The organism is Microbacterium excoecariae (assembly GCF_011326725.1).
In the GTDB taxonomy this organism is placed as follows: domain Bacteria; phylum Actinomycetota; class Actinomycetes; order Actinomycetales; family Microbacteriaceae; genus Microbacterium; species Microbacterium excoecariae.
This window is the reverse complement of sequence record NZ_JAANCO010000001.1, coordinates 2,277,873-2,334,002: the sequence shown is the minus strand read 5'-3', so window position 1 is coordinate 2,334,002 and position 56,130 is coordinate 2,277,873. Positions and strand designations below refer to the sequence as shown.

Annotated in this window: 52 protein-coding genes (2 of these 52 running past the window's edge); 33 read left to right on the top strand and 19 right to left on the bottom strand. The window is 72.4% G+C overall.

The window, feature by feature from the left end; all coding sequences use genetic code 11:
* Positions 1-490, bottom strand: the 5' portion of a protein-coding gene (locus G8E01_RS10780; RefSeq protein ID WP_166319519.1) for a Ppx/GppA phosphatase family protein. Its footprint begins 440 nt before the window's first position; the window shows 490 of its 930 coding nt (coding positions 1-490); the start codon lies at positions 488-490; the stop codon falls past the left edge of the window.
* A gap of 48 nt (positions 491-538) precedes the next feature.
* Between G8E01_RS10780 and coaA the strand changes: the two genes are divergently transcribed.
* The 10 genes from coaA to G8E01_RS10730 all read left to right on the top strand — a co-directional run bounded on the left by coaA (position 539) and on the right by G8E01_RS10730 (position 9,644).
* Positions 539-1,492 (top strand): type I pantothenate kinase, encoded by a 954-nt coding sequence (gene coaA, locus G8E01_RS10775; RefSeq protein ID WP_205827565.1) that lies wholly within the window; start codon positions 539-541, stop codon positions 1,490-1,492.
* 59 nt (positions 1,493-1,551) lie between these two features.
* Positions 1,552-3,402 (top strand): glutamine--fructose-6-phosphate transaminase (isomerizing), encoded by a 1,851-nt coding sequence (gene glmS, locus G8E01_RS10770; RefSeq protein WP_166319515.1) that lies wholly within the window; start codon positions 1,552-1,554, stop codon positions 3,400-3,402.
* A 37-nt stretch (positions 3,403-3,439) separates the two neighbouring features.
* Positions 3,440-4,783 carry a beta-propeller fold lactonase family protein gene (locus G8E01_RS10765; RefSeq protein WP_166319513.1) on the top strand — a complete coding sequence of 448 codons (1,344 nt, stop codon included), beginning with the start codon at positions 3,440-3,442 and terminating at the stop codon, positions 4,781-4,783.
* A gap of 44 nt (positions 4,784-4,827) precedes the next feature.
* Entirely contained in the window at positions 4,828-5,187 is a 360-nt protein-coding gene (locus G8E01_RS10760; protein ID WP_166319511.1) for a holo-ACP synthase, read from the top strand.
* On the top strand, positions 5,184-6,299 hold the full coding sequence (alr, locus tag G8E01_RS10755; protein ID WP_166319509.1) for an alanine racemase: 1,116 nt from the start codon (positions 5,184-5,186) through the stop codon (positions 6,297-6,299). The genes G8E01_RS10760 and alr overlap by 4 nt, the downstream gene beginning before the upstream one ends.
* 147 nt (positions 6,300-6,446) lie before the next feature.
* The gene (gene tsaE / locus G8E01_RS10750; RefSeq protein ID WP_166319507.1) at positions 6,447-6,923 is read left to right on the top strand and encodes a tRNA (adenosine(37)-N6)-threonylcarbamoyltransferase complex ATPase subunit type 1 TsaE; all 477 of its coding nucleotides are present in this window, start codon (positions 6,447-6,449) and stop codon (positions 6,921-6,923) included.
* 117 nt (positions 6,924-7,040) lie between these two features.
* Entirely contained in the window at positions 7,041-7,715 is a 675-nt protein-coding gene (gene tsaB / locus G8E01_RS10745) for a tRNA (adenosine(37)-N6)-threonylcarbamoyltransferase complex dimerization subunit type 1 TsaB (RefSeq protein ID WP_166319505.1), read from the top strand.
* A complete protein-coding gene (rimI, locus tag G8E01_RS10740; RefSeq protein ID WP_166319503.1) occupies positions 7,712-8,203 on the top strand; it encodes a ribosomal protein S18-alanine N-acetyltransferase in 492 nt (163 codons plus the stop codon). The genes tsaB and rimI overlap by 4 nt, the downstream gene beginning before the upstream one ends.
* Positions 8,200-9,279: a tRNA (adenosine(37)-N6)-threonylcarbamoyltransferase complex transferase subunit TsaD gene (tsaD, locus tag G8E01_RS10735; RefSeq protein WP_166319501.1), complete on the top strand. Its 1,080-nt coding sequence runs from the start codon at positions 8,200-8,202 to the stop codon at positions 9,277-9,279. Before rimI ends, tsaD begins: the two co-directional genes overlap by 4 nt.
* Positions 9,276-9,644, top strand: a complete 369-nt coding sequence (locus G8E01_RS10730) for a hypothetical protein (RefSeq protein ID WP_166319499.1) — start codon at positions 9,276-9,278, stop codon at positions 9,642-9,644. The genes tsaD and G8E01_RS10730 overlap by 4 nt, the downstream gene beginning before the upstream one ends.
* Before the next feature lie 52 nt (positions 9,645-9,696).
* Here G8E01_RS10730 and G8E01_RS10725 read toward each other — a convergent pair whose 3' ends face one another.
* From G8E01_RS10725 to groES, 4 genes are all read right to left on the bottom strand, one after another.
* The gene (locus G8E01_RS10725; protein ID WP_166319497.1) at positions 9,697-10,965 is read right to left on the bottom strand and encodes an ABC transporter substrate-binding protein; all 1,269 of its coding nucleotides are present in this window, start codon (positions 10,963-10,965) and stop codon (positions 9,697-9,699) included.
* A 104-nt stretch (positions 10,966-11,069) separates the two neighbouring features.
* Positions 11,070-12,023 carry an EamA family transporter RarD gene (gene rarD / locus G8E01_RS10720; RefSeq protein WP_166319495.1) on the bottom strand — a complete coding sequence of 318 codons (954 nt, stop codon included), beginning with the start codon at positions 12,021-12,023 and terminating at the stop codon, positions 11,070-11,072.
* Between the two features lie 40 nt (positions 12,024-12,063).
* On the bottom strand, positions 12,064-13,149 hold the full coding sequence (locus G8E01_RS10715) for a mechanosensitive ion channel family protein (RefSeq protein WP_166319493.1): 1,086 nt from the start codon (positions 13,147-13,149) through the stop codon (positions 12,064-12,066).
* A gap of 103 nt (positions 13,150-13,252) precedes the next feature.
* Complete coding sequence (groES, locus tag G8E01_RS10710) at positions 13,253-13,549, bottom strand: co-chaperone GroES (protein ID WP_166319491.1); 297 nt, start codon at positions 13,547-13,549, stop codon at positions 13,253-13,255.
* 136 nt (positions 13,550-13,685) lie between these two features.
* Between groES and G8E01_RS10705 the strand changes: the two genes are divergently transcribed.
* Positions 13,686-14,885, top strand: coding sequence for a class I SAM-dependent methyltransferase (locus G8E01_RS10705; protein ID WP_166319489.1), 1,200 nt, complete (start codon positions 13,686-13,688; stop codon positions 14,883-14,885).
* A gap of 18 nt (positions 14,886-14,903) precedes the next feature.
* On the opposite strand, the gene G8E01_RS10700 is transcribed toward G8E01_RS10705, so the two are convergent.
* Genes G8E01_RS10700 through G8E01_RS10685 form a run of 4 tightly spaced genes read right to left on the bottom strand, consistent with a single transcriptional unit; the run spans position 14,904 to position 18,944 of the window.
* A complete protein-coding gene (locus G8E01_RS10700; RefSeq protein ID WP_166319487.1) occupies positions 14,904-15,659 on the bottom strand; it encodes an ABC transporter ATP-binding protein in 756 nt (251 codons plus the stop codon).
* Positions 15,656-16,627, bottom strand: coding sequence for an ABC transporter ATP-binding protein (locus tag G8E01_RS10695; RefSeq protein WP_166319485.1), 972 nt, complete (start codon positions 16,625-16,627; stop codon positions 15,656-15,658). Before G8E01_RS10695 ends, G8E01_RS10700 begins: the two co-directional genes overlap by 4 nt.
* A complete protein-coding gene (locus tag G8E01_RS10690; RefSeq protein WP_166319483.1) occupies positions 16,617-17,597 on the bottom strand; it encodes a branched-chain amino acid ABC transporter permease in 981 nt (326 codons plus the stop codon). The genes G8E01_RS10695 and G8E01_RS10690 overlap by 11 nt, the downstream gene beginning before the upstream one ends.
* A 12-nt stretch (positions 17,598-17,609) precedes the next feature.
* Positions 17,610-18,944, bottom strand: coding sequence for a branched-chain amino acid ABC transporter permease (locus G8E01_RS10685; protein WP_166319481.1), 1,335 nt, complete (start codon positions 18,942-18,944; stop codon positions 17,610-17,612).
* A gap of 248 nt (positions 18,945-19,192) precedes the next feature.
* Here G8E01_RS10685 and guaB point away from each other — a divergent pair, with 248 nt between their 5' ends.
* The 7 genes from guaB to G8E01_RS10650 all read left to right on the top strand — a co-directional run bounded on the left by guaB (position 19,193) and on the right by G8E01_RS10650 (position 27,103).
* Positions 19,193-20,695, top strand: coding sequence for an IMP dehydrogenase (gene guaB, locus G8E01_RS10680; RefSeq protein ID WP_166319479.1), 1,503 nt, complete (start codon positions 19,193-19,195; stop codon positions 20,693-20,695).
* 20 nt (positions 20,696-20,715) lie between these two features.
* A complete protein-coding gene (locus G8E01_RS10675) occupies positions 20,716-21,828 on the top strand; it encodes a GuaB3 family IMP dehydrogenase-related protein (RefSeq protein WP_205827560.1) in 1,113 nt (370 codons plus the stop codon).
* Positions 21,825-22,664 carry an SURF1 family protein gene (locus G8E01_RS10670; RefSeq protein ID WP_166319475.1) on the top strand — a complete coding sequence of 280 codons (840 nt, stop codon included), beginning with the start codon at positions 21,825-21,827 and terminating at the stop codon, positions 22,662-22,664. Before G8E01_RS10675 ends, G8E01_RS10670 begins: the two co-directional genes overlap by 4 nt.
* A 35-nt stretch (positions 22,665-22,699) precedes the next feature.
* Entirely contained in the window at positions 22,700-23,197 is a 498-nt protein-coding gene (locus G8E01_RS10665) for a DUF3817 domain-containing protein (RefSeq protein WP_155049241.1), read from the top strand.
* The gene (gene guaA, locus G8E01_RS10660) at positions 23,194-24,771 is read left to right on the top strand and encodes a glutamine-hydrolyzing GMP synthase (RefSeq protein WP_166319473.1); all 1,578 of its coding nucleotides are present in this window, start codon (positions 23,194-23,196) and stop codon (positions 24,769-24,771) included. Before G8E01_RS10665 ends, guaA begins: the two co-directional genes overlap by 4 nt.
* Positions 24,772-24,859: 88 nt before the next feature.
* Complete coding sequence (locus G8E01_RS10655; RefSeq protein WP_166319471.1) at positions 24,860-26,389, top strand: serine hydrolase domain-containing protein; 1,530 nt, start codon at positions 24,860-24,862, stop codon at positions 26,387-26,389.
* A gap of 36 nt (positions 26,390-26,425) precedes the next feature.
* Complete coding sequence (locus G8E01_RS10650; protein ID WP_166319469.1) at positions 26,426-27,103, top strand: TetR/AcrR family transcriptional regulator; 678 nt, start codon at positions 26,426-26,428, stop codon at positions 27,101-27,103.
* Positions 27,104-27,262: 159 nt separating this feature from the next.
* On the opposite strand, the gene G8E01_RS10645 is transcribed toward G8E01_RS10650, so the two are convergent.
* Positions 27,263-28,441 (bottom strand): MFS transporter, encoded by a 1,179-nt coding sequence (locus G8E01_RS10645; protein ID WP_166319467.1) that lies wholly within the window; start codon positions 28,439-28,441, stop codon positions 27,263-27,265.
* A 77-nt stretch (positions 28,442-28,518) separates the two neighbouring features.
* Here G8E01_RS10645 and G8E01_RS10640 point away from each other — a divergent pair, with 77 nt between their 5' ends.
* On the top strand, positions 28,519-29,817 hold the full coding sequence (locus tag G8E01_RS10640; protein WP_166319465.1) for an alpha/beta fold hydrolase: 1,299 nt from the start codon (positions 28,519-28,521) through the stop codon (positions 29,815-29,817).
* A gap of 17 nt (positions 29,818-29,834) precedes the next feature.
* Here the strand turns inward: G8E01_RS10640 and G8E01_RS10635 are convergent, their stop codons facing one another.
* The 4 genes from G8E01_RS10635 to G8E01_RS10620 form a co-directional block, all read right to left on the bottom strand.
* Complete coding sequence (locus G8E01_RS10635; protein ID WP_166319463.1) at positions 29,835-31,406, bottom strand: carbohydrate-binding domain-containing protein; 1,572 nt, start codon at positions 31,404-31,406, stop codon at positions 29,835-29,837.
* 17 nt (positions 31,407-31,423) lie between these two features.
* Positions 31,424-32,206: a polyphosphate polymerase domain-containing protein gene (locus G8E01_RS10630; RefSeq protein WP_338100800.1), complete on the bottom strand. Its 783-nt coding sequence runs from the start codon at positions 32,204-32,206 to the stop codon at positions 31,424-31,426.
* Positions 32,203-32,799 (bottom strand): DUF4956 domain-containing protein, encoded by a 597-nt coding sequence (locus G8E01_RS10625; protein ID WP_166319461.1) that lies wholly within the window; start codon positions 32,797-32,799, stop codon positions 32,203-32,205. Before G8E01_RS10625 ends, G8E01_RS10630 begins: the two co-directional genes overlap by 4 nt.
* A 247-nt stretch (positions 32,800-33,046) precedes the next feature.
* The gene (locus G8E01_RS10620) at positions 33,047-33,946 is read right to left on the bottom strand and encodes a Bax inhibitor-1/YccA family protein (RefSeq protein ID WP_166319459.1); all 900 of its coding nucleotides are present in this window, start codon (positions 33,944-33,946) and stop codon (positions 33,047-33,049) included.
* Between the two features lie 122 nt (positions 33,947-34,068).
* On the opposite strand from G8E01_RS10620, the gene G8E01_RS10615 reads away from it, so the two are divergent.
* A complete protein-coding gene (locus G8E01_RS10615) occupies positions 34,069-35,061 on the top strand; it encodes a glycerophosphodiester phosphodiesterase family protein (protein ID WP_166319457.1) in 993 nt (330 codons plus the stop codon).
* Positions 35,062-35,109: 48 nt separating this feature from the next.
* Here G8E01_RS10615 and G8E01_RS10610 read toward each other — a convergent pair whose 3' ends face one another.
* The gene (locus G8E01_RS10610; RefSeq protein WP_166319455.1) at positions 35,110-36,576 is read right to left on the bottom strand and encodes an alanine/glycine:cation symporter family protein; all 1,467 of its coding nucleotides are present in this window, start codon (positions 36,574-36,576) and stop codon (positions 35,110-35,112) included.
* Positions 36,577-36,612: 36 nt separating this feature from the next.
* Entirely contained in the window at positions 36,613-37,302 is a 690-nt protein-coding gene (locus tag G8E01_RS10605) for a GntR family transcriptional regulator (RefSeq protein WP_166319453.1), read from the bottom strand.
* A gap of 151 nt (positions 37,303-37,453) precedes the next feature.
* Here G8E01_RS10605 and G8E01_RS10600 point away from each other — a divergent pair, with 151 nt between their 5' ends.
* The 5 genes from G8E01_RS10600 to G8E01_RS10580 all read left to right on the top strand — a co-directional run bounded on the left by G8E01_RS10600 (position 37,454) and on the right by G8E01_RS10580 (position 43,782).
* Complete coding sequence (locus G8E01_RS10600) at positions 37,454-39,850, top strand: ATP-dependent helicase (RefSeq protein ID WP_166319451.1); 2,397 nt, start codon at positions 37,454-37,456, stop codon at positions 39,848-39,850.
* Between the two features lie 21 nt (positions 39,851-39,871).
* Positions 39,872-41,005 carry an SseB family protein gene (locus G8E01_RS10595; RefSeq protein WP_166319449.1) on the top strand — a complete coding sequence of 378 codons (1,134 nt, stop codon included), beginning with the start codon at positions 39,872-39,874 and terminating at the stop codon, positions 41,003-41,005.
* Positions 41,006-41,105: 100 nt separating this feature from the next.
* Positions 41,106-41,999 (top strand): MetQ/NlpA family ABC transporter substrate-binding protein, encoded by an 894-nt coding sequence (locus tag G8E01_RS10590; RefSeq protein WP_166319447.1) that lies wholly within the window; start codon positions 41,106-41,108, stop codon positions 41,997-41,999.
* A gap of 83 nt (positions 42,000-42,082) precedes the next feature.
* Complete coding sequence (locus tag G8E01_RS10585) at positions 42,083-43,114, top strand: methionine ABC transporter ATP-binding protein (RefSeq protein ID WP_166319445.1); 1,032 nt, start codon at positions 42,083-42,085, stop codon at positions 43,112-43,114.
* A complete protein-coding gene (locus G8E01_RS10580) occupies positions 43,111-43,782 on the top strand; it encodes a methionine ABC transporter permease (protein WP_166319443.1) in 672 nt (223 codons plus the stop codon). Before G8E01_RS10585 ends, G8E01_RS10580 begins: the two co-directional genes overlap by 4 nt.
* A 6-nt stretch (positions 43,783-43,788) precedes the next feature.
* Here G8E01_RS10580 and G8E01_RS10575 read toward each other — a convergent pair whose 3' ends face one another.
* Positions 43,789-45,021: an acyl-CoA dehydrogenase family protein gene (locus G8E01_RS10575; protein ID WP_166319441.1), complete on the bottom strand. Its 1,233-nt coding sequence runs from the start codon at positions 45,019-45,021 to the stop codon at positions 43,789-43,791.
* A 101-nt stretch (positions 45,022-45,122) separates the two neighbouring features.
* On the opposite strand from G8E01_RS10575, the gene G8E01_RS10570 reads away from it, so the two are divergent.
* The 8 genes from G8E01_RS10570 (at position 45,123) to G8E01_RS10535 (ending at position 55,041) form a co-directional block, all read left to right on the top strand.
* Positions 45,123-45,278 carry a hypothetical protein gene (locus G8E01_RS10570; RefSeq protein WP_155049197.1) on the top strand — a complete coding sequence of 52 codons (156 nt, stop codon included), beginning with the start codon at positions 45,123-45,125 and terminating at the stop codon, positions 45,276-45,278.
* A 179-nt stretch (positions 45,279-45,457) separates the two neighbouring features.
* Complete coding sequence (gene sucC / locus G8E01_RS10565; RefSeq protein ID WP_166319439.1) at positions 45,458-46,624, top strand: ADP-forming succinate--CoA ligase subunit beta; 1,167 nt, start codon at positions 45,458-45,460, stop codon at positions 46,622-46,624.
* Between the two features lie 21 nt (positions 46,625-46,645).
* Positions 46,646-47,548: a succinate--CoA ligase subunit alpha gene (sucD, locus tag G8E01_RS10560; RefSeq protein WP_155049200.1), complete on the top strand. Its 903-nt coding sequence runs from the start codon at positions 46,646-46,648 to the stop codon at positions 47,546-47,548.
* Between the two features lie 108 nt (positions 47,549-47,656).
* Positions 47,657-48,937 carry a cell division protein PerM gene (locus G8E01_RS10555; RefSeq protein ID WP_166319437.1) on the top strand — a complete coding sequence of 427 codons (1,281 nt, stop codon included), beginning with the start codon at positions 47,657-47,659 and terminating at the stop codon, positions 48,935-48,937.
* A gap of 47 nt (positions 48,938-48,984) precedes the next feature.
* Positions 48,985-49,575: a phosphoribosylglycinamide formyltransferase gene (purN, locus tag G8E01_RS10550; RefSeq protein WP_166319435.1), complete on the top strand. Its 591-nt coding sequence runs from the start codon at positions 48,985-48,987 to the stop codon at positions 49,573-49,575.
* A 35-nt stretch (positions 49,576-49,610) separates the two neighbouring features.
* Positions 49,611-51,218: a bifunctional phosphoribosylaminoimidazolecarboxamide formyltransferase/IMP cyclohydrolase gene (gene purH, locus G8E01_RS10545; RefSeq protein WP_166319433.1), complete on the top strand. Its 1,608-nt coding sequence runs from the start codon at positions 49,611-49,613 to the stop codon at positions 51,216-51,218.
* 146 nt (positions 51,219-51,364) lie between these two features.
* Positions 51,365-53,227, top strand: a complete 1,863-nt coding sequence (locus tag G8E01_RS10540; RefSeq protein ID WP_166319431.1) for an ABC transporter ATP-binding protein — start codon at positions 51,365-51,367, stop codon at positions 53,225-53,227.
* Positions 53,227-55,041, top strand: coding sequence for an ABC transporter ATP-binding protein (locus tag G8E01_RS10535; protein WP_205827556.1), 1,815 nt, complete (start codon positions 53,227-53,229; stop codon positions 55,039-55,041). The genes G8E01_RS10540 and G8E01_RS10535 overlap by 1 nt, the downstream gene beginning before the upstream one ends.
* Positions 55,042-55,101: 60 nt before the next feature.
* Here the strand turns inward: G8E01_RS10535 and G8E01_RS10530 are convergent, their stop codons facing one another.
* Together G8E01_RS10530 and G8E01_RS10525 are read right to left on the bottom strand one after the other, a co-directional pair.
* A complete protein-coding gene (locus G8E01_RS10530; RefSeq protein ID WP_166319427.1) occupies positions 55,102-55,554 on the bottom strand; it encodes a GNAT family N-acetyltransferase in 453 nt (150 codons plus the stop codon).
* Positions 55,555-55,598: 44 nt separating this feature from the next.
* Positions 55,599-56,130, bottom strand: partial view of a L,D-transpeptidase family protein gene (locus G8E01_RS10525; protein ID WP_166319425.1) — the final stretch only. 1,001 nt of this gene lie beyond the right edge of the window; 532 of the gene's 1,533 nt are visible here — the last part of the coding sequence; its start codon lies off the right edge, out of view; the stop codon is at positions 55,599-55,601.

The following is a 56,130-nucleotide window of genomic DNA, read 5'->3' as shown; positions in this document are numbered from 1 at the left end:
TCCGGCCCGCGCCCAGCTGCACGGACTCGGCCAGCTGCGGCAACTCCTCGGATCCGCCGGCGACCTCGAGGGATCCGCCGCCGATGTCGAACATGAGGATCTGGCCCGCCGACCAGCCGAACCACCGGCGCACCGCGAGGAAGGTGAAGCGCGCCTCGTCGGATCCGCCGAGCACCTGCAGGCTCTGGCCGAGCGCGTCCTCGATCTGCGCGATCACCTCGGCGCCGTTCGCGGCCTCGCGCACGGCCGAGGTGGCGGTCGCGAGCAGCTCGACGACGCCCTCCTTCTCGGCGACCTTCTTGGCCTTGCGGACGGCCTTGACGATCGCCTTCGTGCCCTCCTTGGTGATGGCGCCGCGGTCGTCGATGTAGCGCATGAGGCGCAGCACCGACTTCTCGCTCGTCGCGGCGAGCGGGCGCCCGCCCGGCTGCGCGTTGGCGACGAGCAGGTGGACCGTGTTGGATCCGATATCGAGAACCCCGAGACGCATGCGCCTCACCCTAGCGGCGGTCCGGGCGCCGGGCGGCCCGCCGGTATGATGTCGCGGATGACTCCTGCGCCCGGATCCCTGCGCCTCTCCCTCTACCGCGACATCCCGCGGGCGGAGTGGGCGCGCCTCGCGCGCGGGATGGATCAGCCGCTCACCGAGCAGGAGATCGTGCAGATCCGCGGCCTCGGCGACCGCCTCGACGTCGGGGAGGTGCGCGACGTCTACCTCCCGATCAGCCGCCTGCTCAGCGGGTGGGCGCGGGGCGTGCGGCAGATCGGATCCGAGGTCGGCGACTTCCTGGGCGAGGCCGAGCCGCGGATCCCCTTTGTCGTCGGCGTGGGCGGATCCGTCGCCGTCGGCAAGTCGACCGTCGCGCGCCTTTTGCGCGAGCTCATGAGCCGCTGGTCGGACACCCCGCGCGTCGAGCTCGTTACGACCGACGGATTCCTGTACCCGAACGCCGAGCTCGAGCGGCGCGGGATCATGAGCCGCAAGGGCTTCCCCGAGTCGTACGACCGGCGCGCGCTCGTCGACTTCGTCGCGCGCGTGAAGTCCGGCGAGGCCGAGGTGCGGGCGCCGTTCTACTCGCACATGAAGTACGACATCATGCCCGACGCGTCGGTCGTCGTGCGCAGCCCGGACGTGCTCATCGTCGAGGGCCTCAACGTGCTCCAGCCGCCGCCCTCGCCGAACGACGTCGCCGTGAGCGACCTGTTCGACTTCTCGATCTACGTCGACGCCGACACGAGCCACATCGAGCAGTGGTTCGTGAACCGCTTCCTCGCGCTGCGCGAGGGCGCGTTCAGCAACCCCGCCTCGTACTTCAACGTCTTCCAGCACCTCTCCGACGCCGAGGCGATCGAGACGGCGCGGGGCATCTGGAACGACATCAACCTGCCGAACCTCGTGGAGAACGTCGAGCCGACGAAGCACCGCGGCACGCTCGTGTTGCGCAAGGGCGCCGACCACGCGGTCGATCGCGTGCTCCTGCGCAAGCTCTGACGGATCCGTCGGCGCGCTCCTGGCGGGATTGTCAGGGGTGCCCGCCTACGATGAATCCCATGTGTGGAATCGTCGGATACGTGGGTCCCCGTCCGAGCCAGGACATCCTCATCTCGGGCCTCGCCCGCCTCGAGTACCGCGGGTATGACTCCGCCGGCATCGCCGTCGTGGACGGCGAGGGCCACCTGGGGATGCGCAAGCGCGCCGGCAAGCTCGCGCGGCTACGCGACTCCCTCGCCGACGCGCCGCTCGCGGCCGGCACGACCGGCATCGGCCACACCCGCTGGGCGACGCATGGCGGCCCGACCGACGAGAACGCGCACCCGCACCTCGCCGACGACGACCGCCTGGCCGTCATCCACAACGGCATCATCGAGAACTTCGGCGCCCTGCGCGCCGAGCTGGAGACGGAGGGCGTCGTCTTCCGCAGCGAGACCGACACCGAGGTCGCGGCCGCGCTCATCGGCCGCGAATACCGCCGCACGGGCGACCTCGAGGCCGCCTTCCGCGCCGTCGTGACCCGCCTCGAGGGCGCCTTCACGCTGCTCGCGATGCACGAGGACCACCCGGGGCTCGTCGTCGGCGCGCGCCGCAACTCGCCGCTCGTGATCGGGCTGGGCGAGGGCGAGAACTTCCTCGGATCCGACGTCGCCGCGTTCGTCGAGCACACCCGCAGCGCGCTCGCGATCGGGCAGGACCAGATCGTCGCGATCACGCCCGACAGCGTCACGATCACCGACTTCGCGGGTGCCCCCGTCGAGGCGACGCCCTTCGAGGTGTCGTGGGACGCGGCGGCGGCCGACAAGGGCGGCTGGTCGAGCTTCATGGCGAAGGAGGTCTCGGAGGAGCCCGAGGCCGTCGCCAACACGGTGCGCGGGCGGATCCACGACGGCCGCATCACGATCCCCGAGCTCGACGGCCTCGACGCGTTGTTCACCGACATCGACCGCGTCGTGATCCTCGCCTGCGGCACGGCCTACTACTCGGGCCTCGTCGGCAAGTACGCGATCGAGCAGTGGGCCCGCGTCCCCGTCGACGTCGAGCTCGCGCACGAGTTCCGGTATCGCGATCCGATCGTCTCGGACCGCACCCTCGTCGTGTCCATCAGTCAGTCCGGCGAGACGATGGACACGCTGATGGCCGTCAAGGAGGCCGCGCGCCTCGGCGCGAAGACCCTCTCGATCTGCAACACCCAGGGCGCGACGATCCCGCGCGAGTCCGACGCGATCGTCTACACGCACGCCGGCCCCGAGGTCGCCGTCGCGTCGACGAAGGCGTTCGTCGCGCAGATCACGGCGCTGTACCTGCTGGCCCTGCACGTGGGCCAGGTCCGCGGCACGCTGCCGGAGGAGGTCGCCGCCGACGCCATCGCGCAGCTGGAGGACCTGCCCGGCAAGATCCAGTGGATCCTCGACAACGAGCAGGAGCGCGTCGACCAGCTCGCGCACTGGATGGCCGACACGCGCTCCGTGCTGTTCCTCGGGCGCGGCGTGGGCTTCCCCATCGCGCTGGAGGGCGCGCTGAAGCTCAAGGAGATCTCCTACATCCACGCGGAGGGCTTCGCCGCCGGCGAGCTCAAGCACGGGCCGATCGCGCTCGTCGAGCCCGGCCAGCCGATCTTCGTCGTCGTCCCGTCGCCGCGCGGCGCCGCAACGATGCACGCCAAGGTGATCTCGAGCATCGAGGAGGTCCGCGCCCGCGGCGCCCGCGTGATCGCGATCGCCGAGCAGGGCGACTCCGCCGTGCTGCCGAAGGCCGACGAGGTGCTACGCATCCCGCTCGCCAGCCCGCTGTTCGAGCCGATCCTCGCCGTCGTGCCGCTGCACATCTTCGCGATGGGGCTCGCCACGGCCAAGGGCCTCGACGTCGACCAGCCGCGCAACCTCGCGAAGTCCGTCACGGTCGAGTAGCGCGCGCGGGCGCCGCGGCGTCCGCCATGATGGATCCATGAGGTTCTGGATCGGCGGGCGCGGGGCGGACATGGGCGCGAACGGCGCCGGCATCGGTATCGTCGCGGCGGGCGAGCCGGACTCCCCGCTCGCGGGCGGGGTGCTCACCGACCGCGGGCTCGCGGTCGAGGCCCCCTCGCCCACGTGGCTCGCGCGCCACCCGCGCGGCGGCGTGGTCTACGCGGCGCTCGAGGGATCCGGCCGGGTCGCCGCCTTCCGCCGCGCGGGCGAGACCGCGCTCGAGCCGCTGGGGGATCCGGTGGAGGCCGGATCGGCCGTCTGCCACATCGCCGTCGCGCCCGACGGGAGCCGGCTCGTCGCCTCGTGCTGGGGCGACGGCCGCGTCGTGGAGGTTCCGCTCGGGGCGACCGGCGCCCTCGGCGCGCCGCGCGTCGCGGCCCCGGCGCGCGACCCCTACGCCGTGCCGGAGCCCGACGCCCCCGCACCGGAGGAGAACGACGCCGCCGACATCGCGCGGCGGCTCCTCGCGGGCGACGCCCCGGAGCCTGACGCCACGGTGACCGACTTCTCCGGCGCGGTCGACCTCGCCGCGCTCGTGGACGGCGGATCCGATCCCTCGCGCCTCGCGGCCATGCTCGCCGGCACGGACGACGGGTCCGATCCCGCGGCGGAGCTGCGCGCTCTCCTGGGCGGCGGGTCCGCGGATCCGTTCGACGACCCCGCGGTCCGGGCGATCCTCGATGCCTCGCCCGCGGGCGTGCTGCGCGAGGCGGCGGATCCGCAGGGTCCGCGCCCGACCCGCGCGCACGCCGCGCGCTTCCTCCCGGACGGGCGTGTGGCGACGACGGACCTCGGCTACGACCTCGTGCGCATCTGGCGCGTCGGGCCGGCCGGCCTCGTGCCCGACCACGAGGTGGCGCTGCCGTTCGGGACGGGCCCGCGGCACATGTCCCTGCACGCGAGCGGCCACCTGTACGTCGTGACGGAGTTCACGTGCGAGATCTTCGTGCTCGCGCCCGGGCGCGACGGGCGCTGGGCGCTCGTCGCGGGGGTGCAGACGGGGGCGCTCGCGGGCGATACGGCGGCGGAGCTCGCGGGATCCGCCGATGGCTCCTTCCTCTACGCCGGACTGCGCGGCAGCGACGGCATCGCCGCGGTGCGCGTGGCGGGGCAGGGGGAGCGGCTTGAGCTCGTGGGCGTCGCCGAGGCGGGCGTCACGACGCCCCGGCACCATGTGCTCGTGCGGGACACGCTGCTCGTCGCGGGCCAGGGCTCGGACGAGATCGTCTCGCTCGGCGTCGACGCCCGCACGGGCGCCGTCGGGCGCGTTCGGCACCGCGTCGAGCACCCCACGCCGAACTGCGTCCTCCCGATCGCCTGAGCGCCGGGCGCCTAGACTTCACCCATGGGCACGAAGGGGCAGGCGTGATCGTCGGGATCGGCGTCGACATGGTCGACATCGAGCGATTCGAGGGCCAGATCACGCACTCGCCCCGCCTCATGGAGCGCCTGTTCACGCCGCACGAGCGCGAGCTGCCGTTGCGATCGCTCGCGGCGCGGTACGCCGCCAAGGAGGCGCTCATCAAGGCACTGGGCGGATCCCACGGGGTGCGCTGGCAGGAGATCGAGGTGCCGCGCCTCGGAGAGCGACAGGCACCCGCCTACGTCGTCACGGGCGACACCGAGCGGACCCTCGCGGGCCGCGGCGTGACGCGGCACCACCTCTCGCTCTCGCACGACGGCGGCCTCGCGCTCGCCTACGCGATCCTCGAGGGCGACGCGTGAGCGGCACCTTCCCCGCCGGCGGCGCGCGCGAGGCGCTCATCGATCGGGGCGCGATCGAACACAACGTGCGCGCCCTGCGCGCCGCGGCGGGAAGCCGCGAGTTCATCGCGGTCGTCAAGGCCGACGGGTACGGCCACGGCGCGCTCACGGCCGCGCGCGCGGCGCTCGCGGGCGGCGCGAGCCGGCTCGGCGTGGCCGACCTCGCCGAGGCCCTCGCGCTGCGCGACGGCGGCATCGACGCGCCCCTGGTCGCCTGGCTGCACGCGCCCGACGCCGACTTCGCGCCCGCCGTGGCCTGCGGCATCGAGATCGGGGTGTCCGGATCCGCCCAGCTCGCGCGCGCCGCGGCCGCGGGGCCCGCCGCCGTCCACCTCAAGGTCGAGACGGGGCTCGGGCGCAACGGCGCCGCGCCCGAGGAGTGGGGCGCGCTGTTCGCCGAGGCCGCGCGGCTCGAGCAGGCGGGGCGTATCCGCGTCGAGGGCCTCTTCAGCCACCTGTCGGGCACGAGCCGGCCCGACGACCTCGCGCAGGTCGCGCGCTTTCGGGAGGCGATTCAGGCGGCGTCGGCGGCGGGGCTGCAGCCGCGGATCCGCCACCTCGCGGCGACCGGGGCCGCCCTCGACCTGCCGGAGGCGCGGTTCGACGCCGTGCGCGTGGGGCTCGGCATCTACGGCCTCTCGCCGTTCGAGGGGCGCACCTCGGCGTCGCTCGGGCTGCGGCCCGCGATGACCCTGCGCGCCCCCGTCGCCGCGGTGCGCCGCGTGCGCGCGGGCCACGGCGCGTCCTACGGCTACACGCACCGCGCCGCGGCCGAGACGACCTTCGCCCTCGTGCCGCTCGGGTACGCCGACGGCGTCCCCCGCCAGGCGTCGGGATCCGGGCCGGTGCGGATCCGCGGCGCCCGCTTCCGCGTCGCCGGCCGGATCGCGATGGACCAGTTCGTCGTCGACGTCGGAGACGCGGCCGTCGCGGTCGGCGACCCGGCCGTCCTGTTCGGGGATCCGCAGGCAGGCGCCCCCACGGCCGAGGAGTGGGCCGCCGCCGCGGGGACGATCAACTACGAGATCGTCACGCGCATCGGAGCCCGCGTGCGCCGCACCGTCGTCGGCTGACGCGGCCCCCGCGCCGCGGCCCCGAACACAACGCAGTCATATTTCGCCCTCGCCGCGCGAGTTCCGCGGCTCCGGGGCCGTCGGCCGAGAAATTGACTGCGCTGTGTTGGGGAGTGTGGCGCCGACGCGCCGGGGGAGAATGGACCCATGGTGCCGGACGAGATGCTGGGCGAGTACGCGATCGCGACCGCGGAGGAGATGGAGGAGCTCGGCCGCCGGATCGGGCGCGGGCTCCGCGCGGGCGACGTACTCGTGCTGACCGGACCGCTGGGTGCGGGCAAGACGACTCTGACGCGCGGCATCGCCGACGGCCTCGGGGTCCGGGGCCCGGTGCAGAGCCCGACGTTCGTCATCGCCCGCACGCACCCCTCCGTCACGGGCGGCCCGCCCCTCGTGCACGCCGACGCCTACCGGCTCGGCGACGCCTCGGAGCTCGAGGATCTCGGCCTCGACCTCGAGGGCTCCGTCACGATCCTCGAGTGGGGGCGCGGATCCGTGCAGCACATCGCCGACGCGTGGTGGGACATCGAGATCGCCCGCCCCGTCGGCGACGCGGTGGACGACCCCGAGAACCTCGACCTCGACGCGCCCCGAACCGCCGTGATCACCCGCCATACGGCCTGAGGCACGGGTACGCCCCCGCGTCGCCGGAGAAACGGATCCCCGTCCCGCGTGGCCTGAGGCACGGGTCCACCCCGCGTCGCCAGAGGCTTCCTAGGCAAGGCTCGATACGCTGGGAGCGTGATCCTCGCCATCGACACCTCCCTCGGATCCGGCGTTGCCGTCGTGACGACGGACGGCGACGTGCGCGGCGTCGCCGAGCGCGCCGAGACGCGCGGCCACGCGGAGGTTATCGGCGACCTCATCCTCGAGGCGCTCGCCGCGTCGGGCGCCGCACCGGCCGACATTACCCACGTCGCCGCGGGCATGGGTCCGGGGCCCTTCACGGGCCTCCGGATCGGCATCGCCGCCGCGCGCGCGTTCGCCGCGGGCCGGGGCATCGACGTCGTCCCCGTCGTCAGCCACGACGCCGTCGCGCTCGAGGCCCTCGAGGCGGCGGAGGCCCCCGATCTCGTCGTCGTCACGGACGCCCGCCGCCGCGAGCACGCCGTGTCCACGTATCGCGGCCTCGACGCCGACGGCATTCCCGCCCGCGTCTCCGGCCCCACGCTCGCGCCCGCGGCGCCATCCGTTCCCGCGCCCGCCGCCGTCGACACTGCGCCCGTTACCTCCCATCCCGCGCTCGACGCCGCGCGGCCCGCCCCCGCGCTCACGACCCGTATCCCCGCGGGAGCCGTGGGCGTGCTCGCGGGGCGCCAGCTGCGGGTGGGGCGGATCCCCGAGCTCGCCGAACCGCTGTACCTGCGCGCGCCCGACGCGAAGGTCCCGGGCGCCGTGAAGCGGGTGAGCACGTGATCCGCACCGCGACCACTCATGACCTCGACGCGATCATGGCGCTCGAGCGGGCGAGCTTCCCGACCGACGCCTGGAGCGCCGACGCCATGGGCTCAGAGCTCGCCTCGCCTCACGGCCGCTACCTCGTGGCCGAGGAGGGCGGGGCCGTCGTCGGCTACGCGGGCCTGCGCCACCTCGCCGGCGGCCGCGACGCCGACGTGCAGACGATCGCCGTCGCCGAGCCCGCGCGCGGGCGCGGGCTCGGCCGCCTCCTCCTCGCCGAGCTTCTCGCCGAGGCCGGCCGGCGCCGCGCGCGCGAGGTGTTCCTCGAGGTCCGCGCCGACAACCCGGGCGCCTGGGCGCTCTACGCCTCTGAGGGGTTCGTCGAGATCGGCCGCCGCCCGCGCTACTACCAGCCCGACGACGTCGACGCCGTCGTCATGCGCCTCGACCTCGCCGCGTGGCGGGCGGACGGGGCGCGGCCGACCGAGGCGGGAGCCGCGACATGAACCGCACGGATCCGCTCGTCCTCGGCATCGAGACGAGCTGCGACGAGACCGGCATCGGCATCGTCCGCGGGCGCGAGCTGCTCGCGAACACGATCGCCTCCAGCATGGACGAGCACGCGCGCTACGGCGGCGTCGTCCCCGAGGTCGCCGCCCGCGCCCACCTCGAGGCGCTCGGGCCCGCGATTGCGCAGGCCGTCGCCGAGGCGGGCGTGCGCCTGGAGGACCTCGACGCCGTCGCCGTGACGAGCGGGCCCGGGCTCGCGGGGGCCCTCATGGTCGGCGTCGGCGCGGCCAAGGCCCTCGCGGTCTCGCTCGGGGTGCCGCTCTACGCCGTCAACCACCTCGTCGGCCACATCGCCGCCGACGTCGTGACCCCCGACTCTGAGCCCCTCGAGTACCCCACGATCGCGCTCCTCGTCTCCGGCGGGCACACCTCGCTGCTGCACGTGCGCGACCTCACGACCGACGTCGAGCTCCTCGGCGAGACGATCGACGACGCGGCCGGCGAGGCCTTCGACAAGGTGGCGCGAATCCTCGGGCTGCCCTATCCCGGCGGACCGCAGATCGACCGCGCGGCCGAGGGCGGCGACCCGCGCGCGATCCGCTTCCCGCGGGGGCTGTCCCGCGCGAGCGACATGGCGGCGCACCGCTTCGACTTCTCGTTCTCCGGCCTGAAGACCTCCGTCGCGCGGTGGGTGGAGCAGCACGAGGCGGCGGGCGAGCCGCTGCCCACAGCCGACGTCGCCGCGAGCTTCCGCGAGGCCGTCGTCGACGTGCTCGTCACGAAGGCCCTCGACGCGTGCGCCGAGCGCGGCGTCCCGCGGCTTCTCCTCGGGGGCGGCGTCGTCGCCAACCGGCGCCTGCGCGAGGTCGCGCTCCAACGGGCGGCGGAACGCGGCGTGACCGTGCGGATCCCGCCCCTGTCGCTCTGCACCGATAATGGCGCCATGATCGCCGCGCTGGCGGCCCAGCTCATCGCGAGCGGGCGGGAGCCCTCCACCCTGGCCTTCGGGGCCGATTCGACGCTGCCCGTGACCGAGATCCAGGTGGCCGAGCGGGAGGGCGCCGGGCGGTGAGCGACGAGCGCGCGGATCCGGTGGGCGAGCCCGCCGCCGCGCCCGCGACGGGGCCCGCGCCCCTGCTCGCCTCCGAGACGTTCGGATGGGTCGAGCCCCACCACCCGACGCGCCGCGAGCTGCGCCCGCACACCTCGCGCCTCGGGCTGGCGTCCTTCGCGCTGTCGGCGCTCGGGCTCATGGTGTCGTGGTTCGGGCCGTGGGGCGCCGCGCTCGGCGCCGTCGGGCTCGTGCTCGGCGCGCTCGCGCTGCTCCTCCGGCGCGGCACCCGCACGCCGCCCGCGTGGGGTATCGCCCTCGGCCTCGTGTCGATCGCCTTCAGCGCCAGCTGGCTCCTCTGGATCCTGCCGCACCTGGCGGCGTGAACGCGAATGGCGGACGCGCCCCGAAGGACGCGCCCGCCGCCGTGCCCGGGGTTTAGCCCATGTACGCCGCGTAGGTGTTGTCGGGGCCGTACTCGTAGATGTTGATGATGCCCTCGGTCGGGTCGCCCACGTCGTCGAACGTGACGGGGCTGGAGATGCCGTCGTAGTCGGCCGTCCCGCCGCCGAGGATGATGTCCGCGCAGTCCGCGAACGTCGTGCAGGTCTCGCCCTCGCCCGAGCCGCCCGAGATCTCCTGCAGCTCGGCCGCGATGGCCGCCGGATCCGTCGACTGCGCCTGCAGCGCGCCGAGCGCGATGAGGTTGACCGCGTCGTACGACTCGGGGCCGTACGTGTAGTCGGTCAGCGCGTCGCGACCGTCCTCCTCCACGAAGGCGTTGAGGTCGTCGACCCACGCCTGCACCTGCTCGGGCGTCGGGCCCGGGTAGGTGCCCTTCGCGCCCTCGAGGGTGCCCTCGGGGAAGTCGGCGGAGTAGTCGGCGAGGTTGCCGTCGACGAAGTACATCTGGTCGGCCGAGACGCCCTCGTCGACGAGGTTCGGGACGATGGTCTTGGCCTGGTCGAAGGTGAGCACGACGATCGCGTCCGGATCCTCCGCGAGCACCTCGGAGACCTGCGACGTGAACGTCGTGTCGCCCGGGTTGAAGGTGGGCGCCGCGACGACCTCGCCGCCGGCGGCCTCGAAGGCCTCCGTGATGTAGTTCGCGAGGCCCGTGCCGTACGCGTCGTTGAGGACGATCATGCCGAGGGTCTGGTGCCCCTCCTCGGCGATGAAGTTTCCGAGCACCTCGCCCTGCAGCACGTCGCTCGGCGCGGTGCGGAAGTAGAGCCCGTCGTCCTCGTACGTCGTGAACGCGTCGGAGGTGTTGGCGGGGGAGAACTGGATGACCCCCGCGCCGACGACCTCGTCGATGAACTGCAGCGAGACGCCCGAGGACGCGGCGCCGACGATGGCCGACACGTCCTCGCCCAAGAGGCGCGGGATCTCCGTCTCGAACGCGCGGTTCGACAGGTCGCCCGAGTCGCCCCACACGATCTCGAGGTCGAGCCCCGTCTCCTCCGTGTACTCGTTGATGAGGCTCTGCGCGTACGCGACGCCGGCCTCCTCGGGCGGGCCGAGGAACGCGAGGTCGCCCGTCTGGGGGAGGGCCGTGCCGATCGTCAGGGCGAGGTCGCCGCCCTCCATCGGCGCGGCGGCGGTGTCGTCCTCCTCCGAGGCGGTCTCGCTGGAGCATCCGGCGAGGGTGAGTGCGGCCACGCCCGCGAGGGCGACCGAACTGACGAGCAAGCGGGATCGAGCCATGGTGGTGCCGTCCTTTCGTCGTGTCGCGCGCGCCGTGTGCTGTGATGCGCGCGCGGTTGCGGCGAAACTACTGACCCCGTGTCACCGGCGTGTTTCCGGGAGGGTCACGGCATGTAGCGGTTTGCGGCGCGCGCCGCGCGGGCGCGCCGCCCGTGGAGCACCAGGTCGGCCGCGAGCAGCGCGCACGCCACCCAGATGAGCGCGAACCCCGCCCAGCGCTCGGGCGGCATGTGCTCGCCGAGGATCCACGCCCCCACGAGGAACTGCAGGATCGGCGCCGCGAACTGCAGCAGCCCGATCGTCGTCAGCGAGACCCGGCGGGCCGCCGAGGCGAACAGCAGGAGCGGCACGGCCGTGACGGCGCCGGCGAGGAGGAGGAGCGCGGTGTGCCCGGCGCCGTGCTGGCCGAGCGTGATCCCCGTCGTCGCGCCGACGATGACGAGCTGGACGCCCGCGATGGGCGCGAGCCACGCCGTCTCGAGGGTCAGCCCGCTCACGGCGTCCACGTGCGCCCCGAGGTACTGCTTCTTCACGAGCCCGTAGAGCGCGAAGGACGCCGACAGGACGAGGGAGATCCAGGGAACGGATCCATAGAACACGCAGATCACGAGCACCGCGAGGCCCGCGACCCCGAGGGCGGCCCACTGCAGGCGCCGCAGCCGCTCGCCGAGGACGAGGACGGCGAGGAGGACGGTCGCGAGCGGGTTGATGAAGTACCCCAGGCTCGCCTCGAGCACGCGGTCGGTCGTGGCGGCGATGAGGAACACCTGCCAGTTGATGTAGATCAAGAGGCCCGCGGCCCCGCCCCAGAGCGCCAGGCGCCGCGAGCGCACGACCGCGACGAGCCGCCCCCACCCGCGCGTGACGGTGAGGAGCGCGGCGCACAGCACGAGCGAGAACAGCACGCGCCACGAGAGGATCTCCCACGCCCCCGTGGGGGCCAGCAGCACGAAGTAGAGCGGGAGGACGCCCCACAGCAGGTAGGCGCCGAAGCCGTACGCGACGCCGGCCGCGGATCCGCTCGGGACGGCGGGGGCGGGCGCGGAGCGTGTGGTCACCGCTTCAGCCTAGGCGCGCCCGCGCCCGCACCCCGGCGGATCAGGCGCCGGGGCCGACCTCGTAGCGCGTGCGCGAGAGGTCCTGCGGCCGCTGCGTCGCGAGGAAGGCCACGAGCTCCTCGCGCACCTTGCAGCGCAGGTTCCAGATCGCGTCGCCGTCGGCGGCGGTCATGGTCGCCCGCAGCTGCGCGATGCCGCCCGTGGCGTCGGACACGATGAGCCCCCAGCTGCGGCGGTCCCAGTCGGGGGAGGAGTCGAGGATCCGCTCCAGCTCGGCGCGGACGGCGGGGACGTCGACCGTGTAGTCGGCCTCGACGAACACCGTGCCCGTCACGGCCGTCTGGCTGCGGGTCCAGTTCGTGTACGGCGTCGTCGTGAAGTACGTCGAGGGCAGTACGTGGCGCCGGTCGTCCCAGATCTGGACGACGACGTAGGTGAGGGTGATCTCCTCGACCGTGCCGAACTCGTCGTCGACCTCGACCGTGTCGCCCACCTTCAGGGCGTTGGAGAACGCGAGCTGCATGCCCGCGATGAGGTTGCCGAGGGTCGACTGGGCCGCGAGACCGGCGACGATCGAGGCGACACCGGCGGAGGCGAGCAGCGACGCCCCGAAGGCGCTGGCGCCCGGGATCGTCAGGAGCATCGCCGCGACCGTGAGCACCGCGACAATCGCCATCGCCAGGCGGCGCAGCATACGGATCTGCGTGCGACGGCGGCGCAGGACGAACGGATCCGCGCTCGTGGCCTCCTGGCGGAGCATCGCCCCGTCGATGAGGAAGACGACCACCTGCGACAGAATCCAGCCCACCACGCCGATGACGGCGAGGTTCAGGACGAAGCGCGCGGTCGTCTCGATGCCGTCGTAGCCGTCCGGGATGAACGCGGGGATCGTCGCGCGCCACGCGATGACCGTCACCACGGCGAACACGGCCTTCGGGAAGCGCGCCGCCAGCTCGCGGAAGACGGTGTGGCGCCGGCCGAGGCGCGTCATGATGAACCGGAACAGCCAGGCGAGCGCGAAGCCGAGGAGGACGGCGGACACCCCGGCGATGAGGACTGCGGCCCACGCCGTCCAGAAGTTGGTCGTCACCGCCTCGGCGATGTCGTCGGTAATCGTGTCATCCATGCCGTCCAGCGTAGGGACGGCCGCCGAGGATTCGCGAACCCGCGGCCGGAAACGACGAAACCCCGGATGCCACGCATCCGGGGTTCCGAGGAGATCGTCAGCCTCAGCGCTCGACGACCGCGAGAACGTCGCGGGCCGAGAGCACGAGGAACTCGTCCGCGCCGAACTTGACCTCGGTTCCGCCGTACTTGCTGTACAGAACGACGTCGCCGACGGCCACGTCGAGCGGCACGCGGTTGCCGTTGTCGTCGATGCGACCCGGTCCGACCGCCACGACCTTGCCCTCCTGGGGCTTCTCCTTGGCGGTGTCGGGAATGACGAGACCGCTTGCGGTGGTCTGCTCGGCGTCGACCTGCTTGATGACGATGCGGTCCTCGAGCGGCTTGATGGAAACCGACACGGTGTACCTCTGCTTTCCTGTCCTGACAGAAGACGTAAGGTTCGCACTCTCACCCCGAGAGTGCTAATCGTCAGTCTAGGCGGCTCGCTGGCACTCATGCAACGTGAGTGCCAGCGCGCCCGCCTACCCTGGGGGGATGGACTCCGCCGAGCTCGACGCCCTCCTGACGCCCGCCGCGCTCCGCCTGCTCGACGAGCTCGACGCCGGCGCCGCGGAGGCCGACGTCGCGGGCACCGTCTCGCGCCTGCGGCGCGCGGGCCACGCGCCCGAACTCGTCTCGGCCGTCGTCGGCCAGGCGCGGCTGCGGCGCCGCGCGGAGGCGAAGTTCGGCGAGTTCTCCCGGAGGATGCTCTTCACGCGCGCGGGCCTCGAGCAGGCGACGCGCATGTCCGTCTCGGCGCACCACGCGGGGCGGTTCCGGAAGGCGGGCCTGTCCCGCGTCGCGGACCTCGGGTGCGGCATCGGCGGCGACGCGCTCGCGCTGTCCTCCCTCGGCATCGCGGTCACGGCCGTCGAGGCCGACGAGGTCACCGCCGCGCTCGCCGCGTACAACCTCGCGCCTTTCCGCGACGGCGGCACGCGCGTCGTGCACGGGCGGGCCGAGGAGCAGGACCTCGCGGGCCTCGACGGGCTGTGGCTCGACCCCGCGCGCCGCACCGCCGGCCACGCCGAGACCCGCCGCGTGCGCTCCGAGGACTACTCGCCGCCGCTCGACTGGGCGTACGAGGCGGCCGGCCGCCTTCCCACCGGCATCAAGCTCGGCCCCGCCCACGACCGCGACGCGCTTCCCGCCGCCGGCGAGGCGCAGTGGATCAGCGTGGACGGATCCACCCTCGAGCTCGTGTGCTGGTCCGGCGCGCTCGCGCGGCCCGGCGTCGGCCGCGCGGCGCTCGTGATACGCGGCGGCGCCGCGCACGAGCTCACGGCCCCGGCCGATACCCCGGACGAGCCCGCGCGCGGCCTCGGTGCGTTCGTGCACGAGCCTGACGGCGCGGTCATCCGCGCGCGCCTCGTCGGCGACGTCGCGCGCGCGCTCGGCGCGGGCCCGGTCGACGAGCGGATTGCCTACCTCACGGGCGACGCCGAGGTCACGAGCCCCTTCGTGCAGAGCTTCCGCGTGCGCGAGGAACTGCCCGCGGATCCGAAGGCCCTGTCCCGCGCGCTCCGCGAGCGCGGCATCGGGCGGCTCGAGATCAAAAAGCGCGGCGTCGACGTGGACCCGGCCGCCCTCCGCCAGAAGCTGAAGCTGCGCGGCCCGGAGGAGGCGACGCTGATCCTCGCGCGCGTCGGGGACGCGCGGGTCGCGATCCTCGCCGACCGCGTCCCGCGCGCCTGAGGCTGAGGGCGCGTCACCCTAGCCGCGCGGCGCGTTCTGCTCCGCGCCGAGCGTGCCGAGGTACAGCTCCGTGACCTTGGGGTCGTGGAGCAGGTCGCGCCCCGACCCCGTGTAGGCGTCGTGGCCCTGGTCGAGCACGTACCCGCGGTCGCAGATCTGCAGGCAGCGCCTCGCGTTCTGCTCGACCATGATGCACGTCACGCCCGCCTTGTTGATCTCGCTGACGCGGAGGAAGGCCTCGTCTTGGCGGACGGGGGACAGGCCCGCCGAGGGCTCGTCGAGGAGCAGGACCTTCGGATCCATCATGAGCGCGCGCCCCATCGCCACCATTTGGCGCTCGCCGCCGGAGAGCCCGCCCGCGCGCTGCTTCAGGCGCCCCGCGAGGTCGGGGAAGATCTCCGTGACGACGCCCACGCGCTCGGAGAACAGCTTCGGGTTCTGGAAGACGCCCATCTGCAGGTTCTCCTCGATCGTCAGCGAGGGGAAGACGTTGTTCGTCTGCGGGATGAAGCCCACGCCGCGCGCCACGAGCTTGTTCGCGCGCAGGTTCGTGATGTCCTCGCCCGCGAGCGTGACGGATCCGCTGCGCACCTGCACCTGGCCGAAGATGGCCTTCAGGAGGGTGGACTTGCCCGCGCCGTTCGGCCCGATGATGCCGATCAGCTCGCCCTGATAGGCGCGCAGGCTGCAGTCCGTGAGGATGTTCACGCCCGGCAGGTAGCCCGCCGTGACGGTGTCGACGTCGACGACGATCTCGCGCTCGTTCTCGGTCATCGCGGGTCCTCCTCGTCGGCCTCGGCCTGCGCCTCGGCGATGATCCTGTCGGCGTCGGCCTGGGCGGTGGGGGAGACGACGGGGATCCGCCCCGTCACGACGCCGAGGTCCACGTCCTGGTGCGCGCCGAGGTAGGCGTCCACCACCGCCGGATCCGCCATGACGGTGTCGGGCGGACCCTCCGCGACGATGCGCCCCTCGGCCATGACGACGACCCAGTCGGCGATGTGCTGGACCATGTGCATGTCGTGCTCGACGAACAACACGGTCATGCCCTCGCGCTTGAGGCCCACGATGTGGTCGAGGAGGCTCTCCGTCAGCGCCGGGTTCACGCCGGCCATGGGCTCGTCGAGCATGACGAGGGTCGGATCCGTCATGAGCGCCCGCGCCATCTCCAGGAGCTTGCGCTGGCCGCCGGAGAGCGATGCGGCGAAGTCGTCCTTCTTCTCCGCGAGCCGGAAGCGCTCCAGCAGCTCGAGCGCGCGGGCCTCGATCTCCCGATCCTGCTTCCGCCACAGGGCCGGCACGAGGCTCGACCAGAAGCCCTCGCCGCGCTGGCCGGTCTGGCCGAGCTTCATGTTGTCCATGACCGTCAGCAGGCCGAGCGCCTTCGTGAGCTGGAAGGTGCGCACGAGCCCGCGCCGGGCGACGCGGTGCGCGGCCACCCCCGCGAGCGAGCGGCCCTCGAAGGACCAGGAGCCCGAGTTCGGCTGGTCGAACCCCGTGAGCAGGTTGAACAGCGTCGTCTTGCCGGCCCCGTTCGGGCCGATGAGCGCCGTGATGGCGCCGCGCGGGATCTCCAGGTGGGCGACGTCGACGGCCGTCATGCCGCCGAAGTGCCGCGTAACACCGTCGGCGACGATGATCGGGTCGGTCTTCGCGACGCCGGGCGCGGCGGGGCCCGCGGCGAGGCCCGTCGTCTTCACGGGCGCGGCGCGGCGGGACGGGGGCGAGGTCTCAGCGGGCAAAGGTCAGCTCCTTCTTGTTGCCGAGGATCCCCTGCGGCATAAAGACCACGAGGAGGATGAGGGCCACGCCGACGAGGATGTCTCGCAGCGTCGCGGCCTGGATCGAGCTCATGAACGGCAGGAGCCCGGCGTCGACCATCTCCGGCAGCAGCACGCCGAGCAGGGTGCGCACGAACCAGAACAGCACGGCGCCCAGCAGCGGGCCGAAGACCGTCGCCGCGCCGCCGAGGAGGAGCGCGGTCCACACGAAGAACGTCGTCGACGTCATGTACGTGTTGGGGTTGACCGCCGAGGGCAGCACCCAGACGATCCCGCCGAGGGCGGCGATGATGCCGCCGACGACGAGGGCCTGCATCTTGTACGCGAACACGTTCTTGCCGAGCGAGCGCACGGCGTCCTCGTCCTCGCGGATCCCCTTGAGGACCCGTCCCCACGGGCTGCGGGTGAGGAGGAGGACGAACACGGTCGCGACGGCGACGGCGATGAGCCCGAGGATCCGCGTCCACCAGCCCGTCTCGTTGTAGGTGAACGGTCCGAACCCGTACGTGCCGGGCGGGATGGGGTTCGCCGAGCGCAGCGAGCCGTGGTATCCGCTCAGGCCGTCGGCGGATCCGGTCACGGCGTCGAAGGCGGTCGTGAGGAAGAACAGGCGCACGACCTCGGCGGCCGCGATCGTCGCGATCGCGAGGTAGTCGCCCCGGAGCCGGAGCGTGGGGATCCCGAGGATCAGCGCGAACACCGCGGCCGCCGCGAGCCCCACGAGGATGCCCGCCCACCACGGCCAGCCGAACGTGAGCACGGAGATCGCGTACCCGTATGCGCCGAGGGCCATGAACCCGGCGACGCCCATGTTCAACAGGCCCGTGAAGCCGAAGTGCAGCGCGAGGCCGAGCGCCGCGAGCGCGTAGGCCATCGTCGCGGTCGAGAGCAGCGACCTGAGCGACTGCTCGATGATGAGGTTCCAGTCCATGTCGGTGCGCTCCTAGCCGATCCGCTCTCGGCGGCCGAGGATGCCCTGCGGCCGGACGAGGAGAACGAGGATGAGGACGATGAGGGCGCCGACGTATCGCAGGTCGGCGGGGATCCAGAGGCTCGAGATCTCGGTGAGCACGCCGACGATGAGCGCGCCCACGAGCGCGCCGTACGCCGTGCCGAGCCCGCCGAGCGTCACGGCGGCGAACACGAGCAGGAGGATGTGCATGCCCATGTCGAAGCGGATCCCGGGGCGGTAGTACGCGTAGAGGATGCCGGCGAGGCCCGCCATGGCGCCCGCGACGATCCAGACGACGCGCACGACGAAGTCGACGTCGATGCCGGTCGCGGCCGCGAGCTGCGGGTTGTCGCTGATAGCCCGCGTGGCCTTGCCGAGCCGGCTGTAGGTCAGCCACACGGCGAAGACGACGAGCACGACGAGCGCCAGGGCCATCGAGATCATCTCCATGGGGCTGATGGCGACCGCCCCGAACAGCGGGATCGTGGCGGTCGGGGCGAGCTCGGGCAGCTGGAGGGTGCCGCCGCCGATGAAGAACTGGAAGGTGAAGCGCATCGCGAGCGACAGGCCGATCGAGACGATCATCAGCTGCACGACGCCGGTGCCGCGCCGCCGGAGCGGGCGCCACAGGCCCGCGTCGAGCGCGAGCCCCATGCCCGCCGAGAGGACCACGGTGGTGGGCAGCGCGATCCAGAGCGGCCACGCGAGCGTCGCCGGGGACGCGAGGGCGTACGCGACGACGGCGCCGAACGTGACCATCTCGGCGTGCGCGAAGTTCGACAGCCGCGTCGTGCCGTACACGAGCGAGATGCCGACGGCCGCGAGCGCGAGCATCAGGCCGAAGTTCAGGCCCTGGAAGATGCGCTGGACGAGCTGGTCGACGAAGGAGACCGTGTTGCGCTCGCCCTCGCCGATGAAGAAGTTGACTGCGAGGCGGCCGCCCTGGCCCATCTCGCCCTCGACGACGTTCGGGGTGTCGTCCTCGCCCGTCTCGTCGATCACGGCGATGCCCTCGGGGAGGGTCTCCTCGTCGAGGGTGACCGTGTAGGTCTCGCCGCGCTCGGGCACCCACACCCGCCACTGGCCCTCGGCATCGGTGGTCACCTGCTGCTCGCCGCCGGGGCCGTCGATCGCGAGATCGACCCCCTCGAGCGGCTCGCCGTCGAGCTGCACGTTGCCGGAGACGGTGTACGGATCGCCCTCGGCGGCGGAGGCCGGTGAGGCGATCCCTCCGATCGCGGCGACGGCGAGGAGAGCGGCGAGGAGCCACCCTGCGCGCGCCCGGCGCGGGGATCTCCCGCGTGACGGTGCCCAGCTGCGGGTCATGAAGCCTCCGTTCGGCGCCCGGCGCATCGTCGATTCGCCGGTATGGGAGGCGACGCTAGAAGCTGGATGTGAACCCGCTGTTTCCTGTGTGTATCCCTTGTGCGGTATTCCGGGTGCGGCCCGCGCGGATCCGGGTGGATCCGGCCCGGCCCCGCGCGCCCTAGAATCGTCTGGCGGGAGAAACGCGCACGCGCCGATCTTTCCGCGCCGCCGAGCACCCCCGAGCGCCACGCAGGAGACCATCAGACATGACGGACCACGACCCCTTCGGTTTCATCGGACTGACCTACGACGACGTGCTGCTCCTGCCCGGGCACACCGACGTCATCCCGAGCGAGGCCGACACGTCGTCGCAGCTCACGAAGCGGATCCGCGTCGAGCTGCCCCTGCTCTCGGCCGCCATGGACACCGTCACGGAGAGCCGGATGGCCATCGCGCTCGCGCGCCAGGGCGGCATCGGGATCCTCCACCGCAACATGTCGATCGCCGACCAGGCGGCCGCCGTGAACCGCGTCAAGCGCAGCGAGTCGGGCATGGTCACGGACCCGATCACGACCACGCCGGACGCGACGATCGCCGAGGTCGACGCCGTGTGCGCCGAGTACCGCATCTCGGGCCTCCCCGTCGTGGACGCCGCGGGCACGCTCGTCGGCATCATCACGAACCGCGACATGCGCTTCGTGCCGGAGGAGAAGAAGGCCGGGGTGCGCGTGTCCGAGGTCATGACGAAGGACGGCCTCGTCACGGGCTACCCGGGCATCGGCGGCGAGGAGGTGCTCGCGCTGTTCGCGAAGCACCGCGTCGAGAAGCTGCCGCTCGTGGACGGATCCGGCGCGCTCGTCGGCCTCATCACGATCAAGGACTTCGACAAGACCGAGCAGTACCCGCACTCGACGAAGGACGACCAGGGCCGCCTCCGCGTCGGCGCCGCGATCGGCTTCTTCGGCGACGCGTGGGAGCGCGCCGAGGCGCTGCGCGACGCGGGCGTCGACGTCATCATCGTCGACACCGCCAACGGGCAGTCCCAGGGCGTCATCGACATCGTCGGGCGCCTGAAGGCCGACGCATCCTTCGCGCACATCGACGTCGTCGGCGGCAACGTCGCCACGCGCGAGGGCGCCCAGGCGCTCATCGACGCGGGCGTGGACGCCGTCAAGGTCGGCGTGGGCCCGGGCTCGATCTGCACGACGCGCGTCGTCGCGGGCGTGGGCGTGCCCCAGGTCACGGCGATCTACGAGGCCTCGCTGGCCTGCCGCGCCGCGGGCGTCCCGCTCATCGCGGACGGCGGCCTGCAGTACTCGGGCGACATCGCCAAGGCGCTCGTCGCGGGCGCGGACACCGTCATGCTCGGATCCCTCCTCGCCGGCACCGACGAGTCGCCGGGCGAGCTCGTCTTCCAGAACGGCAAGCAGTTCAAGCAGTACCGCGGGATGGGATCCCTCGGCGCCATGCAGACGCGCGGCAAGCAGACGTCCTACTCGAAGGACCGCTACTTCCAGGCCGACGTCCCGAGCGACGACAAGCTCATCCCCGAGGGCATCGAGGGCCAGGTGCCCTACCGCGGTCCCGTCGCGGCGGTCGCGTACCAGCTCACGGGCGGCCTGCGCCAGTCGATGTTCTACGTCGGCGCGCGCACGGTCGACGAGCTCAAGAGCACGGGGCGCTTCGTGCGCATCACGCCCGCGGGGCTCAAGGAGTCCCACCCGCACGACGTGCAGATCGTCGTCGAGGCGCCGAACTACACGCGCTGAGGAGGCGGATCACGGTGAGCATGGAAATCGAGCTGGGGCGCGGCAAGCGCGCCCGCCGCGCGTACACCTTCGACGACATCGCGGTCGTGCCCTCGCGGCGCACGCGCGCGACGAGCGACGTGTCGACGACCTGGTCGATCGACGCCTTCACCTTCGACACCCCGATCCTGGGCGCGCCCATGGACTCGGTCGTGAGCCCCGCCTCGGCGATCGCGCTGGGGAAGATGGGCGCGCTCGGCGTCCTCGACCTCGAGGGCCTCTGGACGCGCTACGAGGATCCGGAGCCCCTGCTCGCGGAGATCGCGTCGCTGCCGCCCGAGTCGGCGACCCAGCGCATGCAGGCGCTGTACGCCGAGCCGATCCGCCCCGAGCTCATCACGCAGCGCATCGCGGAGATCCGCGAGGCGGGCGTCGTGGCCGCGGGCGCGCTCTCGCCGCAGCTGACGCAGGAGCACTACGAGACGGTCGTGAAGGCCGGCGTGGACCTGTTCGTCATCCGCGGCACGACGGTCTCCGCCGAGCACGTCTCGAGCGTCGACGAGCCGCTGAACCTCAAGCAGTTCATCTACGACCTCGATGTCCCCGTCATCGTCGGCGGCGCGGGCACCTACCGCGCCGCGCTCCACCTCATGCGCACGGGCGCCGCGGGCGTCCTCGTCGGCTTCGGCGGCGGCGCCGCGTCGACCACGCGCACGGCCCTCGGGATCCACACGCCCATGGCCACGGCGGTCGCCGACGTCGCGGGCGCGCGTCGCGACTACATGGACGAGTCGGGCGGGCGCTACGTCCACGTCATCGCGGACGGCAGCGTCGGCACGTCGGGCGACATCGTCAAGGCCATCGCGATGGGCGCCGACGCCGTCATGCTGGGCGTCGCGCTCGCGCGCGCCACGGACGCGCCGGGGCGCGGGTACCACTGGGGCGCCGAGGCGCACCACCCGTCGCTCCCGCGCGGCCGCCGCGTGCCCGTCGAGCAGGTGGGCACGATGAGCGAGGTGCTCTACGGCCCGGCGCAGTCCGCCGACGGCACGACGAACCTCCTCGGCGCGCTGCGCAAGTCGATGGCGACCACCGGATACTCCGACCTCAAGGAGTTCCAGCGCGTCGACGTCGTCGTGACGCCGTACGAATGACGCCCGAGCCCGCCCCCGCCGCCGACCCGGACGCGCCGGAGTTCCCGCCGACGCTGCGCGAGGTGATGCTGCGCCCGCGCTGGCTGGGCATGCTCGCGCTGTGCCTCGTCGTCGCGGGGGTATTCGCGTGGCTGCTGCAGTGGCAGCTCGCGCGCGCCATCGACACGGATCCGCTCCCCGAGGGCGTGACGGAGAACGTGCGCCCGATCGCCGAGGTCGTGGAGCCGGGCGCCTACCTCGCCGGGCCCTACGTCGGCCAGCGGGTCGACGTCGAGGGCGTGTGGGACCCGGACGACTTCCTCGTCGTCACCGAGCGCGCCAACGACGGCGCGGAGGGCGCGTGGGTCACGGGGCGCCTCGTGACCGAGGCGGGCGACTCGCTCGCCGTGGCGATCGGGTGGGCCGAGGATCCCGGCGCGGCCGAGGACGCGATCGCCGAGCTCGAGGCCGCGGCCACGGGCGAGACCGTCGCGCTGACCGGCCGCGTGATCTCCGACGAGGGCCCGGCCGTCGCGACGGGCGACGACCCGTACGAGATGACCCGGATGTCGCCGGCGGCGCTCCTCGGGCAGTGGACGGGCGTCACGGGCGACGTCTACCGCGTGTACTTCACCTCGATGGATCCCACCGGGGGCATCGCGGATGCGGGGCTCGTCGCCATCTCCTCCGCGGCGCCCGAGGAATCCGGATCCGTCAACTGGCTCAACCTGTTCTACGCGGCCGAGTGGGCGATCTTCGCGGGCTTCTCCTTCTACCTCTGGTATCGCCTGGCGAAGGATGCCTGGGAGCGCGAGGTCGAGGAGTTCACGGGCGTCGACCCCGACGAGGACGCGTAGCGGGGCCACAGGCGGCGCACCGTAGAATGGTCCCCATGCCCCAGCCCCGGATCGCCACCTTCCCGCAGATCCGACGGGCCGTCCGCTTCTACCAGATCACGAGCGTCATCACGGGCGTCGGCCTGCTGCTGCTCTGCGCCGAGATGGTCATGAAGTACGGCTTCCACGTCGAGCTCTTCCTCAACGACCCGCAGGGCTTCCTCGCCTGGCGCGAGGTCGTGCTGCAGGGCGACGAGTGGGTCTCCACGGGTGAGGGGCTGAACCTCTCGCTCGGGATCCTCATCGCGCACGGCTGGTTCTATGTCGTGTACATCCTCGCGTGCTTCCGCGTGTGGAGCCTCATGCGGTGGCCGTTCTGGCGCCTCATCATGCTGTTCGGCGGCGGCGTCGTGCCGTTCTTGTCCTTCATCATGGAGTTCATCGTCGCGCGCGACGTCAAGGCATACCTTTCGGGGCGCGAAGAGCGCCTCGCCGAGAAGAAGGCGGCCGCGGCCGCCGCCCCCACCCCGCCTACCGAGGAGGCCGCTCGATGAGCACCGACACCGCCCAGCGACCCGTCCTGGTCGTCGACTTCGGCGCGCAGTACGCCCAGCTCATCGCGCGCCGCGTGCGCGAGGCCGGCGTGTTCAGCGAGCTCGTGCCGCACACGATCACGGCCGACGAGGTCGCCGCGAAGCGCCCCGTCGCGATCATCCTCTCGGGCGGCCCCTCCTCCGTGTACGCCGAGGGCGCGCCCGCGTTCGATCCGCAGGTGTTCTCGCTCGGGATCCCGACCCTCGGCATCTGCTACGGCTTCCAGGTGATGGCCCAGGCCCTCGGCGGCGAGGTGGCGCACACTGGCCAGCGCGAGTACGGCGCGACCGACGCGACGGTCGCGGGCGACGGTGGGGTCCTCCTCGGCGGCACGCCCGCGTCCCAGAACGTGTGGATGAGTCACGGTGACTCGGTCGCGAAGGCGCCCGAGGGCTACGAGGTGCTCGCCTCGACCGCCTCGACGCCCGTGGCGGCGTTCGGCAACGCCGAGGCCTGCTTCTACGGCGTGCAGTGGCACCCCGAGGTCAAGCACTCCGACCACGGCCAGCGGGTCATCGAGAACTTCCTGCACCAGGCGGCGGGCCTGCCCGCGGACTGGACGAGCGGCAACGTCATCGAGGAGCAGGTCGCGCGGATCCGCGAGCAGGTCGGATCCGCCCGCGTCATCTCCGCGCTGTCCGGCGGCGTCGACTCGGCCGTCTCTACCGCGCTCGTGCACCGGGCGATCGGCGACCAGCTGACCGCCGTCTTCGTCGACCACGGTTTGTTGCGCCAGGGCGAGCGCGAGCAGGTCGAGAAGGACTACGTCGAGTCGACGGGCGTGCGGCTGATCACGGTCGACGCGGAGGACACGTTCCTCGGCCACCTGGCGGGCGTGACGGATCCGGAGGCCAAGCGCAAGATCATCGGCCGCGAGTTCATCCGCGCGTTCGAGAAGGTCCAGCGCGACCTCGTCGAGGAGGCCAAGGCCGAGGGCGAGCCCATCAAGTTCCTCGTCCAGGGCACGCTCTACCCCGACGTCGTGGAGTCGGGCGGCGGATCCGGCACGGCCAACATCAAGAGCCACCACAACGTCGGCGGGCTGCCCGAGGACCTCGACTTCTCGCTCATCGAGCCGCTGCGCACGCTGTTCAAGGACGAGGTGCGCCAGATCGGTCGTGAGCTCGGGATCCCCGAGGCGATCGTCGGCCGCCAGCCGTTCCCCGGGCCGGGCCTCGGGATCCGCATCATCGGCGAGGTCACGAAGGACCGCCTCGAGACGCTGCGCGCGGCCGACGCGATCGCGCGCGCGGAGCTGACGGCCGCCGGCCTCGACCAGGAGATCTGGCAGTGCCCCGTCGTGCTCCTCGCGGACGTGCGCAGCGTCGGCGTGCAGGGCGACGGCCGCACCTACGGCCACCCCGTCGTGCTGCGGCCGGTCTCGAGCGAGGACGCCATGACGGCCGACTGGACGCGGCTGCCCTACGACGTGCTCGCCAAGATCTCGAACCGCATCACGAACGAGGTCTCCGAGGTCAACCGCGTGACGCTCGACGTCACGTCGAAGCCGCCGGCAACCATCGAGTGGGAGTAATCCCGCCCGCGCGCACGGCCGTCCCGCACCGGGGCGGCCGTTCGGCTTTCTCGGCGCCGCGTGCGATGATCCGATAACATCTATCCACATGAGGCGCGCGTGGGTGGCGGGAATCATCGTGGCGGCCCTGGGCCTTGCGGGGTGCCAGGCGCCGCCGGCCGGCGTGGAGCTCGGCGAGGCGCCGCCGGCGGACGCCGTCCGCGTGGCCCCCGGGGCGGTCGACGACGCCGTCGAGGCGCTCCCGGACATCGTGCGCGCCGCGCTCGAGACCTCCGGCGTGCCCGGGGCGGCCGTCGCGGTCGTGCACGGGGGCGAGGTGGTGTTCGCGGAGGGTTTCGGGGTCCGGGATGCCCGGACCGCCGAGCCCGTCACTCCCGACACCGTCTTTCCGATCGCGTCGATGTCGAAGCCGCTTTCGGCGACCGCCGTCGCGCTCGCGATCGAGGAGGACCCGGGCCTGACGTGGGACACGCGGCTCGTCGATCTCGACCCGGGCTTCGCGCTGGCGGATCCGCGGGGCACCGCCGAGGCCACGCTCGGCGACGCCTTCAGCCACCAGCTGGGCCTGCCCACCGGCGCGGGCGACGACCTCGAGGACGTCGGGTACGGGCGCGGCGAGATCCTCCTGCGCCTCGAGCAGGTGCCGGTGACGGGGCTGCGCGCGGGGTACGCGTACTCGAACTTCGGCGTCACCTGGGGCGCGGAGGGCGTCGCGACCCGGCGCGGCCAGGACTGGGCCGACGTTATGGACGAGCTCGTCTTCGACCCGCGGGGGATGGGGTCGTCCTCCGCGCGCCACGCCGTCTACCTTGAGCGGGAGGACCGGGCCGTGCTGCACGAGATCGTCGACGGCGCGTTCCGGGCGGGCCCGGACCGCGACGCCGACGCGCAGGCGCCGGCCGGCGGGGTGTCCTCGAACGTGCGGGACCTCGCGTCGTGGGTGTCCTTCCTCCTCGCCGCCGAGCCGGGAGGGGCGCTCGCCGAGGCGATGTCGGCGCAGGTCGTACGCGGTGCCGGGCTCGGCGAGCGGGCGGCGACGTACGGATACGGGTTCAACGTCGACACGCTCGCGGGAGGGCGCGTCGCCGTCTCGCACTCGGGCGGATTCGTGCTCGGGGCCGCGACGAACGTGCAGCTCATCCCCTCGCTGGACGTCGGCATCGTCACCCTCACGAACGGTGCGCCCGTCGGGGTCCCCGAGGCGGTGAACGCCGCGTTCGCCGACGTGCTCCAGTTCGGGAGCGAGACGCGCGAGTGGACCGCGGCGTACGCGGGCGCCATGGCGCCGCTGACCGCGCCCGTGGGCGACCTCGTCGGCGCGGCGCGCCCCGAGGGCGGCGCGCCGGCGCCCGTCGACCTCGCGGGCACGTATACCAACGCCTACTTCGGCGCGGTGACGGTACGCCGCGCGGGCGACGGCTACGTCGCCGCGGTCGGGCCGGCCGGCGTCGAGCTGGCGCTCGAGCCGTGGGACGGCCGGGTCCTGGCATACGCCCCTCGGGGCGAGAACGCGCCGGACGGCTCGCTCGCGAGCGCGACGTTCGCCGGCGGATCCGTGCGCTTCGATACCCTCGACGCCCACGGGCTCGGCATCTTCTCGCGCGATGACGGATCCTGAGCCCCGGCAAAACTTCGCGCGCTACGCTCGGACGCCATGACCGGTACGAGGGCCCCGCGCCCGGAGATCGCGCGCTCGCGGCGCCAGCTGCTCGACGCCGCCGAGGCCCTGTTCCTCCGCCAGGGGCTGGAATTCTCGCTCAACGAGCTGGCGCACGAGGCCGGCCTCGGCGTCGCCACCACCTACCGGCGCTTCGCGTCGCACGACGACGTCGTGCGCGCGCTGCACGAGCGCGCCTACGCGGGCTTCGTCGCGATCCTCGACGCCCTGGATGACGCCCCCGACGGCTGGTCGGGGGTGGTCGGATATCTCGAGCGGGCCGTCGCCATGAGCAACGCGCACCCCTCGTACGCGGCCGCGGCCCGCCGGATGGCGCGCATCGACCCCGCCTCCGCGCTGGGGCAGGACCTCGAGCCGCGCCTGGCGGCGCACGTGCGGCGCGCGCAGGAGGAGGGCGCGCTGCGCACCGACGCCACCGCCGTGGACCTCGTGGCCATGGTCGCGCAGCTCGGCGTGCTCACGGTGCTCCCGGAGCCCGCCCGCACCGCGATGTCCGCGCGCCAGCTCGGCTTCCTCGTCGCGGGCCTGCGGGCTGAGTCGCAGGCGCACGGCGACGCGGGGGAGGAGGTCGCGGCCGACCTCGCGCGGCTCCACGATCTCGCGACCCAGGAGCCCTTCGCGGGGCGCGGCGACGCGGGCGCCGCCGGCGGCTGACGGATCCGGTGGCGGTCCCGTCGCGCGCGATCCTCGCGGCGCCGCGACGACGCGGGCCATACGCACGCGGCGGCATCGCCGTCGTGTCGCGGGTCGTCGTGACGCGCCCGAGCGGGAGGAGCTTCGCGGCGTCGCTGGCGCGCGTGCGGCCCGGACGCCTCAGGCGTCCTGCGCGGCGCGCGTCCCGCGCGCGGCGGGCGCGAGGAACACCGCGACGGCGACGATCGCGAGCACGGGGATGAGCGCGGCGCGCAGCCCGACGTGCTCGCCGAGCGCGCCGAGGACCGGCGGCCCCACGAGGAACGCCACGTACCCGAGCGTCGCGGCGAACGACACGCGGGCGGCAGGGTGCGGGCCGGAATCGCCCGCGGCGGAGATCGCGACGGGGAACCCCAGCGACGTGCCCACGCCCCACAGCACGACGGCCGCGCCGGCGACGACCGGCTGGTCGACGAACACGACGATCGCGAGGCCGGCGGCGCCGAAGATCGCGCTGGCGGCGAGCACGGCGGCCCGCCCGTAGCGGTCGACGAACCGGCCGCCGGCGAACCGACCGATCGTCATCGACAGCGCGAACAGCGCGAAGATCGCGGATCCCCACGCGGCGTCGTACCCGTGGCCGTCGACCATGACGAGCGGCAGCCAGTCGTTCGCGGTGCCCTCCGCGAGCGCGAGCGCGAGGATGATCCCGCCGATGAGGAGGAGGTTCGGATCCCGCCACACCCGCGCGCGCTCGCGCGGCCGGCCCGCCTCGGCCGGGTGGCTCCGGCCGAAACCGGCGGGGACGTACCGGATGGCGACGACGAGCGCCGCGAGCATGAGGCAGGCCGCGCCGAGGAGGTGCCATCCGACGGGGAAGCGCCACGCGGTCAGGAGCATGCCGATGACCGCGCCGATCACGGTGCCGAAGCTGAAGAAGCCGTGGAGCATGGGCATCACGGAGCGGCCCGTGAGGCGCTCGACCTCCGCGCCGTCGATGTTCATCGCGACCTCGCCGCCGCCGATGCCGAGGCCCACGAGGCCGAGGCCGATCGTCACGACCGCGGGGCTCGTGGCCAGCGCGCCCGCGCCGATCGTCGCGACGCCCGCGAGCGTGATGGCCGACCCCGCGGCGATGACCGTGCGCGTGCCGAGACGCGCCACGAGCGGGCCCGACAACAGGATCCCGATCATGGATCCGACCGACAGGCCGAACAGGATCAGCCCCATCTGCGCCGTCGAAGCGCCCAGGAGGTCGCGGACGTCGGGCGTGCGGGTCACCCACGACGCGATGCCGAGGCCGGGGAGAAAGAAGAGCGTGAACAGCGCCAGGCGGCGGGCGCGAAGGGAGGAAGGCATGGTGCTCCGGGAGCAGGAAGGGACGATGCGTACAACTGTACGCTTCACGGATGCCGGGGGCGCGAGAAAATGGGACGATGACGACCCACGAGTTCTCCCTGCGCGGCCTCCGCGTGCGCGACCACACCCTGTCCGCGCCGCTGGATTGGGCCCGGCCCGACGACGGCCGCCACATCGACGTGTTCGCGCGGGAGGTGATCCGGCCGGGCGGCGAGGACGCGCCCGTGCTCGTCTTCCTCCAGGGCGGCCCGGGCGGCGCCGGCCCGCGCCCGATGCCGGGCGAGGGATGGATCCACGAGGCGCTGAAGACGCACCGTGTGCTGCTGCTCGACCAGCGCGGCACGGGGCGCTCCTCGCGCGTGGAGGCCGCCACGATCGCGGGAATGGGCGCCGAGGAGGCCGCGGACTTCCTGCGCCTGTTCCGCGCCGAGCAGATCGTCGCGGACGCCGAGCACGTGCGCCGGGAGCTGTTTGGGGGGCGGCCGTGGCAGACCCTCGGCCAGAGCTACGGCGGCTTCCTCACGCTCAGCTACCTGTCGTTCGCGCCGGACGCGCTCGAGGCGGCCTACGTGACGGGCGGCATCACCTCGATCGCGCCCTCGGCCGAGGAGATCTACCGCAACACGCTGCCGCGCACGGCCCGGAAGACGGCCGAGTTTTACCGCCGGTACCCGCAGCACGTCGAGACGCTCCCCGCGATCGTGGACCTCGTCGAGAACGACACCGTCACGCTGCCGAGCGGCGACCGGCTCTCGGCCCGCCGCCTCCAGACGCTGGGGATCGACTTCGGCATGGGGCCCGGCATGGAGCGGCTCCTGTGGCTCCTCGACGGCGCGATCCTGCCGTCCGGGCGCCTGAGCGACGCGTTCCTCGACGGCGTCGACCAGCGCACGCAGTACTGGGGCAACCCGCTGTACGCCGTGCTGCAGGAGGAGATCTACGCCGACGGCGCCGGCGCGACGCGCTGGGCGGCCCACCGGATCCGCGCGGAGATCGGCGGGTTCGACGCGGACGAGGAGGTCGCCGCGGGGCGGCCCGTGCCGATGACGGGGGAGATGTTCTTCCCCTGGCAGTTCGACGAGGTCGCCTCGCTCCGGCCCTTCCGCGACGCGGCCCACGCGCTGCACGAGCGCGAGGATCACCCCGAGCTCTACGACCGCGCACGCCTGGCCGCGAACGAGGTCCCCGTCGCGGCGGCGATGTACCACGACGACATGTTCGTGCCGATCGAGTTCGCGCTCGCGACGCGCGACGCCGTTCCGAACATGCATTTCTGGGTGACGAACGAGTTCGAGCACGACGGCATCCGCCAGGACCCGCAGGTCGTGCGCCGCCTCCTCGACCGCGTGATCGAGGAGGGCGGCCCCCGCCGCTAGCCCGGACGGGGCCGGGCTTAGCGGGGGCCGCCGCCCATGCCGCCCGCGAGGGCCTGGCCCGTCGCGGCGGAGGCGACCTCGGCGCCGTCAACCGTCACGGAGTATGTCTCGCCCGCGACGACGTCGGCGCTGGAGAAGACCAGGGCGCCGAAGGTCTTCGTCGCATCCGCCTCGTACAGGACCGTCCCGTCGGCGGCGAGGATCTGGACCGTCGAGCCGGCGGATCCCGACGCCGTCGCCGCGACCCACGCCTGCGCCGAATCCGTGGCGGGCGAGCCCGACATGCCCCCCGAGTCGAGCGCGAGGAGGGTCCCGCCCGAGATCGTCAGGGATCCGTTCGTGTCGAGCGCGCCGTTGCCGCCGTTCGTCGGCCCGAGGACGATCGTCGTTCCGCCCGTGATGTCGAGGGATCCGTTCGAGTCGAGCCCGTCGCCCTCCGCGTCGATCGTGATCTCCCCGCCCGCGAGGAGCACGTACTCGCCCGTGTCGGTCATGCCACCGCCGCCCATGCCGCCCGCAAACTCGTCGCTCGTGGCGGTGTCGTCGGCGGTGCCGGCGGATCCGTTGATGCCGTCGTCCGTCGTGGTGAGCGAGATCGTGCCCCCGCCGATCGCGACGGTGCCCGCCTCGATGCCCTCCTCGGAGGCGATCGTGACCTCGCCGCCCGTGACGATCGCGTCGGTGTAGCCGTCGATGCCGTCGGATCCGGCCTCGACGTCGAGCGTCCCGCCCTCGACGAGCACCCACCCCTGGGTGTCGTCGTCCTCCTGGTCGGACCTCAGCCCGTCCCCGCCGGCGTCGATGGCGATATCGCCGCCGCGCACCGTGAGCGAGTCCGTGCCGCGCACGCCGTCGTCGGCGGCCGTGATCTCGAGAGAGCCGGAGAGGATGACGAGGTCGTCTTTGCTCGTGATGCCGTCGTTCGCGCCGGCCTCGACCGCGAGCGCGCCCGTGCCGCTGATCGTGAGGTCGGTGTCGGCCCAGATCGCGGCGTTCGCGTCCGCGCTGTCCGCGTAGGTCCCGGTGGACGTCACGGTGTTCTCGGATCCGTCGGCCAGGACGATCGCGACGTCGTCGGCGGAGACGACGCCGATCGCGGCCTGGTCGGCCGTCTCGATCGAGACGCCGTCGAGGATGAGCACGACCTGCGCGTCCTCCGGCGCGTCGATCGCCACGACGCCGTCGAAGTCGCCCGTGAGGCGGTAGACGCCCGCGGCGGTGATCGTGACGGATCCCTCCGCGGCGACGACGTTCTCCGAGGAGGTGGTGGCGGTCGTCCCGTCGAGCGCGATGTCGACCGCGTCGGCCTCCGACCACTCGTCGTCGTTCACGACGGTCTGGTCGGAGTTCGCGGCGATGATCTCCGAGACGCCGGCGGGCGTCGACACGTCGGACGACGACGTGGCCGACTCGGACGCCGACGACGCGTCGGACGCGGACGCCGACGCGGTGCCGGTGGCGGCGGATTCGGTCTCCGCCTCCGCCGAGGCAAGGGCGGAGCAGCCGGTGAGCGCCGCGACGGCGAGCGCGAAGGTGAGGCCGAGGCCGGAGGCGGCCCGGAGGCGGCGAGGGGGCGTGGGGCGAGTCATGGCGGTGTCTCCTTGCGTCAGGCGGCGAGGGCGGCGCTCGCGCCGCGGAGGAAATGGGTGCGGATGATGCGGTTCCACTTGTGGGAAGGGAGGTCGGGCCGGAGCGCCGCGAGTCCCGTGGCGAACTTGCTGATGCGTGCAGGGCGGATCCGCGCGCGCCACAGCAGGCGGTCGAGCGAGGAGGCCTGCGCGGCCGACTTCGTCTCGACGATCACGAGGTCTCCCGGCTGCATGCGGTGGCCCCAGGCGTCGGCCCACGCCAGCTCCGTGTCGACCGTCGCGCGCGCCCCCTCGGGGAGGAGGAGCGTCGTGCGCCGGTAGGCGGTGTGGAGTGTCGGGGCGAGCTCGTCGGCGACGTGCGCGCCGAGCCCGAGGCCGGCGACCGCCTCCGCCGCGTACGCCCTGCCCTCCGGCGTCAGCGTGTCCGCGGCGTCGGCGGGGTGGGGGATCCGCTCCTTCACCGTCGTGCCGCGCGCGCCGCGCGTTTTCATCTCGAGGAAGGCGGCGTCGGTGTCGACGTAGTGCCGCGCGCGCAGCTTGAACCGGCGCCGGCGACCGTGCGCCGCGAGGTGATAGCTGAGGAGGTCGGGGGTGTCGAAGTACATGGTGCCGTAGGCGGATCCGCGCGCGCCGTCGATCTCCAGCACCCGCGTCGCGGGGTCGACGGCGGCGAGGACGCGATCCGCCTCGGCCCGCGTGAGGACGTACTTGCGGTCGACGCGCGTGAGCAGCTCGGCCTGGCCCACGAGCTCGTCGAGGCCGATCGCGTCGAGGCGGCCGACGATGCCCGGGGCGCTCACGCGGCCACCGCCTGGCGGGCGGCCGCGCGGCGGCGGGCGGGGCCGGTGCGGCGATGGGCGCGGTAGCGGACGTCGACGAGGGTCGTGTCGTTGACGAAGTCGAGGTGCTGCACCGTGAGGCTGCGGACCTGCCCGCCGAGCCGGTCCTCGAGCGCGGCCCGCAGCGCGTCCTCGTCGCCCACGGCCTCGTCCAGCTGCACCGTGCGGTGGCGGTAGGACGCGAACAGGGCCGGGTGGTCGACGACGGCCAGGGCGCCCACGACGATTGCGACGAGCACGGTCGCGGTCACGCTGAACGACGTCGTCAGTCCCGTGATGAGACCGATCGCGAGGGCCGCGAAGTAGTACGCGACCTCGCGCTGGGAGATCTCGGTCGAGCGGAGCCGGATGATCGAGAGCACGCCGAACAGCCCGAGCCCGAGACCGGCGGCGACGCCCGTCGTGCCGAGCACCCAGCTCACGGCGAACACGCCGATGTTGACCCCGACGAACGCGACGACGAGGTCGCGGCGGCGGTGTCGGCGGAAGTAGATGGCGAGGGTCAGGACCGCGATTGCGGCGAGGTCGATGAGGAGCATCGAGACGTCGGACATGGCGTTCACCTTTCGTTCACCTTCAGGTAACGCCCGCTCCCTATGCGGTTCCTATGCCCGCGCGCGGTCGAAGTGATGAATCGCTCCCGGCCCCGCCGCTCGGCCGGTGTAAGTCCACATTTCTCCGGTAAGTCTCCGCGGAATCCGAGGAGACTTACCGGAGAAATGTGGACATAGGCGCGTCCCCGGGCGCACGCAGAAGCGCCCGCCCGGCGGACCGGACGGGCGCTTCTGCGTGCGGCGCAGGTTAGTCGCTGCCGCGCAGGATCGCGATCATGCGGAGGATCTCGATGTAGATGAACACGACGGTCGCGAGGATGCCGTAGGCAGCCTGCCACGCGAGCTTCGCGGGCGCGCCGTTGCGGACGCCGCGCTGAATCGCGTCGAAGTCGAGCACGAGCATGTAGGCGCCCATGAGGACGACGACGACGCCGAGGATCAGCCCGAGCGGGATGCCGAAGATCTCGGCCGAGCGCAGGCCGAACGCCATGCCCTCGGGGAAGACGCCGAACATCATCAGGACGACGTTGAGGAGCGAGAAGACCGCGTAGCCGATCATCGCGATGAGGACGATCTTCGTCATGCGGGCCGAGGCGCGGATCTTGCCGTTCGCGAACAGCGCGAGCGTCGTGGCGATCACGGCGACCGAGGCGAGCGCCGCCTGGATCACGATGCCCGGGTAGAGGAACTCGAAGAACGCCGAGATGCCGCCGACGAACAGGCCCTCGACGACCGCATAGGCGATCACGAGCCCGACCGAGGCCGTCTTCTTGAACGCGATGACGAGGCTGATGACGAGCGTGCCGAGCGCGCCGACGATCATCGGGACCATGTTGAACGAGGTAGCCGTCGTCGCCGACAGCGAGCCGCCGAGCGTGATGATCCAGCTGACGGCCGCGACCGCGAGCATGACGACGAAGAGGATCGCCGTCTTGACGATCGTGTCCTCGTAGGTCATGCGGCCGGTCTGCGGGGTGCCCGCCGACGGCGCGGCGTACATGCCCTCGATGTGCGCCTGCTCGCCCGCGTGCGGCGCCTGGGCCGCCTGGCGCTGCTGTGCGGCCTGGTCGGGGGAGAGGGGCGTCGGGTACGCGCTGGGGGCGCGGTCCTGCGTGAAGTACGGGTTGTTGAATCCGGCGCTGGCCATAGCTGTGGTCACACTCCTGGTTTCTGGGTCGCGCGTGTGCGCGGTGGGTCCACGATATCGGCCGACGGCTATGCCCGCGCTGTGTTCATGCGGAATTTTCGGGGCAGCCCTACCCTCGGGGGATGGCAGCACCCGAGACCCTCATCATCGGCCACCGCGGCGCGCCCGGGTACCGGCCCGAGCACACCCGCGGATCCTACGAGCTCGCGATCGCGCTGGGGGCCGGCGCGATCGAGCCGGACGTTGTCGCCACGCGCGACGGGGTCGCGATCGTCCGCCACGAGAACGAGATCTCGAGCACCACGGACGTCGCGGACCGGCCCGAGTTCGCGGACCGCCGCACCCGGAAGGCGTTCGCGGGCGTGGAGATCGACGGCTGGTTCGCGGAGGACTTCACGTGGGACGAGCTGCGGGGTCTGAGGTGCCGCGAGCGGATCCCGGAGATCCGCCCGGATAGCGCGGCGTACGACGGCCGCTGGCCGATCCTGTCGCTGCGGGAGGTGCTCGCCCTCGCGCGGGAGGCGGGCGTCGGCATCGTCGTCGAGCTGAAGCACGAGCCGTACTTCCGGTCGATCGGGATCGACCTGCCGGGCCTCGTTGCCGCCGACCTCGTCGCGGAGGGCTGGCAGGACGAGGCGCGGCGCCGCGGCCTCGTCGTGGAATCCTTCGAGCAGAGCGCGCTCGACCGCGTGCGGGAGGAGGGGATCCGCGCCGCGTTCGTCTATCTCGTCGAGCGCACCGGCACGGCCGTCGACCTGCTCCTCGCGGGCGGGGAGGCGCCGTCGTATCGGGAGCAGCTCGCGCGCGTCGAGGGCCTCGCCGGGCGCGCCGACGGCATCAGCGTGCACGCGTCGCTGATCGCGGGGCCCCGGCGGGCGGATCCGTTCCTCGAGCGCGCGCGCGGCGCGGGGCTGGCCGTGTACGCCTGGACGGCGAGGCCGGAGAACGCGTTCCTGCGCCGCCGGAACCGCAGCTCGGCGGATCCGGCGGCCCGCGGCGACTGGCGCGCCGAGTGGGCGCCGCTCGTCGCCGCGGGCCTCGACGGGATCTTCGCCGACCACCCCGACCTCGCGCGCGACGCCTTCACGCCCCCTAAGTCCACATTTCTCCGGTAAGTCTCCGCGGAATCCGCGGAGACTTACCGGAGAAATGTGGACTTGGACTTAGGGCTGTGACGGCGCTTCGGTGGCGCGCCAGGCCTCCCAGCCCGGGTCGCCCTCCATGAAGCGGGCGACCTCGGCCTGAGAGGCGACCAGGCCCGGGTCGTGGCGGAGGTAGGCGCGGGTCTCGCGGGCGACGAGGCCCGAGAGGACGAGGAGCCCGATGAGGTTCGGCAGCGCCATGAGGCCGTTCATGACATCGGAGAACGCCCACACGACGCCGAGCTGCGTCGTGCACCCGACGAACACGACGAGCGAGAACAGCACGCGGAACGGGACGACGGCCCGGCGTCCGACGAGCTTCTCCAGGCTGCGCTCGCCGTAGTAGGCCCAGCCGAGGATCGTCGAGAACGCGAACATGACGAGGCCGAGGGTGACGATCCAGTGGCCCCACTCGCCGGGAAGGCCGTGCGAGAAGGCCTCGCCCGTCATGAGCGACGCGTCGATCTGGGCGCCCGAGTCGTCCGTGAACGTATAGGCGCCGGTCGTGACGATCACGAGGCCGGTCATCGTCACGACGATGATCGTGTCGATGAAGGTCTGCGTCATCGACACGAGCCCCTGCCGCACGGGGTGGCTGGTCTGCGCCGCGGCCGCGGCGATCGCCGCCGAGCCCATGCCGGACTCATTCGAGAAGATGCCGCGCGCGACGCCGAACTGGATCGCGGCGATGAGGACGGATCCCGCGAAGCCGCCCGCGGCCGCGCTGCCCGTGAACGCGTCGGCGAAGATCGTGCCCAGCGCGGCCGGGATGTCGGCGACGTTCGCGAGCAGGATGTACAGCGCCGCGATGACGTAGAAGACGATCATGACCGGGACGAAACCGGCGGTCACGCGGCCGATGGACTTGATTCCGCCGACGAGGACCGCGAGCGCGACGAGGGTCAGGACGACGCCCGTGACCCAGGTCGGGACGGCGAAGCTCGACTCGAGGTTCGCCGCGACCGAGTTGCCCTGCGTCATGTTGCCGATCCCGAAGCAGGCGAGGACGGCGAAGATCGCGAACGCGGTGGCGAGCACCTTGCCGAAGGGGCCGGGGATCCCGCGCTCGAGGTACTGCTGCGGCCCGCCGTTCTTCTCGCCGGCCGCGTCGGTCGTGCGAAAGCGCACGCCGAGGAAGGCCTCGGAGTACTTCGAGGCCATGCCCACGAGGCCCGTCACCCACATCCAGAACAGCGCGCCCGGCCCGCCGATGCCGATCGCGGTCGCGACGCCGACGATGTTGCCCGTTCCCACCGTGGCCGCGAGCGCCGTCGTGAGCGCCTGGAACTGCGAGATGTCGCCCTCAGCGTCGGCGTCGCGCCGGCGGAACAGCCCGAGCCGGAGGCCGGCTCCGAGGCGCACGAACTGGATCCCGCCGAGCCGGATCGTCAGGTACAGCCCCGTCCCGAGGAGCAGCGGGATGAGGAGCCACGGGCCCCACACGATCCCGCTGACGGCGCTCAGGAAGGCCTCGATGTCGCCGACCATGATGAGAGTCCCTTCGTCAGTGCACGGACTCTCAACCTAGTCGGCGGGCGCGGCCTCCCCGAGGTGCGCCACGGCCTGGCCCGGCCCCGGCTGGCCGGGCCCCAGGAGGAAGACCTCGCGCATTTTCGCCTCGGCGGCCGGGGCGTCGTCGTCCTCGATCAGCTCCGCGAGCTCGAGGAGCTCTGTGCGAAGCTCGCCGGCGTCCTTCACGAGCGGGAAGGCCCCGCGCACGTTGCGCGTGAGCGTCACCCAGCTGTCGGCGAGCAGGTGTTCTGCGAGGGGGTTTCCGCTGTCGGTCGCGAGGTGTTCGCTGAACCGCCGCGCGGTCTCGTACGCGAGCGCCGGATCCGCCATCACCGCGTCGGCGAGCTCGCGCGCGTCGCGCGCGGCGCGGTCTCGGCCCGCCTCGTCGAGGCGCGGGAGCGCGATGCGCAGGAGCACGCCGAACTGATACCCCAGGAACTCCATCGAGGCCGCGGGCATGTCGGGGGTGATCTCGGTCACGCGCGTGTAGCGGCTCGCGACCATCTCGACGAGGCCCTGGCGCTCGAGGCGCTGGAGCGCTTCGCGCACGGGCATGCGGGAGACGCCGAGCTGGTCGGCGAGCTCGCCGTCGCGGACACGCTCGCCGGGGGCGAGGTCGCCGGAAATGATCGCCTCGGTCAGCCGTTCGTAGACGGCGTCGGCGAGGCGCATGGTGCGGGGGAGCGGGATGCTCTCGTCCATCGCGTGTCCTTCGGGAGAGGGGGTTCCCTGAACGATAACTGGTATAGCCCATTATGCTGCTGGGAGGCCCAAAATATCGTGGTGGCCTACAGGCGCGGGCCGCCCGCGGGCGGGTGGCTTGTCGGACCCCTCTCGTAGACTCGGCAGGGACATGTCTGATGCACCCGACGCCCTGATCCCCTCCGACGCCGATCCGCTCCTCGACGGGCTCAACCCGCCCCAGCGCGAGGCGGTCGAGTACCGCGGGCCCGCGCTGCTGATCGTGGCGGGCGCCGGGTCGGGGAAGACCCGCGTGCTCACGCATCGCATCGCGTCGCTGCTGCGCTCGCGCGAGGCGTGGCCCAGCCAGATCCTCGCGATCACCTTCACGAACAAGGCGGCGGGCGAGATGCGCGAGCGCGTCGGCGAGCTCGTCGGCGAGCAGGCGGCGGGCATGTGGATCTCGACGTTCCACTCCGCGTGCGTGCGGATCCTCCGGCGCGAGGCCGAGCAGTTCGGCTTCACGAAGTCGTTCACCATCTACGACTCGGGAGACGTGCGCGCGCTCATGAAGCGCCTCGTCAAGGAGCACGAGGCCGACGCGTACGGGCTCACGCCGGCGGGCGTGCAGAGCCGGATCTCGAAGCTGAAGAACGAGCTGCACGACGCCGATTCCTACCGCCGCCAGGCCCAGATGGAGGATCCGGCGGAGCGCATCTTCGTCGAGATCTTCCAGGACTACGCGCGCCAGCTGCGCCGCGCCAACGCGTTCGACTTCGACGACCTCCTCGCCCAGACGGTGTTCCTCTTCCGCGCCTTCCCGCACGTGGCCGACGTGTATCGCCGGCGGTTCCGTCACATCCTCGTGGACGAGTACCAGGACACGAACCACGCGCAGTACCAGCTCATCCGCGAGCTCACTCGGCCGCCCGAGGGGGAGTCCCTCGACGTGGGGCAGGGCATGCTCGCCCTCCTCCCGGAGAAGAAGGAGGAGCCGGCCTCGCTCACGGTCGTCGGCGACTCCGACCAGTCCATTTACGCGTTCCGCGGCGCCGATATCCGCAACATCACCGAGTTCGAGCGCGACTTCCCGGGCGCGAAAGTGGTGATGCTCGAGCAGAACTATCGCTCGAGCCAGAACATCCTCGACGCCGCGAACGCCGTCATCCGCAACAACTTCGACCGCAAGGACAAGAAGCTCTGGACGGACCAGGGCGCCGGCGACGACGTGACGGGGTTCACCGGCTACTCGCAGCACGACGAGGCGCAGTTCGTCGCCGACGAGATCGAGAAGCTCCGCCGCGGCGGCACGAGCTACTCCGACATGGCCGTGTTCTACCGCACGAACTCGCAGTCCCGCGCGCTGGAGGAGATCTTCATCCGCTCCGCCGTGCCGTACAAGATCATGGGCGGCACGAAGTTCTACGACCGCGCCGAGATCAAGGACGCGCTCGCGTACCTCGTCTCCGTCGCGAACCCGGCCGACGACCTCGCGGTCCGGCGGATCCTCAACAAGCCCAAGCGCGGCATCGGGGCCGTCACGGAGACGCGGATCGCGCAGTTCGCCGCCGACAACGACCTGAGCTTCCGTGCGGCCCTCGGCTTCGCGGGCGACATGGGGCTCGGCGCGAAGCAGCAGAAGGTGCTTGCCGAGCTCGACGCCGTGCTCCGCGAGGCCACCGACATCCTGCTGCCCGACGGCGGCGCCCGCCCGACCTCCGTCACCGAGGGGCTGCAGAAGCTGTTGAACGGATCCGGGTACCTCGACGCGCTCCGCGCGAGCAGGGATCCGCAGGACGAGGCGCGCGTGGAGAACCTCGACGAGCTTGTCGCGGTGACCCGCGAGTTCGCGCGCAACAACCCCGAGGGCACGATCGTGGACTTCCTCACCGAGGTCGCGCTCGTCGCCGACAGCGACGACCTCGCCGACGACTCGGGTGTGGTCTCGCTCATGACGCTCCACACGGCGAAGGGCCTCGAGTTCGACACCGTGTTCCTCACGGGCGTCGAGGAGGACCTGATCCCGCACCGGATCGCGGCGGGCGAGCCGGGCGGTCCGCAGGAGGAGCGCCGGCTGTTCTACGTCGGCATCACGCGCGCCAGGCGGCGGCTGTTCCTGTCGCTCGCGATGACGCGCGCGCAGTTCGGGGAAGTGTCGGCCGCGATGCCGAGCCGCTTCCTGCAGGAGATCCCCGCCGACCTCATCGCCTGGCGGCAGTCGCCCGGCGACGTGAACTCGCGCGGCGGCACCTCCTCGCGCGCCCTGAACGCGATCCGGCCCCGCGAGGGCGGGCGGTTCGGCCAGGCCCCGCTTGAGCCGAAGAAGGCGCGGAGCGCGTCGCTCGCGGAGTTCACGAACCGCGTGACGGGCAAGGTGCGCGACAACGGCGACCTCGAGCTCGCACCCGGCGACCGGATCCGGCACGACGACTTCGGCGAGGGCACGGTCGACGCCGTGACGGGCGTCGGCGCGAAGCGCATCGCGCACGTCCGGTTCGAGGAGGTCGGGACGAAGAAGCTCCTCATCAAGGTCGCGCCGATCGTCCGCCTGACGGCCGACGAGGGCTGAGCGCCCCCGTAGGCTGGGCGCATGGGTCTGTTCTCGCGAAAGAAGAAGTCCGACGACGGCGACGACGCGCGGCGTGAGGAGTCGCCCGCCCCGGAGGCCACGGACGGCGACCAGTCGGCCGAGGCCGCGGGTGAGCCGACCCCCGAGGTGAACATCTCCTTCTCGTCGTTCCGGGGCGTCGGGGCGGGCTCCGGCCCGGCGCGGGACGCGCCCGGCGCGGCGGCGGACGCGGCGCCGGCGGATCCGCCCGCGCCCGCCGCGCGGCCGTCCCAGGGCACCCCCGCGCGCGAGCTCCCGCTCGCACCCGCGGCGCCGCCCGCCCAGGTCGAGACCGTCAAGGGGCTGCGCGACAACACGCTCCTGCGCGACGCGCTCGCGGCGCTGCCCGAGAAGCCGACGCCCGCCCAGCTGCTCGGCGTCGCGCGCCAGCTGCTCCACGGCCACATCTTCCTCCGCGTCACGGGCGACGTGCGCGAGCAGATCGAGGAGGGCGGCCGCGCGACGCTGTCCTTCGGCGTCGCGAAGAACGGCGACAAGAGCTACATGCTCGTGTTCAGCTCGGGCCGGGCGCTCTCCGACGCCGTGAAGGCCGATGGCAATCAGGCCACGTCGGCCGTGGCCCAGCCCGTCGGGATGATCCTGCGCCACATGATCGACAACGGCTTCGACGGCCTCATCGTCGATGGCGCCTCGGCCCCGCGGCGGATCGTGCTGCCGCGCGAGGTCCTCGAGCGCGCGCTCGGCCAGGCCGACCCCGAGCTGCGGGTCAAGGCGGCGCTCGCCCAGCCGCGCGACACCGACACCCCGAAGAAGGTCGCCGCGGTCCTCGCCGAGCGCCCTCCGCTGTGGGTTGCGGTCGGCCCGTCGCCCGACGACGAGTCGAAGATGGGCATCGCCGAGGCGCGCCTGGCCAACGGCACGCGCCTGCTCCAGGTCTACTCGCACCCGCTCGAGGTCGTCGCGCAGGGGCGGACGGAGCGCGCCATGCCCTTCGGCATCGAGAAAATCGCGCGGGTGCTCGTGGACCACCCGGAGCTCGGCGGTCTCCTCCTCGACCCCGCGGGCCCCCTCATTACGCTCACCCGCGAGGAACTGGATCCGGTTCTCGCCCTCGCCGCCGACGCGGGGGAAGACCCGCTCGCCGCCGGCGACTGACTGAGGGGCCCGCGGCGCATTGCGCCGTGTGTCGCGCGAGTTCGCGTCCCGGGGCGCGGCGTGCCTACTCTCGAGGCCCGTCCACACAAGGAGCACCCCCATGTCCCACCGTGCCCGTTCGCTCGCCGCGCTGTCCGTCGCCGGCGTCCTCGCCCTGTCCGGATGCGCCACCGGCGCCTCCGACGCCGAGCTCGGCTCCGAGGAGAACCCCGTCCAGATGGGCGTCGTGGGCGCCAGCGATCCGTACTGGGAGACCTACACCGCGGCGGCCGAGGACGAGGGCATCTTCGTCGATCTCGTCGACTTCACGGAGTACACGCAGCCGAACCCCGCGCTGTCCGCCGGCGAGCTCGACATCAACCAGTTCCAGCACGTGATCTACCTCGCCGACTACAACGTCGCCGCGGGCGACGACCTGCAGCCGATCGGCGCGACCGTGACCTACCCGCTCGGCCTGTACTCCGCCGAGTTCGACGACATCGCGGAGATCCCCGAGGGCGGCACCGTGCTCGTCCCGAACGACACGACGAACCAGGCCCGCGGCCTCCTCGTGCTGCAGTCGGCCGGGCTCCTCGAGCTCGAGGACGGCGGGAGCCCGTTCTCGACGCTCGACGACGTCATCGCCGAGTCGTCGCGCGTCGAGGTCAAGGCGCTCGACGCGGCGTTGCTCGCCCCGTCGCTGCCCGACGCCGACGCGGCCATCATCAACAACGACTTCCTCGAGGCCGCCGGGCTCACGAGCGACGACGCGATCTTCCAGGACGACCCGGCGGATCCGTCCGCCCAGCCGTACGTGAACATCTTCGCCACGCGCGCCGACGACGTCGACGACGAGGTGCTGAACCGCCTCGTCGAGATCTACCAGACCAACCAGGACGTCCTCGACGGCGTCATCGAGGTCTCCGGCGGCACCGCCGTGCCGGCCACGACGCCGAAGGACGAGCTGCAGGCCTCGCTCGCCGAGGTCGAGGACGCCGCCCGCGACGCGGGCTGACCGTCCCCAGCCGGGAGCAATACCCTGGTGCGCGGGCGGCCCGGCCGCCCGCGCACCGTTTCCGTGTGGCGAACCGAGGAGCCATGGCGCACATCACCCTCACCGACGTGACGAAGACCTACCCGCCGGCCCGGCGCGGGGCGACCCCCGTGGCCGCCGTCGAGGGCGTCTCCCTCGCCATCGAGCGCGGCGACGTCTTCGGTGTCATCGGGTACTCGGGGGCGGGAAAGTCCACCCTCGTGCGCCTCATCAACGGCCTCGAGCCCGTGACGAGCGGATCCATTGAGATCGACGGCGTGGAGATCACGGCCCTGCCGGAGCGCCGGCTGCGCGCGATCCGCCAGGGCATCGGCATGATCTTCCAGCGGTTCAACCTGCTCTCCTCGCGCACCGTGCGCGGCAACGTCGCGTATCCGCTGGAGGTCGCGGGCTGGCCCCGGGAGCGCCGCGACGCGCGCGTACAAGAGCTCCTCCGGTTCGTCGGTCTCTCCGATCGCGAAGACGCCTACCCGGAGCAGCTCTCGGGCGGGCAGCAGCAGCGCGTGGGGATCGCCCGCGCGCTCGCGGCCGAGCCGACCATCCTCCTCGCCGACGAGGCCACGAGCGCGCTCGACCCCGAGACGACGGACGGCGTGCTCGACCTGCTCGCGCGCGTGAACCGCGAGCTCGGCATCACGATCGTCGTCATCACGCACGAGATGGATGTCATCGCGCGGCTCGCCAACCGCGTCGCGGTCATGGAGCGGGGCCGGGTCGTCGAGACGGGGGAGACGTACGACGTGTTCACGCGCCCGGCGACCGAGACGGCGCGGCGCTTCGTGGGCACCGTCGTCCGCGCGCTGCCCGAGGGTGACGCGCTCGCGGACCTCGCCGCGCGCACCGAGGGGCGCCTGTTCACGATCGCCTTCACCGACGCCGGCGCCTCCGAGGCGCGCGTCTTCCAGGCGCTCGCGCGCGAGGGCGTCGACTTCCACCTCGTCCACGGCGGCGTCGACGACATCCAGGGCCGGGTCTACGGGCTCCTCACGATTGCGGTGCGCGGCGACGCGGAGGCCATCTCGCGCGCGCTCGGCGGCATCGGCCCCGGCGTGACGGTGACGGAGGTGGCGGCATGAACGACCTGTCCGAGCGCATCGCCGAGGTGCTGCCCGACATCCTCGAGCAGACCGCGATCACCCTCTGGCTCGTCGCGGCCTCGCTCGTCATCGGCGGCATCGTCGGCCTCGCGGTGGGCATCGCGTTGACCGTCACGCGGCGCGGCGCGATCCTGCAGCAGCCCGTCGTCTACGGGGTGCTCGGTGCGCTGGTCAACACCGTCCGGCCGATCCCGTTCATCATCCTGCTCGCCGTGCTGCAGCCGCTCGCGCGCCTCGTGCTCTCGAGTGGGATCGGCAACACGGCCGTGATCCTCGCGATCTCCGTGGCGGCGACCTTCGCGGTCGCGCGCATCGTCGAGCAGAACCTCGTCGGCGTTGACCCCGGAGTCATCGAAGCCGCCCGCGCCACGGGGGCGGGGCCCTGGCGGATCATCCTCACCGTGATCCTGCCGGAGGGCCTCGGATCCCTCATCCTCGGCTACACCTTCGTCACGATCGCCGTCATCGACATGTCGGCGGTCGCGGGCATGATCGGGGGCGGCGGCGTCGGCAACTACGCCATCGCCTACGGGCAGCGCCAGAACGACTGGGTCGTGATCATCGCGGCGCTCATCGCCATCGTCATCGTCACGCAGATCGTGCAGGCCGCGGGCAACGCGATCGCGCGCCGCGTGCTGCGCCGGTAGCGCGCCTCAGACGAAGGCGCCGACGCCCGTGATGTCGCGGCCGATGAGGAGGGCCTGCACCGATTCGGTGCCCTCGTAGGTGTGGATCGCCTCGATGTCGGCGAGGTGCTGGATCACCCGGTTCTCGAGCAGGATTCCGTTGCCGCCGAGCAGGTCACGGGCCTCGCGGGCGATGTCGCGGGCGTGGCGCGTGTTCGTGTACTTCGCGAGCGAGGCCTGCGTCGGGCGGAGCGCGCCCGCGGCCTCGAGGTCGGCCAGGCGGCGGCAGAACAGCTGCATCGTCGTCAGCTGGGACAGCATGCGCGTGAGGCGCTCCTGCACGAGCTGGAACCCCGCGAGCGGGCGCCCGAACTGGATCCGCTCGCGCGCGTACGACAGGGCCGCCTCGTAGCAGGCCGTCGCGTGGCCCAGGGCCGACCAGGCCACGCCGGAGCGCGTGGCGAACAGCACGCGCGAGGTGTCCGCGAAGGAATGCGCGCCGGGGAGCCGGGCGGATCCGTCCAGCTGCGCGTCCTCGAGCGCGATGTGTGCCTGGTGGATCGCGCGCAGCGCGACCTTCCCGGAGATGACCGTGCCGCGGTAGCCGGGCGTCTCCTGCGGCACGAGGAAGCAGCCCACCTTCTGGTCGTCCGGATCGCCGGGCGACACGATCCGCGCCCAGACGAAGGTGATCCCGCCCGAGGCGCCGTTGCCGATCCACTTCTTCGCGCCGCGCAGCACCCAGCCGCCCGCCTCCGCCGTCGCCGTGGTCTCGAGCCCCGTCGAATCGCTCCCGTGGTCGGGCTCGGTCAGCGCGAACGCGCCCGGGATCTCGCCGCGGGAGAGCGGGCCGAGGTAGCGCTCCTTCTGCGCGTCGGAGCCGTACAGCGCGAGCGTGCGCAGCGCGAGCCCACCCTGCACGGCGAGCACCGTGCCGACGGATCCGTCGACGCGTGAGAGCTCCATGTTCACGAGCCCCGCGGCGAGGGGCGACATCGGGGTGAGGCCCTCGTGTGCGATCCCGTCGCCCAGGAGGTCCGCGGACCCGAGGGCGGAGAGGATCCGCTCGTGCGGGTATGCGGCCGCGTCCCACGCCGCGAGCATCTCGGGCGCGAGGTCGTCGGACACGCGGCGCGCCCGCGCCCAGGCGTCGCGGTCGGTGCCCGTGACGTCGGCGAAGACGTCGTAGTAGTCGGTGCCGAGCGGTTCGGTGACGGCGTACGCGCCGTGGCGCTCGCCGGGGAGGTGCTCCGTTGCCATGGGGAGAAGGCTAGGGGCCCGACTCCGCCCGGCGCGATGTCTTTGTCGACCGACGACAGCCGGTAGGCTGGGGATCAGACTTTCCCGGAGGGCTGACCCACATGATGTTCATTCTGTCGCTGATCCTGTTCGTCGGCGGACTCGCGCTGTTCGCCGTTGCCTTCATGGCGACCTCGTTCCAGGCCGTCATCTTCACGGCGGGGATCCTCGCGGTGTGCCTCGCGATGGCGCTGCCCATGATGAAGAGCGCCAAGTAGCCCTCGCGCCTCACGAGCGCCCCGCGGACCGATGGGTCCGCGGGGCGCTCGTCGTCGTGCACGGCGGCGGTTTTTCGCGGTAGTAGGCTGGGGGACTGGTCGAGGTCTCTCGACATCGAGACAGTCCAACCCACGAGCGCGGCTGCCTCTTTCCCCGTGCCCCACCGAAGGAATGCAACGTGGATCTCTACGAGTACCAGGCTCGAGACCTTTTCGAGAAGTACGAGGTGCCGGTGCTCGCCGGCATCGTCGCCGACACCCCCGAGGAGGTGAAGGCAGCGGCAGAGAAGATCGGCGGCGTCGTCGTCGTCAAGGCGCAGGTCAAGACCGGCGGCCGCGGCAAGGCCGGCGGCGTCAAGGTCGCGAAGACCCCCGATGAGGCGTACGAGGCGGCGAAGGCGATCCTCGGCCTCGACATCAAGGGCCACGTCGTGCAGCGCGTCATGGTCGCCGCCGGAGCCGACATCGCCGAGGAGTTCTACTTCTCGGTGCTGCTGGACCGCGCGAACCGCAGCTACCTGTCGCTGTGCAGCGTCGAGGGCGGCATGGAGATCGAGCAGCTCGCCGTCGAGAAGCCCGAGGCCCTGGCACGCGTCGAGGTCGACCCGCTGACGGGCATCGACGAGGCGAAGGCGATCGAGATCGCCCGCGCCGCGAACTTCCCCGCCGAGCTGGTGGAGAAGGTCGCCGCCGTCTTCGTGAAGCTGTTCGACGTGTACAAGGGCGAGGACGCCACGCTCGTCGAGGTGAACCCGCTCGTGCTCACGGGCGAGGGCGACATCGTCGCGCTCGACGGCAAGGTGTCGCTCGACGACAACGGATCCGAGGTCCGCCACCCCGAGCACGAGGAGCTCGAGGACAAGGGCGCGGCAGACCCGCTCGAGGCGAAGGCCAAGCAGGCGGGCCTGAACTACGTCAAGCTCGACGGCCAGGTCGGCATCATCGGCAACGGCGCGGGCCTCGTCATGTCGACGCTCGACGTCACCGCCTACGCGGGGGAGAACCACGGCGGCGTCAAGCCCGCCAACTTCCTCGACATCGGCGGCGGCGCGAACGCCCAGGTCATGGCCTCCGGCCTCGACGTGATCCTCGGCGACCCGCAGGTCAAGAGCGTCTTCGTCAACGTCTTCGGCGGCATCACGAGCTGCGTCGCGGTCGCGGAGGGCATCGTGAAGGCGCTCGAAATCCTCGGCGACGCGGCGACCAAGCCGCTCGTCGTGCGCCTCGACGGCAACCAGGTCGAGGAGGGGCGCGCGATCCTCGCCGCCGCCGACCACCCGCTCGTCACGCTCGCCGCGGGCATGGACGAGGGCGCCGACAAGGCCGCCGAGCTGGCCAACGCCTGAGACGATACGAAGGACTACGAAATGTCGATCTACCTGAACAAGGATTCGAAGGTCATCGTCCAGGGCATCACGGGCGGTGAGGGCACCAAGCACACGGCCCTCATGCTCAAGGCCGGGACGAACATCGTCGGCGGCGTCAACGCCCGCAAGGCCGGCACCACGGTCTCGCACGTCGACCAGAACGGCGAGAACGTGGAGCTGCCCGTGTTCGCCTCCGTCGCCGAGGCGATGGCCGCGACCGGCGCCAACGCGTCCGTGGCGTTCGTGCCGCCGAAGTTCACGAAGGACGCGATGATCGAGGCGATCGACGCCGAGATCCCGCTCCTCGTCGTCATTACGGAGGGCGTGCCGGTCGGCGACAGCGCCGAGGCCTGGGCCTACGCGCAGTCGAAGGGCAACGCGACCCGGATCATCGGCCCGAACTGCCCCGGCATCATCACGCCGGGCGAGGCGCTCGCGGGCATCACGCCCGCGAACATCACGGGCAAGGGCCCGATCGGCCTCGTCTCGAAGTCGGGCACCCTGACGTACCAGATGATGTTCGAGCTGAAGGACTTTGGCTTCTCGACCGCCATCGGCATCGGCGGCGACCCGGTCATCGGCACGACGCACATCGACGCGCTGCAGGCGTTCGAGGACGACCCCGAGACGAAGGCGATCGTCATGATCGGCGAGATCGGCGGCGACGCCGAGGAGCGCGCGGCCGACTACATCAAGGCGCACGTCACGAAGCCGGTCGTCGGATACGTCGCGGGCTTCACCGCCCCCGAGGGCAAGACGATGGGCCACGCGGGCGCGATCGTCTCCGGATCCGCCGGTACGGCCGCCGCCAAGAAGGAGGCCCTCGAGGCCGCGGGCGTGAAGGTGGGCAAGACGCCCAGCGAGACCGCCCAGCTCATGCGGGAGATCATGCAGTCGCTCTGATCCCCCCCCCGCAGCACCCACGAGGCCCCGCCGCCAGCGGGGCCTCGTGGCGTTCTCGCGGGGCGCCTGCGCGGCATCGGGCGCCCGCGCGGGTAGCCTCGAACGGCCATGCACCGCCTGACCATCGCCCTGCTCGCCGTCGTCGACGCGATGGTCTGCGCGGCCGCCGCGCTCGGGGCGATCCTTGCCCCCCTCGTCCTCGTCTGGCTCGCCGTGTTCGGCGGGGAGGGGGCGTGGTCGGCGCTGTGGCCGACGACCGCGCGCGTGTGGCAGCTGGGGCACCTCGTGCCCGTGTCGATCGCGCTCGACGACGCCGGGGCCGCGGCCGTGGGCATCGACCCGAATGGGGCCGCCTTCTGGGTGAGCGTCGCCCCGCTCGCCTTCGCGCTGTTCTCGCTCCTGTTCGCCGCGCGGTCGGGGCGCCGCGCTGTCGACGCGGGCGCACCCTGGAGCGGGTTCGGGGCGGGAACGGCCGCGTTCGCGGTCGCCGCGGTCGTCGTGTGGGCCTCCGGCGCCGCGCCCGTCGCGGCGGTGACGCCGTGGCAGGCGATCGTCCTGCCCGCGGCCGTCTACGCGGCGGGTTTCCTCCTCGGCGCCGTCCCGCGCGCGTGGGACGCCGGGGACGGCGGCCCGCTCGATCGCCTGCACGACGCGCTCGACGCGTCGGGCCCGGCCTGGCGAGAGGTGCCTGCGCTCGTGCTCCGCGGAGCCGGGATCGTGGCCATGGGGCTCGTCGCCGTCGCGGGCGTCGTCCTCGCCGCGCTGTTCGCGGTCCGGGGCGGCGAGGTGATCGCGCTGTTCGAGCGCGCGCGCGTCGATGCGGTCGGCGCCGGCGCGCTCACGCTCGTGCACCTCGCGTACCTCCCCACGGCGATCGTCTGGGTCGTGGCCTATCTCGCGGGGCCCGGGTTCGCGGTCGGCACCGCGACGGCCGTCTCGCCCGCCGGGGTGTCGCTCGGCGTCGTCCCGGGGATCCCGATCCTGGGGCTCCTGCCGGAGGGCGGATCCGCCTGGCAGCTCGTCCTGGTCGCGATCCCCGTCGCCCTCGCCGCGGTCGCGGGCGGGGTCTGTCGCCGCGCCTTTGCCCGGGAATGGGCGTTTGACGGCGCCGGCGCGGAGCCGGTCCTGCCGCGCCTCGCGATCGCGGGCGGCATCGCGGCGGTCGTCGGGGCGCTGGGCGCGCTCGCGGCGGCGTGCGCGAGCGGCGCGTTCGGCCCGGGCAGGATGGCGGAGGTGGGGCCGGATCCGGGCCCCGTCGCCCTCGCGCTGGGGCTCGAGGCGCTCGTCGGCGCGAGCATCCTGCTCCTCGCGCCCGCCGGCCGGCTGACGGCCGGGCGCGCGGCGCCGGCCGACGCCGACGGGGCCGACACCGAGCCCGATCCCGCCTGAGGCGCCGGGCGGCACGGGCGGCCGAGCCGCGTGCGTACACTGGGGGAGTGCTGAACGTTGCGGTCCTCATCTCGGGCACCGGCTCGAACCTCCGAGCCCTCCTCGAGCAGACGGCGGACCCCGCCTACCCGGCGCGCGTCGTCGTCGTCGGGGCCGACCGCGACGCCCCCGGCCTGCAGCACGCGGCCGACTTCAGTGCGCCGTCCTTCTCCGTGCCGTACACCGCCTTCTCGACGCGCGAGGAGTGGGGCGAGGCGCTCGCCGAGCAGCTGCGCGCCTGGGAGCCCGACCTCATCGTCCTGAGCGGCCTCATGCGCCTGCTCCCGCCCCAGGTCGTCAGCGAGTTCGCGCCGCGGATCATTAACACCCACCCCGCCTACCTGCCGGAGTTCCCCGGCGCGCACGGCGTGCGCGACGCGCTTGCGGCGGGCGTCGACCAGACGGGCGCGAGCATCATCCAGGTCGACGACGGCGTGGACACGGGTCCCCTCCTCGCGCAGGAGCGCGTCGCCGTGCTGCCGGGCGACACCGAGGAGAGCCTCCACGCCCGCATCAAGCCCGTCGAGCGCCGCCTGCTCATCGATGTCGTTCGCCGCATCGCCACGGGCGACATCGACCTCACCGGGGCGCGGGCCTGAGCCGCGTCCTCCCGCACCACCCCAAGGAGATCATCATGGCCGGTCCGAGCCACGACCCCTCGCTCTACCGTCACCGCGACCGGGTCCCGATCCGCCGGGCCCTCGTCTCCGTGAGCGACAAGACCGACCTGCTGCCGCTGGCGCAGGCCCTCGCCGACGCGGGCGTCGAGATCGTCTCGACCGGATCCACGGCCGCGCGGATCCGTGAGGCGGGCCACGAGGTGCGCGACGTCGCGGACATCACCGGATTCCCCGAGATGCTCGACGGCCGGGTCAAGACGCTCCACCCGAGCGTCCACGGCGGCCTGCTCGCCGACATCCGCCTCGCGCACCACGAGGAGCAGCTGGGCGAGTTCGGGATCACGCCCTTCGAGCTGGTCGTCGTCAACCTCTACCCCTTCGTCGAGACGGTCGCCTCCGGCGCCCAGGGCGACGACGTCGTCGAGCAGATCGACATCGGCGGCCCCGCGATGGTCCGCGCCTCGGCGAAGAACCACGCCAACGTCGCGATCGTCGTGAGTCCCGCGTCCTATCCCGCCGTCATCGAGGCGATCGCCGCGGGCGGGACCACGCTCACCGAGCGCAAGGAGCTCGCGGCCCGCGCCTTCGCGCACACCGCGGCGTACGACACGGCCGTCGCGCAGTGGTTCGCCGAGGAGACGCTCGCGGGCGAGCAGCACCTCCCCGACCACCTGACGATCCAGGCCGAGAAGATCGACGACCTGCGCTACGGCGAGAACTCGCACCAGCGCGCCGCGATCTACAGCCGCGTCGGCGGGCACGGCATCGCCCAGGCCGAGCTCCTCCAGGGCAAGCCGATGTCGTTCAACAACTACACCGACGCCGACGCCGCGCTGCGCGCCGCGTACGACATGGTGCTGCCCGCCGTCGCGATCATGAAGCACGCGAACCCGTGCGGCATCGCGGTCGCCGACCCCAAGGCGCTCGATCCGATCGCCAGCGCGCATCTGCGCGCCCACGAGTGCGACCCGCTGTCGGCGTTCGGCGGCGTGATCGCGGCGAACCGCACGGTCACCCTGAAGATGGCTGAGAACCTGCGCGACATCTTCACCGAGGTCATCGTCGCGCCCGACTTCGAGCCGGCCGCGCTCGAGCTGTTCGCGGCGAAGAAGAACCTGCGCCTCCTCAAGCTCCCCGCCGGCTGGAAGCAGGAGCGCATGGACGTGCGCCTCGTCTCGGGCGGCCTGCTGCTGCAGGACGCCGACCTCTTCCCCGAGGACGACTTCGCGTCGGTGGCGAGCGACTGGCGCGTCGTCGCGGGCGACGAGCCCGATGTGCCGCTCGCCGACCTCGTGTTCGCGTGGAAGTCGTGCCGCGCCGTGAAGTCGAACGCCATCGTCCTGGCGTCGGGCTCCGCGACGGTCGGCATCGGCATGGGCCAGGTCAACCGCGTTGACTCCTGCCGCCTCGCGGTCGAGCGCGCGGGCGACCGGGCGGCGGGATCGATCGCCGCCTCCGACGCGTTCTTCCCGTTCTCCGACGGCCCCGAGGTGCTCATGGACGCGGGCGTCAAGGTCATCATCCAGCCGGGCGGATCCGTGCGCGACGAGGAGACGATCGCGCTCGCGAAGGAGCGCGGCGTGACGATGATCTTCACGGGAGAGCGCCACTTCTTCCACTAAGCCCTCCCGGCCGCGGGCGGGAGCGCTTCGGCGCCCCGCCCGCTGTCGTATGCGGCGGGTTCATCGGATCCTCGCCGCGCGCGCCCAGGATGACATAAGCTGGAAGGCTGTCGCGTCCGCGACCGCGTTCACCTGACGGGGCTGTGATGTCATCTGAAACCTCCGGCGCACCCGCGCGCCTTCCGCTGCACCGCGCGCTCGCGCGGCTCGTGCCGTTCGCGCGGCGCGACCTTCCGCGCATCGGCCTCGGCGGCCTCTCGGCGCTGGCCGCGTCGATCGTCGCGCTCGCGATCCCGACGGTGCTGGAGTGGGTGGTGGGCGGCCCCATCGCCTCCGGGGCGACGTCCGCGGTCGTGTGGGGCGCCCTCGCGGTGCTCGGCCTCGGCCTGCTCGAGGCGCTCATGGTGTACCTGCGGCGCTGGTTTGTCCTGGCGCCCGCGACGGCCATCGAGTTCAACGTGCGCTCGGCCTTCTACAACCGCCTGCAGAAGCTCCCCATCGAGTTCCACGACCGCTGGCAGGGCGGGCAACTCCTCAGCCGCATGATGCAGGACATCGGCCTCATCCGGCGCTGGATGGCGTTCGGGCTGATCATGCTCGTCGTGAACGTCCTCACGGTCGTGATCGGATCCGTCCTCCTGTTCCAGTGGCACTGGCTGCTCGGCACGATCTTCGTCGTCTCGGGGATCCCGCTGTGGATCCAGGGATTCCGGTTCGAGAAGGTCTACGGCGTGCTGACGCGCCGCAGCCAGGACCAGCAGGGCGACCTGGCGACGAGCGTCGAGGAGAGCGTCCACGGGATCCGCGTGCTCAAGGCCTTCGGTCGCGGGCCGCACGCGCTCACGCGCTTCACGCGCCAGGCCGAGGGCCTGCGCGGCACGGAGATGCGCAAGGCGCGCGCGATCGCGGGCGTCGATTTCGTGCTCGTGCTCATGCCGGAGCTCGCGTTCGCCGTCAGCCTCGCTGCGGGCATCTGGCTGACCGCGAACGGCCAGATGGACGTCTCCCAGCTGTTCGCGTTCTTCGCGATGGCGACGATCCTGCGCTGGCCGATCGAGTCGATCGGCTTCCTGTTCTCCTTCATGCTCGACGCCCGGACGGCCACCGACCGCGTCTTCGAGGTCTTCGACGCTGTCGAGACGATCACGGATCCGGCGGAGCCCCGGAGTATCGCGGAGCCGCGCGGCGCGCTCGCGTTCCGCGGCGTGCACTTCCGCTACCAGGACGCCCGGCCCCACGAGCGCGACCTCCTCGACGGCATCGACCTTGAGCTCGTCCCGGGCGAGACGCTCGCCCTCGTCGGCCTGACCGGCTCCGGGAAGACGACCCTGACGACGCTCCCGACGCGCCTGTACGACGTCACGGGCGGATCCGTCACGCTCGACGGCGTCGACGTGCGCGACCTCGCGCTCGTCGACCTGCGCACCCAGATCGCGACGGCGTTCGAGGACGCGACGCTGTTCTCCGCGTCCGTGCGCGAGAACGTCCTCCTCGGCCGCGACGACCTCGACGCCTTCTCGGAGGAGGCCGAGCGCGTGATGCGCGAGGCCCTCGACGTGGCGCAGGCCGAGTTCGTCGCGGGGCTGCCCGATGGCGCCGAGACGATGATCGGCGAGGAGGGGATGAGCCTGTCCGGCGGCCAGCGCCAGCGGCTCGCGCTCGCGCGCGCCGTCGCCGCCCGGCCGCGCGTGCTCGTCATGGACGACCCCCTCTCGGCGCTCGACGTCGACACGGAGGAGCGGGTCCAGAGTGAGCTGCGCCGCGTGCTCGCCGGGACGACGGCGCTCGTCGTCGCGCACCGGCCCTCGACGGTCGCGCTCGCCGATCGCGTCGCGCTCCTCGAGGACGGGCGCATCGCGGACGTGGGCACGCACAGCGCCCTCATGGCGCGCTCGGCCAGCTACCGGTCGGTGATTTCGAGCCTCGAGCGCGACGAGCGCGAGGACAGCGCCCAGCGCACGGATCCGACCTCCGAGATCGACATCATCACCGAGAGGGAGGGCGCGTGATGGGTGCCTCCGTGCAGGGCGTGTCCGGCGAGGACCGCAACGACTACACGCGCGAGGAGAGCGCCGCGATCCGCCGGCGCTCCTGGCGGCTGCTCGTCTCGCTTCTCGCGCCGATGAAGTGGCGCGTGGTGCTCGTGGCGGTCGTCGTCGTCGCGCAGACGGGCGTGCGCGTGCTCGGGCCGGCGCTGCTCGGCATCGGCCTGAACGCCGCGCTGCCGGCCGTGCTCGACGGCGCGGACTGGGGGCCCACCTGGCTCGTCGCCTCGGCCTACGCCGTGACCGCCGTCGCGGGGGCGGCGCTGCTCGCCTGGTACGACCTGCTCGCGGCGCGCGTGACCCAGAACGTGCTGCTCGACCTCCGCACGCGCGTCTTTCGCCACACGCAGCGCCTGAGCCTCGAGTTCCACGAGACCTACACCTCGGGGCGCATCATCTCGCGCCAGACGAGCGACCTCGAGACGATCCGCGAGCTCCTCAACGGTGGGCTCACCCAGCTTGTCAACGGCGTGCTGTACGGCGTGTTCACCTTCATCGCGCTCGCGATCGTCGACTGGCAGTCGGGGCTCGTGATCGTCGCCTCGCTCGTGCCGCTCGCGCTCCTCATGCGCTGGTTCTACCGGCGTTCTCAGGTCGCCTATCGGTCGACCCGCGTGATCAGCGCGCAGGTGATCGTGAAGTTCGTCGAGACTATGACGGGGATCCGCGCCGGCAAGGCCTTCCGCACGGAGCCGCGCAACGAGAAGATCTTCGGCGGCCTGGCGTGGGACTACCGCAACGCCAACATGCGCGTCATCCGCCTGTTCGGCACCTTCGAGCCCGCCCTCATGGCGATCTCGGCCTTCGCGATCGGCGCCGTCGTCCTCTGGGGCGGGGTGCGGATCACGTGGGGAGAGTTCTCCGTGGGCCTGTTGCTGTCGGTCGTGCTGTACGTCCGGAACTTCTTCACCCCGCTGCAGGAGGTGGCCATGTTCATCAACTCGTTCCAGGCCGCCTCGGCCGCGCTCGAGAAGGTCTCCGGCGTGCTGGAGGAGGAGCCGTCCGTCCCGGATCCCTCCTCGCCCGTCGCGCTCGAGCGCGCCCGCGGACACCTGCTGTTCGACGACGTCGAGTTCTCCTACGCGAACGGCAAGACGATCCTGCCGGACTTCCGCCTCGACATCCCCGAGGGGCAAACCGTGGCGCTCGTCGGCACCACGGGCGCCGGCAAGTCGACGCTCGCGAAGCTCGTCTCGCGCTTCTACGACCCGACCCGCGGGCGCGTCGCGCTCGATGGGGTCGACCTGCGCGACCTCTCGCCGGCCGACCTGCGCCGCGCGATCGTCATGGTCACCCAGGAGGCGTACCTCTTCAGTGGCACGGTCGCCGACAACATCGCGCTCGGGCGCCCCGGCGCCTCGCCCGAGGAGATCGTGCGGGCGGCGAAGGCGGTCGGCGCGCACGAGTTCATCGAGCAGCTACCGGACGGGTACGACACCGACGTGAACAAGCGCGGCGGGCGCGTCTCGGCGGGGCAGCGCCAGCTCGTGTCGTTCGCGCGCGCGTTCCTGGCGGATCCGGCGGTCCTCATCCTCGACGAGGCGACCGCCTCGCTCGACATCCCGTCCGAGCGGGCGATTCAGAACGCCCTGCAGACGCTCCTCGCCGACCGCACGGCGCTCATCATCGCGCACCGCCTGTCCACGGTGGCGATCGCGGACCGCGTGCTCGTGATGGAGCACGGGCGCGTGATCGAGGACGGATCCCCGGCGGAGCTCACGGCGGGGGAGGGCCGGTTCGCCCAGCTGCACCGCGCGTGGGAGGACTCGCTGGTCTAAGCGGCACGAGGCGCCCCCTCCGGCCCACGCCGGAGGGGGCGCCTCGTGCGCGCGCCGCGGTCAGAGGGCGATCTCGGCGACGACCTCGCCGTAGTCGCTCTCGCCCGTCGGCCGGAAACCCACGCGGCGGAAGAACGCCTCGGGGCCGCCGTCGCCCGCCTCGTACACGACGGTCAGGCGCGAGAAGCCGCGCTTGCGGGCCTCCGCGATGACGGCGTCGACAGCGAATCGGCCCGCGCCGCGACCCTGCGCCTCGGCGTCCACGTTGATGCGCCACAGCGCCGCGCGCAGGTACTCCGTCGGCGACTCGTCGTCGAAGTAGGCGCGCACGAACGCGACCACCTCGCGGCCGTCGAGCACGACGCGCTGCCACGTCTTCTGCGGGTCGGCGACGACCATCGCCACGGCGTACGTGGTGGGCGCGATGAACTCTTCCTGGCCCGGCTTGAGGCTGAGGCTATTCGCCGCCACGATCGTGTCGGCCGACAGCTCTTCGACGTGCAGCTCGCTCATGATGTCACTGTAGAGGACGCCGCGCCCGCGCGGAACCGATCGGATCAGGCCCGGACGGAGACGGGCGAGCCGACCTGCAGGAACGAGTACACCCACTCGGAGGCGGAGACCGTGAGGTTCACGCAGCCGTGGCTCATGCGCGCCCCGGCGCCGAAGTTGTCGTGCCAGTAGGTGCCGTGGAAGCCCTGGTCGCCGTTGAAATAGGTCGGGTAGGGCACGTCGGGCGTGCAGTAGTCGAACGCCCCGCCTTCGACGAAGTTCCCGTCCGCGTCGCACGAGCCCATGTTCTGGATCGTCAGCTGGCCGTACACGGTGAACTCGCCGACCTGGGTGTCGTAGCCCTCGCGGCCGATGGCGATGGGGAACGACTTCACGAGGCGCTCGTCGCCGCCGTCGATCGTCTCGTAGAAGTACGCCATACCCTCGCCCTTGTTGACGACGGCGCGACGGAACATCTCGGTGGTCTCGTGCGCGACCTTCTCGCCGGCCAGGGCGACCGGCTGCGCCTCGAGCGCCTCGAGGGATCCGGCGAGCTCCGCGCCGATGCCCTCGGTCGACGAGATCTGGTATCCGTCC

Bases quoted from the DNA above. Each gene is read 5' to 3' on its own strand.
- coaA (WP_205827565.1), top strand. From the start codon at position 539: ATGTCGCGGATGACTCCTGCGCCCGGATCCCTGCGCCTCTCCCTCTAC.
- glmS (WP_166319515.1), top strand. From the start codon at position 1,552: ATGTGTGGAATCGTCGGATACGTGGGTCCCCGTCCGAGCCAGGACATC.
- G8E01_RS10765 (WP_166319513.1), top strand. From the start codon at position 3,440: ATGAGGTTCTGGATCGGCGGGCGCGGGGCGGACATGGGCGCGAACGGC.
- tsaE (WP_166319507.1), top strand. From the start codon at position 6,447: ATGGTGCCGGACGAGATGCTGGGCGAGTACGCGATCGCGACCGCGGAG.
- tsaD (WP_166319501.1), top strand. From the start codon at position 8,200: ATGAACCGCACGGATCCGCTCGTCCTCGGCATCGAGACGAGCTGCGAC.
- G8E01_RS10725 (WP_166319497.1), bottom strand. From the start codon at position 10,965: ATGGCTCGATCCCGCTTGCTCGTCAGTTCGGTCGCCCTCGCGGGCGTG.
- G8E01_RS10715 (WP_166319493.1), bottom strand. From the start codon at position 13,149: ATGGATGACACGATTACCGACGACATCGCCGAGGCGGTGACGACCAAC.
- G8E01_RS10705 (WP_166319489.1), top strand. From the start codon at position 13,686: ATGGACTCCGCCGAGCTCGACGCCCTCCTGACGCCCGCCGCGCTCCGC.
- G8E01_RS10700 (WP_166319487.1), bottom strand. From the start codon at position 15,659: ATGACCGAGAACGAGCGCGAGATCGTCGTCGACGTCGACACCGTCACG.
- G8E01_RS10690 (WP_166319483.1), bottom strand. From the start codon at position 17,597: ATGGACTGGAACCTCATCATCGAGCAGTCGCTCAGGTCGCTGCTCTCG.
- G8E01_RS10685 (WP_166319481.1), bottom strand. From the start codon at position 18,944: ATGACCCGCAGCTGGGCACCGTCACGCGGGAGATCCCCGCGCCGGGCG.
- guaB (WP_166319479.1), top strand. From the start codon at position 19,193: ATGACGGACCACGACCCCTTCGGTTTCATCGGACTGACCTACGACGAC.
- G8E01_RS10675 (WP_205827560.1), top strand. From the start codon at position 20,716: ATGGAAATCGAGCTGGGGCGCGGCAAGCGCGCCCGCCGCGCGTACACC.
- G8E01_RS10670 (WP_166319475.1), top strand. From the start codon at position 21,825: ATGACGCCCGAGCCCGCCCCCGCCGCCGACCCGGACGCGCCGGAGTTC.
- G8E01_RS10665 (WP_155049241.1), top strand. From the start codon at position 22,700: ATGCCCCAGCCCCGGATCGCCACCTTCCCGCAGATCCGACGGGCCGTC.
- guaA (WP_166319473.1), top strand. From the start codon at position 23,194: ATGAGCACCGACACCGCCCAGCGACCCGTCCTGGTCGTCGACTTCGGC.
- G8E01_RS10655 (WP_166319471.1), top strand. From the start codon at position 24,860: ATGAGGCGCGCGTGGGTGGCGGGAATCATCGTGGCGGCCCTGGGCCTT.
- G8E01_RS10650 (WP_166319469.1), top strand. From the start codon at position 26,426: ATGACCGGTACGAGGGCCCCGCGCCCGGAGATCGCGCGCTCGCGGCGC.
- G8E01_RS10645 (WP_166319467.1), bottom strand. From the start codon at position 28,441: ATGCCTTCCTCCCTTCGCGCCCGCCGCCTGGCGCTGTTCACGCTCTTC.
- G8E01_RS10640 (WP_166319465.1), top strand. From the start codon at position 28,519: ATGACGACCCACGAGTTCTCCCTGCGCGGCCTCCGCGTGCGCGACCAC.
- G8E01_RS10635 (WP_166319463.1), bottom strand. From the start codon at position 31,406: ATGACTCGCCCCACGCCCCCTCGCCGCCTCCGGGCCGCCTCCGGCCTC.
- G8E01_RS10625 (WP_166319461.1), bottom strand. From the start codon at position 32,799: ATGTCCGACGTCTCGATGCTCCTCATCGACCTCGCCGCAATCGCGGTC.
- G8E01_RS10620 (WP_166319459.1), bottom strand. From the start codon at position 33,946: ATGGCCAGCGCCGGATTCAACAACCCGTACTTCACGCAGGACCGCGCC.
- G8E01_RS10615 (WP_166319457.1), top strand. From the start codon at position 34,069: ATGGCAGCACCCGAGACCCTCATCATCGGCCACCGCGGCGCGCCCGGG.
- G8E01_RS10610 (WP_166319455.1), bottom strand. From the start codon at position 36,576: ATGGTCGGCGACATCGAGGCCTTCCTGAGCGCCGTCAGCGGGATCGTG.
- G8E01_RS10605 (WP_166319453.1), bottom strand. From the start codon at position 37,302: ATGGACGAGAGCATCCCGCTCCCCCGCACCATGCGCCTCGCCGACGCC.
- G8E01_RS10600 (WP_166319451.1), top strand. From the start codon at position 37,454: ATGTCTGATGCACCCGACGCCCTGATCCCCTCCGACGCCGATCCGCTC.
- G8E01_RS10595 (WP_166319449.1), top strand. From the start codon at position 39,872: ATGGGTCTGTTCTCGCGAAAGAAGAAGTCCGACGACGGCGACGACGCG.
- G8E01_RS10590 (WP_166319447.1), top strand. From the start codon at position 41,106: ATGTCCCACCGTGCCCGTTCGCTCGCCGCGCTGTCCGTCGCCGGCGTC.
- G8E01_RS10585 (WP_166319445.1), top strand. From the start codon at position 42,083: ATGGCGCACATCACCCTCACCGACGTGACGAAGACCTACCCGCCGGCC.
- G8E01_RS10580 (WP_166319443.1), top strand. From the start codon at position 43,111: ATGAACGACCTGTCCGAGCGCATCGCCGAGGTGCTGCCCGACATCCTC.
- G8E01_RS10575 (WP_166319441.1), bottom strand. From the start codon at position 45,021: ATGGCAACGGAGCACCTCCCCGGCGAGCGCCACGGCGCGTACGCCGTC.
- G8E01_RS10570 (WP_155049197.1), top strand. From the start codon at position 45,123: ATGATGTTCATTCTGTCGCTGATCCTGTTCGTCGGCGGACTCGCGCTG.
- sucD (WP_155049200.1), top strand. From the start codon at position 46,646: ATGTCGATCTACCTGAACAAGGATTCGAAGGTCATCGTCCAGGGCATC.
- G8E01_RS10555 (WP_166319437.1), top strand. From the start codon at position 47,657: ATGCACCGCCTGACCATCGCCCTGCTCGCCGTCGTCGACGCGATGGTC.
- purH (WP_166319433.1), top strand. From the start codon at position 49,611: ATGGCCGGTCCGAGCCACGACCCCTCGCTCTACCGTCACCGCGACCGG.
- G8E01_RS10540 (WP_166319431.1), top strand. From the start codon at position 51,365: ATGTCATCTGAAACCTCCGGCGCACCCGCGCGCCTTCCGCTGCACCGC.
- G8E01_RS10535 (WP_205827556.1), top strand. From the start codon at position 53,227: ATGGGTGCCTCCGTGCAGGGCGTGTCCGGCGAGGACCGCAACGACTAC.
- G8E01_RS10530 (WP_166319427.1), bottom strand. From the start codon at position 55,554: ATGAGCGAGCTGCACGTCGAAGAGCTGTCGGCCGACACGATCGTGGCG.